The organism is Salinicola lusitanus, assembly GCF_003206045.1.
GTDB classification, from domain to species: domain Bacteria; phylum Pseudomonadota; class Gammaproteobacteria; order Pseudomonadales; family Halomonadaceae; genus Salinicola; species Salinicola lusitanus.
Genome location: NZ_PZJM01000004.1, coordinates 1 through 57,671 on the forward strand (window position 1 = coordinate 1; position 57,671 = coordinate 57,671).

The 57,671-nt window shown below is 63.7% G+C and carries 45 protein-coding genes (1 of these 45 running past the window's edge); 13 read left to right on the forward strand and 32 right to left on the reverse strand.

Annotated elements, in window-relative coordinates; translation table 11 throughout:
* Positions 1–5 precede the first annotated feature (5 nt).
* Together rlmM and tusA are read left to right on the forward strand one after the other, a co-directional pair.
* Positions 6–1,097 carry a 23S rRNA (cytidine(2498)-2'-O)-methyltransferase RlmM gene (gene rlmM / locus DOM45_RS07270; protein WP_425353331.1) on the forward strand — a complete coding sequence of 364 codons (1,092 nt, stop codon included), beginning with the start codon at positions 6–8 and terminating at the stop codon, positions 1,095–1,097.
* A gap of 26 nt (positions 1,098–1,123) precedes the next feature.
* The gene (gene tusA / locus DOM45_RS07275; RefSeq protein ID WP_110600366.1) at positions 1,124–1,366 is read left to right on the forward strand and encodes a sulfurtransferase TusA; all 243 of its coding nucleotides are present in this window, start codon (positions 1,124–1,126) and stop codon (positions 1,364–1,366) included.
* Between the two features lie 44 nt (positions 1,367–1,410).
* Here the strand turns inward: tusA and DOM45_RS07280 are convergent, their stop codons facing one another.
* On the reverse strand, positions 1,411–2,106 hold the full coding sequence (locus DOM45_RS07280) for a hypothetical protein (RefSeq protein WP_110599046.1): 696 nt from the start codon (positions 2,104–2,106) through the stop codon (positions 1,411–1,413).
* Between the two features lie 105 nt (positions 2,107–2,211).
* Entirely contained in the window at positions 2,212–3,636 is a 1,425-nt protein-coding gene (locus DOM45_RS07285) for an MATE family efflux transporter (protein ID WP_240612320.1), read from the reverse strand.
* Between the two features lie 112 nt (positions 3,637–3,748).
* Here DOM45_RS07285 and DOM45_RS07290 point away from each other — a divergent pair, with 112 nt between their 5' ends.
* On the forward strand, positions 3,749–4,342 hold the full coding sequence (locus DOM45_RS07290) for an elongation factor P hydroxylase (protein WP_110599048.1): 594 nt from the start codon (positions 3,749–3,751) through the stop codon (positions 4,340–4,342).
* On the opposite strand, the gene DOM45_RS07295 is transcribed toward DOM45_RS07290, so the two are convergent.
* Positions 4,299–4,781 carry a hypothetical protein gene (locus DOM45_RS07295; RefSeq protein WP_110599050.1) on the reverse strand — a complete coding sequence of 161 codons (483 nt, stop codon included), beginning with the start codon at positions 4,779–4,781 and terminating at the stop codon, positions 4,299–4,301. The genes DOM45_RS07290 and DOM45_RS07295 overlap by 44 nt on opposite strands.
* Positions 4,778–5,653, reverse strand: a complete 876-nt coding sequence (locus tag DOM45_RS07300; protein WP_110599052.1) for a TatD family hydrolase — start codon at positions 5,651–5,653, stop codon at positions 4,778–4,780. Before DOM45_RS07300 ends, DOM45_RS07295 begins: the two co-directional genes overlap by 4 nt.
* Positions 5,654–5,852: 199 nt before the next feature.
* On the opposite strand from DOM45_RS07300, the gene DOM45_RS07305 reads away from it, so the two are divergent.
* Positions 5,853–7,781, forward strand: coding sequence for an ATP-binding cassette domain-containing protein (locus tag DOM45_RS07305; protein ID WP_110599054.1), 1,929 nt, complete (start codon positions 5,853–5,855; stop codon positions 7,779–7,781).
* A 63-nt stretch (positions 7,782–7,844) separates the two neighbouring features.
* On the opposite strand, the gene DOM45_RS07310 is transcribed toward DOM45_RS07305, so the two are convergent.
* Positions 7,845–8,300, reverse strand: a complete 456-nt coding sequence (locus tag DOM45_RS07310) for a universal stress protein (RefSeq protein WP_110599056.1) — start codon at positions 8,298–8,300, stop codon at positions 7,845–7,847.
* Positions 8,301–8,525: 225 nt separating this feature from the next.
* Here DOM45_RS07310 and DOM45_RS07315 point away from each other — a divergent pair, with 225 nt between their 5' ends.
* Positions 8,526–9,047 carry a preprotein translocase subunit YajC gene (locus DOM45_RS07315; RefSeq protein WP_110599058.1) on the forward strand — a complete coding sequence of 174 codons (522 nt, stop codon included), beginning with the start codon at positions 8,526–8,528 and terminating at the stop codon, positions 9,045–9,047.
* A gap of 74 nt (positions 9,048–9,121) precedes the next feature.
* On the opposite strand, the gene slyA is transcribed toward DOM45_RS07315, so the two are convergent.
* Entirely contained in the window at positions 9,122–9,574 is a 453-nt protein-coding gene (slyA, locus tag DOM45_RS07320) for a transcriptional regulator SlyA (protein WP_110599060.1), read from the reverse strand.
* Positions 9,575–9,651: 77 nt separating this feature from the next.
* Positions 9,652–10,788, reverse strand: a complete 1,137-nt coding sequence (locus tag DOM45_RS07325) for a DUF5924 family protein (protein WP_342588715.1) — start codon at positions 10,786–10,788, stop codon at positions 9,652–9,654.
* A 310-nt stretch (positions 10,789–11,098) separates the two neighbouring features.
* Between DOM45_RS07325 and fadB the strand changes: the two genes are divergently transcribed.
* Together fadB and fadA are read left to right on the forward strand one after the other, a co-directional pair.
* Positions 11,099–13,264 (forward strand): fatty acid oxidation complex subunit alpha FadB, encoded by a 2,166-nt coding sequence (fadB, locus tag DOM45_RS07330; RefSeq protein WP_110599062.1) that lies wholly within the window; start codon positions 11,099–11,101, stop codon positions 13,262–13,264.
* A gap of 26 nt (positions 13,265–13,290) precedes the next feature.
* A complete protein-coding gene (gene fadA / locus DOM45_RS07335) occupies positions 13,291–14,466 on the forward strand; it encodes an acetyl-CoA C-acyltransferase FadA (protein ID WP_110599064.1) in 1,176 nt (391 codons plus the stop codon).
* 83 nt (positions 14,467–14,549) lie between these two features.
* On the opposite strand, the gene DOM45_RS07340 is transcribed toward fadA, so the two are convergent.
* Positions 14,550–15,434, reverse strand: coding sequence for a S66 peptidase family protein (locus DOM45_RS07340; RefSeq protein ID WP_110599066.1), 885 nt, complete (start codon positions 15,432–15,434; stop codon positions 14,550–14,552).
* A gap of 47 nt (positions 15,435–15,481) precedes the next feature.
* Positions 15,482–16,375, reverse strand: a complete 894-nt coding sequence (locus DOM45_RS07345; RefSeq protein ID WP_110599068.1) for a LysR family transcriptional regulator — start codon at positions 16,373–16,375, stop codon at positions 15,482–15,484.
* A 104-nt stretch (positions 16,376–16,479) separates the two neighbouring features.
* On the opposite strand from DOM45_RS07345, the gene DOM45_RS07350 reads away from it, so the two are divergent.
* Complete coding sequence (locus DOM45_RS07350) at positions 16,480–17,364, forward strand: HalD/BesD family halogenase (RefSeq protein ID WP_110599070.1); 885 nt, start codon at positions 16,480–16,482, stop codon at positions 17,362–17,364.
* A gap of 80 nt (positions 17,365–17,444) precedes the next feature.
* Positions 17,445–18,722 (forward strand): M24 family metallopeptidase, encoded by a 1,278-nt coding sequence (locus DOM45_RS07355; RefSeq protein ID WP_110599072.1) that lies wholly within the window; start codon positions 17,445–17,447, stop codon positions 18,720–18,722.
* A 40-nt stretch (positions 18,723–18,762) separates the two neighbouring features.
* On the opposite strand, the gene DOM45_RS07360 is transcribed toward DOM45_RS07355, so the two are convergent.
* The 8 genes from DOM45_RS07360 to DOM45_RS07395 all read right to left on the reverse strand — a co-directional run bounded on the left by DOM45_RS07360 (position 18,763) and on the right by DOM45_RS07395 (position 27,311).
* On the reverse strand, positions 18,763–20,799 hold the full coding sequence (locus DOM45_RS07360; RefSeq protein ID WP_162302606.1) for a putative bifunctional diguanylate cyclase/phosphodiesterase: 2,037 nt from the start codon (positions 20,797–20,799) through the stop codon (positions 18,763–18,765).
* A 252-nt stretch (positions 20,800–21,051) separates the two neighbouring features.
* On the reverse strand, positions 21,052–21,468 hold the full coding sequence (locus DOM45_RS07365) for an MAPEG family protein (RefSeq protein ID WP_110599076.1): 417 nt from the start codon (positions 21,466–21,468) through the stop codon (positions 21,052–21,054).
* Between the two features lie 6 nt (positions 21,469–21,474).
* Positions 21,475–22,782 carry an MmgE/PrpD family protein gene (locus DOM45_RS07370; protein WP_110599078.1) on the reverse strand — a complete coding sequence of 436 codons (1,308 nt, stop codon included), beginning with the start codon at positions 22,780–22,782 and terminating at the stop codon, positions 21,475–21,477.
* A 20-nt stretch (positions 22,783–22,802) separates the two neighbouring features.
* Positions 22,803–23,645 (reverse strand): nitrilase-related carbon-nitrogen hydrolase, encoded by an 843-nt coding sequence (locus DOM45_RS07375; RefSeq protein WP_110599080.1) that lies wholly within the window; start codon positions 23,643–23,645, stop codon positions 22,803–22,805.
* Positions 23,646–23,713: 68 nt separating this feature from the next.
* The gene (locus tag DOM45_RS07380) at positions 23,714–24,589 is read right to left on the reverse strand and encodes a glycine betaine ABC transporter substrate-binding protein (protein ID WP_110599082.1); all 876 of its coding nucleotides are present in this window, start codon (positions 24,587–24,589) and stop codon (positions 23,714–23,716) included.
* Positions 24,590–24,661: 72 nt separating this feature from the next.
* A complete protein-coding gene (locus tag DOM45_RS07385) occupies positions 24,662–25,396 on the reverse strand; it encodes an ABC transporter permease (protein WP_110599084.1) in 735 nt (244 codons plus the stop codon).
* Between the two features lie 3 nt (positions 25,397–25,399).
* Complete coding sequence (locus DOM45_RS07390) at positions 25,400–26,566, reverse strand: ABC transporter ATP-binding protein (RefSeq protein WP_110599086.1); 1,167 nt, start codon at positions 26,564–26,566, stop codon at positions 25,400–25,402.
* A 79-nt stretch (positions 26,567–26,645) separates the two neighbouring features.
* The gene (locus DOM45_RS07395) at positions 26,646–27,311 is read right to left on the reverse strand and encodes an ABC transporter permease (protein ID WP_110599088.1); all 666 of its coding nucleotides are present in this window, start codon (positions 27,309–27,311) and stop codon (positions 26,646–26,648) included.
* A gap of 248 nt (positions 27,312–27,559) precedes the next feature.
* Between DOM45_RS07395 and DOM45_RS07400 the strand changes: the two genes are divergently transcribed.
* The gene (locus DOM45_RS07400; protein ID WP_110599090.1) at positions 27,560–28,414 is read left to right on the forward strand and encodes a nitrilase-related carbon-nitrogen hydrolase; all 855 of its coding nucleotides are present in this window, start codon (positions 27,560–27,562) and stop codon (positions 28,412–28,414) included.
* Between the two features lie 39 nt (positions 28,415–28,453).
* Here DOM45_RS07400 and DOM45_RS07405 read toward each other — a convergent pair whose 3' ends face one another.
* The 6 genes from DOM45_RS07405 to DOM45_RS19985 form a co-directional block, all read right to left on the reverse strand.
* Positions 28,454–30,502: a CocE/NonD family hydrolase gene (locus tag DOM45_RS07405; RefSeq protein ID WP_157958367.1), complete on the reverse strand. Its 2,049-nt coding sequence runs from the start codon at positions 30,500–30,502 to the stop codon at positions 28,454–28,456.
* A gap of 82 nt (positions 30,503–30,584) precedes the next feature.
* Positions 30,585–31,493, reverse strand: a complete 909-nt coding sequence (locus DOM45_RS07410) for a glycine betaine ABC transporter substrate-binding protein (protein WP_205909418.1) — start codon at positions 31,491–31,493, stop codon at positions 30,585–30,587.
* Positions 31,494–31,617: 124 nt separating this feature from the next.
* The gene (locus DOM45_RS07415; protein WP_110599094.1) at positions 31,618–33,066 is read right to left on the reverse strand and encodes a TolC family protein; all 1,449 of its coding nucleotides are present in this window, start codon (positions 33,064–33,066) and stop codon (positions 31,618–31,620) included.
* Complete coding sequence (locus tag DOM45_RS07420) at positions 33,066–34,403, reverse strand: HlyD family type I secretion periplasmic adaptor subunit (protein ID WP_110599096.1); 1,338 nt, start codon at positions 34,401–34,403, stop codon at positions 33,066–33,068. Before DOM45_RS07420 ends, DOM45_RS07415 begins: the two co-directional genes overlap by 1 nt.
* On the reverse strand, positions 34,400–36,184 hold the full coding sequence (locus DOM45_RS07425) for a type I secretion system permease/ATPase (protein WP_110599098.1): 1,785 nt from the start codon (positions 36,182–36,184) through the stop codon (positions 34,400–34,402). The genes DOM45_RS07420 and DOM45_RS07425 overlap by 4 nt, the downstream gene beginning before the upstream one ends.
* Before the next feature lie 161 nt (positions 36,185–36,345).
* Positions 36,346–36,597, reverse strand: a complete 252-nt coding sequence (locus DOM45_RS19985; RefSeq protein ID WP_157958368.1) for a hypothetical protein — start codon at positions 36,595–36,597, stop codon at positions 36,346–36,348.
* Between the two features lie 243 nt (positions 36,598–36,840).
* Between DOM45_RS19985 and DOM45_RS07430 the strand changes: the two genes are divergently transcribed.
* Positions 36,841–44,310 carry a carbohydrate-binding protein gene (locus DOM45_RS07430; protein WP_110599100.1) on the forward strand — a complete coding sequence of 2,490 codons (7,470 nt, stop codon included), beginning with the start codon at positions 36,841–36,843 and terminating at the stop codon, positions 44,308–44,310.
* 50 nt (positions 44,311–44,360) lie between these two features.
* Here the strand turns inward: DOM45_RS07430 and holA are convergent, their stop codons facing one another.
* The 3 genes from holA to leuS form a co-directional block, all read right to left on the reverse strand.
* Positions 44,361–45,419, reverse strand: a complete 1,059-nt coding sequence (gene holA / locus DOM45_RS07435; RefSeq protein ID WP_110599102.1) for a DNA polymerase III subunit delta — start codon at positions 45,417–45,419, stop codon at positions 44,361–44,363.
* The gene (locus tag DOM45_RS07440) at positions 45,416–45,904 is read right to left on the reverse strand and encodes an LPS-assembly lipoprotein LptE (RefSeq protein WP_110599104.1); all 489 of its coding nucleotides are present in this window, start codon (positions 45,902–45,904) and stop codon (positions 45,416–45,418) included. Before DOM45_RS07440 ends, holA begins: the two co-directional genes overlap by 4 nt.
* Positions 45,905–46,009: 105 nt before the next feature.
* Positions 46,010–48,580, reverse strand: a complete 2,571-nt coding sequence (leuS, locus tag DOM45_RS07445) for a leucine--tRNA ligase (RefSeq protein ID WP_110599106.1) — start codon at positions 48,578–48,580, stop codon at positions 46,010–46,012.
* A gap of 238 nt (positions 48,581–48,818) precedes the next feature.
* On the opposite strand from leuS, the gene DOM45_RS07450 reads away from it, so the two are divergent.
* A complete protein-coding gene (locus DOM45_RS07450) occupies positions 48,819–49,370 on the forward strand; it encodes a zinc ribbon-containing protein (protein WP_110599108.1) in 552 nt (183 codons plus the stop codon).
* 111 nt (positions 49,371–49,481) lie between these two features.
* Entirely contained in the window at positions 49,482–50,846 is a 1,365-nt protein-coding gene (locus DOM45_RS07455; protein WP_110599110.1) for an alpha/beta hydrolase family protein, read from the forward strand.
* Between the two features lie 24 nt (positions 50,847–50,870).
* On the opposite strand, the gene DOM45_RS07460 is transcribed toward DOM45_RS07455, so the two are convergent.
* From DOM45_RS07460 to DOM45_RS07485, 6 genes are all read right to left on the reverse strand, one after another.
* Complete coding sequence (locus DOM45_RS07460; RefSeq protein WP_110599113.1) at positions 50,871–52,241, reverse strand: MFS transporter; 1,371 nt, start codon at positions 52,239–52,241, stop codon at positions 50,871–50,873.
* A 115-nt stretch (positions 52,242–52,356) separates the two neighbouring features.
* Positions 52,357–53,733 carry a 2-oxoadipate dioxygenase/decarboxylase HglS gene (hglS, locus tag DOM45_RS07465; RefSeq protein WP_110599115.1) on the reverse strand — a complete coding sequence of 459 codons (1,377 nt, stop codon included), beginning with the start codon at positions 53,731–53,733 and terminating at the stop codon, positions 52,357–52,359.
* 275 nt (positions 53,734–54,008) lie between these two features.
* Positions 54,009–55,496, reverse strand: a complete 1,488-nt coding sequence (lnt, locus tag DOM45_RS07470) for an apolipoprotein N-acyltransferase (RefSeq protein ID WP_110599117.1) — start codon at positions 55,494–55,496, stop codon at positions 54,009–54,011.
* Between the two features lie 90 nt (positions 55,497–55,586).
* On the reverse strand, positions 55,587–56,480 hold the full coding sequence (locus DOM45_RS07475) for a CorC family transporter (protein WP_110599119.1): 894 nt from the start codon (positions 56,478–56,480) through the stop codon (positions 55,587–55,589).
* 291 nt (positions 56,481–56,771) lie between these two features.
* The gene (gene ybeY, locus DOM45_RS07480; protein WP_110599121.1) at positions 56,772–57,257 is read right to left on the reverse strand and encodes an rRNA maturation RNase YbeY; all 486 of its coding nucleotides are present in this window, start codon (positions 57,255–57,257) and stop codon (positions 56,772–56,774) included.
* Positions 57,254–57,671, reverse strand: the 3' end of a protein-coding gene (locus DOM45_RS07485; RefSeq protein WP_110600374.1) for a PhoH family protein. 587 nt of this gene lie beyond the right edge of the window; only the last 418 of its 1,005 coding nucleotides appear in the window; its start codon lies beyond the right edge, outside the window — the gene reads right to left on this strand; its stop codon occupies positions 57,254–57,256. Before DOM45_RS07485 ends, ybeY begins: the two co-directional genes overlap by 4 nt.

Sequence of the window (57,671 nt, forward strand, 5' to 3'; positions counted from 1 at the left end):
CAAGTATCAGGAGCGAGGTGGTTGTGAATCGAGTGCCCAATGAGTGGCTGCTGTATTGCCGAGCCGGTTTCGAGCCGGATCTCGCGGCCGAGGTCACGCAGCGCGCTTCCGAAATCGGCGAGTTCGGGCAGGTGGTCATGGCAGAGACCAATAGCGGTTTCATCCGCTGGCAAAGCCATGACTTTCAGCCCGCGAATAATATCCATCGCGAGCTGCCGCTGAGGTCACTGGTGTTCGCGCGACAGTCACTCGTCGCGTTCGAGCCGCTCGCCCTCTCTCGTGAGGACCGAATCTCCCCCATTGCGAATCTGGTCAAGGAGAGCGGCTGGAATTTCGAGTCGATCTGGCACGAGACCCCGGATACCAACGACGGCAAGGCGCTCGGGCGCTTGGCGAAGTCACTCAGTCGGCCGCTGGAGAGTGCGCTGAAGCGAGGTGGCGGCCTGCGCCGCAAGGCCGGCGGACGAAGGCTGCATCTGTTCTGGCTGGCCGGCGATTCGATCCAGGTGGGGATCAGCTTTCCGGGCAATCGGAGTGATCATCCGGGCGGGATCCTGCGTCTCCGCCATCCGGCCGATGCGCCGAGCCGCTCGACGCTCAAGCTCGAGGAAGCCTGGCATACCTTCGTGCCGAGAGAGGCCTGGGAAGCGCGTCTGCACGACGGCATGCAGGCCGTGGACCTGGGCGCAGCGCCGGGTGGCTGGACCTACCAACTGGTGCGGCGCGGAATGTTCGTCTATGCCATCGACAACGGTCCCATGTCGCCAGGATTGATGGCGACGGGGCAGGTCGAGCATCTGCGCGAAGACGGCTTTGTCTGGGAGCCGCCGTACCGGCTCGACTGGCTGGTATGCGATATCGTCGACAAGCCGATGCGAGTGATCGACATGGTCGAACGCTGGCTGATCAAGCGCTGGTGTCGCGAGGCGATCTTCAACCTCAAGCTGCCGATGAAGAAAAGGTGGGACGAGGTTCGGCGCTGTCTGATACGACTCGAGAATGCGTTGAAGGCGGCGGGCGTGAGCGCTAGCATCGCCTGTCGCCACCTGTATCATGACCGTGAAGAGGTCACCGTCCATGTGAGACTGGATGGATGAACGACGATAGCTTGCGCGAGGCAATCATGAACGACGCTAGGCTCCAGCAAGGGGAAATACTGGATACACGGGGGCTCTACTGTCCGGAGCCGATCATGCTGATGCACAACAAGGTGCGTGACATGGCTACCGGTGACATTCTGGAAGTACTTGCCACCGATCCCGCGACGACCCGCGACATCCCCAAGTTCTGCAGCTTTTTGGGGCATCGACTCGTCGACCAGAGTCAGGATGGCGACGAATACCGCTATCGCATCCAACTGGGATGAGATAGCGGTAGGGCAGGCCGGTCAGCCGCTTTCCCCTGATCGAGTCAGTTCCCCGGCATCACCATCAGTGCCAGCGCCTCCAGTGTATCCGGGTCTTCGTTTCGGATACGGTTGGCGATATTGCGCTGGAAGAAGTAGAGCGTGCGGTGGCGGCTTCGACCGGGATAGAGGCAGTCGTCCCCCAGCAGAACGGGAAGTGACGTGGCCCGTGTGTCGTCGGCCAGCATCGCATCGACTGCCCCATTGCTGTAGAGATGCCACCCGAAGATCTGCTTGAGCTGCCAGGGCTTGCCATCCTCGTCCATGCACAGTGCGTGGGTGCCCTGGGTTTCCGGCAGTTGCTGAGTCAGCGAGACGTCCTGGGTTTCCTCATAATCGAAATAGGCCGCCGCATGCTCCAGCTCGGCAACCTTGTGCTCGGGCGCATCGTGAAATATCTCGTGGGTCTCGGGGTCGCGATAGCCGACGAAATGACCATATTCGGGATCGTCCAGCTCGTGGCAAGGCGCCAGCGATTCCATCCAGGGCACCAGGCCGACGACTTCGTCGTCTTCACGCAGGCCCCACGCCAGCAGCGGCAGGCCGTATAGCGTATCCGGGTCGGAGGCGAGGAAGTAGAGCATCTCCAGACCGTCGAGTTCGGGCGATAGCCGGACCAACCGCTTCCTGGCTCTCAGCCGATGCCTCATGGTTTCCAGATCGATGATCTGCGCGGATCGAGGGGAAAGTGGGACACCCATGGCTACCCTCCTGGTCGGCAATGTCTCGGCTTGAGGCATGACGCCAGTATTAGCATAGCCATGAAGGACATGTTAAGCCCCGCGATAGACTCAATGACGATAATTTCAGCTTTTCGCCAATCGGCGGCTGCCGACACGCCGTAGCCGCCAGGCAAGGAGTCCCGCTGCTGTCGTCAAGCCCGCGTTGAGTCCGATCCAGTAGCCATAGATTCCCAGTGCGTCGAACACACCCTCCATGCCGCGCCCCAGCAGATGGCCGCACCCCAGGCCGACGAGCCAGTAGGAGAACAGCGTGATGCCCATCACCACTCGGGTGTCCTTGTAGCCACGCAGGGCGCCAGCCAGGTTGACCTGGAGCGAATCCGAGATCTGAAACAGCATGGCCAGCAGAATCAGTGACATGGCCAGGGTGCGCACGTCGGCGTTGCTGGTGTAGAGCGACACCGCCGGCGCCGCCAGTAGCCAGATCAGCGCACTGTTGAGCAGCGCCAGCGCCAGGCCGACGCCGACACCGTTCCAGGCCACGAAGCGTGCCTCGGCCGCATCGCCAGCCCCGAGCCGGTTGCTGACCCTGACGGTCAGGGCCATGCTCAACGACAGCGGCAGCATGAACAGTATCGAAGTGACGTTGAGGGCGATCTGGTGCGCCGCCACGGTGATCTCGCCGAGGTAAGCGACCAGCAGCGTGATCACGGTAAATAGTGTGACCTCGAAGAAGATGGCCAGGCCGATCGGAAGGCCGATATACAAAAGCTCCGCGATATCCTGTCGACGCGGCGGGGTCGGGGAGGCCCATAGAACCACCGGGGCATAGGCACGGCTGCGAGTGGTGTACCAGATCATTCCCAGGCACATGGCCCACATCGATATGGCGGTCGCGATACCACAGCCGAATGCGCCCAATGCGGGTAGCCGCTGCAGGAAAAGAGGGATCTCGTTGCCGAATAGCCCGACCAGCCCCGGGCCGCCATAGATCAACAGAAAATTGCCGGGGATATTGACCGCCAGACCGACGAGGCTGATCCACAGCGCCGGCCGGGTGTGATGCATGCCGTCGGAGAAGGCACGCAGCGCCTGGTATATCGCGATGGCAGGGATGCCAAAGGCTGCGGCATTCAGGTAGGCGGTAGCCAGACTGGCGACATCGGCGGGAATCTGCATCAGGCGAAAAATGACGCTGGCGCCCAGTGTCATGGCCAGAGCGCTGAGAACTCCCAGGACCAGCGCTACCCAGAGCGCCTGGTGGACCTTGCCACGGACCTGATCGTGGCTTCCGGCACCCATTCGATGAGCCACGATGGGGGTGAGCCCCATCAAGGTTCCGGTCATCAGCAGCATCAGCGGCACCCACAAGCTGGCGCCGACGGAGACCGCCGCCAGGTCGATGGCGCTGGCTCGGCCCGACATGATGACATCCGACGCGCTCATGCCTGCCTGAGCCAATTGCGCGCCGCAGATCGGCAGGCTCAGACGCACGAGGCTTCCGGTTTCTCGGCGGCAGCGATGAAAACGGCTGACGGTCGACGACACGGGGTGCTCCTTGACCGAACGGACAGGGCGGCGATTCTAGCAGGAGTCGCGGGGGAGCGCTCGGCGGCAGGTGTGAACTTACGTATACTCCGGCGCAGTTCCGGAGGCCCTGATGACACATGACATCGAAGACCTGATCGCGCTGTTCGACGGCATCTTTGCCGATAGCCACCATACTCGACTGGTGCGTGGCGAAGACGAACCCATCTATCTGCCGGCCGATGCCTGTCACGAATATCATCGGATCGTCTTCGCCCACGGCTTTTTCGCCAGCGCACTGCATGAAATCAGCCACTGGTGCATCGCCGGTGAGGCACGACGACAGCTCGAGGATTACGGCTACTGGTACGAGCCCGACGGACGGGATGCCGAGCGACAGGCCGACTTCGAGCGTGTCGAGACCGCGCCCCAGGCGCTCGAGTCACTACTCAGCGCCGCGTGTGGCAAGCCGTTCGAGGTCAGCGTCGACAATCTCGATGGGGTCGAAGTGGACCGGGAGGCGTTCAGTGCGAAGGTGGCGGCGAGGGTGGCACGATACCGAAGCGAGGGGATCCCCCGGCGAGCGCAGGCACTCATCGATGCGCTCGCCATCTTCTACCGCGAGGAGGGCGGACTTCAGGCAGCCATCGCCGCAGGACGGCGACGGCTGGAGGCTGGAGGCGCTATGCGTCGCGTTGGACCAGACGCTGATGAAGATAGAGCATGACCTGGACTTCGTGCTCCGGGCGCAGGGGCTCCAGTCCCATCTCCCCGAACAGTTCGCTGCGAGCCCGTGACCAGTCACCCGCATCGAGCTCCGGGTAAAGATTCGCCGCCGGGGCAAGCTCGACGAAGGGATCGACACCGAAATCGTCGAACATCAGCGACAGCGCGGCTTCATCGTCCTGAACGCCCGCCGTGTAGAGCGTCTCGCTGAAATGGTCGTTCTCCAGCTCCCTGAGCACGTCCAGCGGGCTGATGCCGAGATGTCGAAGTTCGTCCAGATCGTAGCCACCGAGGGACAACAGTTCGTCGTTCAGCCATTCATCGTCCGGCTGAATCAGGGTGTGCTTGATCTGACCGTTGGGTAGCGCCCAGGCGATGGCCAATGGCAGCGAATTGTCGTCGCCGGTCTCGACGGCGATGAATCCTGGGTAGTCGGTCATTTGCCAGCGTCCTCGTTCAGCCGAAAGAAGCGCTTGGCCGTCAGCGTGGTTCGGTGTGCCAAATCGGCTTCACTCTCGCCGCGCCAGTGAGCCAGTTCTCTGACTATCCAAGGTAGCAGAGCCGGCTCGTGGCGGCGCCCCTTTATCTTTGCCGGCAGATTGCGCGGCAGCAGATAGGGGCAGTCGGTCTCCACCATCAGCCGCTCGGCGGGGATGTCGGCAACGAACTCACGGAGATGATGACCACGGCGTTCGTCGCTGAGCCAGCCGGTCTGGCCGATGTGCAGGTCCAGGTCGAGATAGCCGTGGAGCGTCTCTCTATCTCCAGTGAAACAGTGGACCACGGCATCGCTGAGGCGGTCTCGCCAGTCACTCAGGATCTCCAGCATGCGCCGGCCGGCGTCGCGCTCGTGAAGAAAGACCGGCAGGCCCGACTCCGCCGCCAGTGCGAGTTGCGCTTCCAGGGCGCGCTCCTGGTCCGCCGGCGAGGAAAAGTTGCGGTGGAAATCGAGACCGCACTCTCCCACGGCGACGACCGATTCGTGGCGATGGAGATGGCGCATGGCTTGCTCCAGCTCGGGACACCAATCGGAGGCATGATGAGGGTGCAGGCCGGCCGTCGAATGAAGGCCGGGGAACCGGGTCGCCAGCCGAGACGCCCTGGTGGCGCCGTCGAGGTCCGCACCGGTGATCACCAGGGTCGTGACATTGGCGTGGGCCGCCCGCGCCAGCGTCGCCTCGAGGTCCTGTTCGAAGCTCTCGTGGGTCAGGTTGGCACCGATATCGACCAGTGGTGACGGCGAGGTGATGCGTAGCGCTTCCGGCAGAGGGGATTCGACGCCGGCGGCTTGCTGCTGTGGCGTGTCGCTCACGCGGCACTCCTTTCAGTCGAGGGGAAGATTATCGGCACACATTGTAAAGCGCCCGAGGCCAAGGGCGAAGCGTGCGCCAATCCATTTCGGCGAGCGCGGGCTGGCAAGGTACAATACGGGCCGACGACAGGTTCAGCCAGAATAGCCACCGGGCTACCCACTTCCGTCATTTCGAAGACTCACGATCGCGAGGTTCCACGTGGCTCTGCTACGCCTTGAACAACTGCAACTGGCCTACGGCCACCATACGCTTCTCGATGGCGCGGACCTGGAGATCGAGAAAGGAGAGCGCCTGGCACTGGTGGGTCGAAACGGTACCGGCAAGTCCACCCTCCTGAAACTGATCTCGGGCGACAATCAGGCCGATGATGGCCATATCTGGCGTGCCCCGGGGCTCAAGATCGGGGTGCTCGAGCAGACCCTGCCGGATGCCGACGAGGCGACGATCTTCGAAGTCGTCGCCCAGGGGCTGCCCGAAACCGGGGAACTGCTGGCCGAGTATCATCGGCTGGTAGCGATGGCCGAACCGGACATGCGACGCCTGGAGACGTTGCAGACACGGCTGGAAGCGCAGGATGGCTGGTCCTTTCACCAGCGCATCGATACCGTCCTGACGCGTCTTGGCCTGCCTGCCGACGCCATGATGAGCGGTCTCTCGGGTGGCTGGCGCCGCCGCGTGGCGCTGGCACGAGCGATGGTCTCGGGGCCCGACCTGCTGTTGCTCGACGAGCCGACCAACCATCTCGACATCGATACCATCACCTGGCTCGAGGAGCAGCTGCTGGCATTCGATGGGGCGGTGCTGTTCATTACCCACGACCGCGCCTTCCTGTCGAAGCTGGCGACCACCATTCTGGAGCTCGATCGCGGCCGGCTGGGGCGTTATCCCGGTGACTATGCCACCTATCAGGCCCAGAAGGCGCACGAGCTGGAGGTCGAGGCGCGCGAGCGGGCGGAGTTCGATAAGAAGCTGGCCCAGGAAGAGACCTGGATTCGCCAAGGGATCAAGGCGCGCCGCACCCGTAACGAGGGGCGTGTGCGAGCGCTCGAGAAGATGCGCAACGAGCGTTCCCAGCGTCGTGAACGCCAAGGCAAGGCATCGTTTCAGGTGGACAGCGGCGAGCGTAGCGGCAAGCGTGTCGTCGAGCTGCAGCATGTGACGCAGTATTACGGCGATGCCTGCATTATTCGCGATCTCTCGCTGGAAATTCAGCGCGGCGACCGTATCGGGCTGATCGGTCGCAATGGCGCCGGCAAGACGACGCTGCTCAAGATCCTGCTGGGCGAGCTCGAACCGAGCGAGGGCAGCGTGAGAATGGGCACCAACCTTGCGGTTGCCTATTTCGATCAGTTGCGGGCCGGGCTCGAGCCGAACAAGAGTGTCTATGACAACGTCGCCCAGGGCAGCGACAAGGTGACGGTCGCGGGCAAGGACAAGCACGTCATTAGCTACCTGCAGGATTTCCTGTTCACGCCCGAGCGCGCAAGGCAGCCGGTCAAGGCGTTGTCCGGCGGAGAGTCCAATCGTCTACTGCTGGCCAAGCTCTTCACCCAACCGGCCAACGTGCTGGTCCTCGACGAACCGACCAACGACCTCGATGTGGAGACGCTCGAGCTGCTGGAGGAGTTGCTGCTCGATTTCGAGGGAACGCTACTGCTCGTCTCCCACGACCGCGCCTTCATGGACAATGTCGTCACTGACGTACTGGCTTTCGAGGGCGACGGCGTCGTGCGCAGCTACGTGGGCGGTTATAGCGATTGGGTGCGCCAGGGTGGCCGGCTTCCGCCGGCGCCCTGGGAGCTGGCCGAGGCCCGCAAGGCCCAGCAGAAACTGGCCGAGCGCCAGGCTACCCCGAACCAGTCGGCGGAGAAGGCCGACGGCGACAAGCGTCGCCAGAAGCTCTCCTACAAGCTGCAGCGCGAGCTGGATACGCTGCCCGCCACGATCGAGACGCTGGAGGCAAGGATTGCCGACTTCGAGTCCAGGATGGGAGCGCCGGATTTCTATCAGCAGGATAGTGAGACAGTGAGTCAGGCCATCGAAGCGCTGTCGGAGACCCAGGCGGAGCTGGATCGGGCCATGGAGCGGTGGATGGAGCTGGAAGCGATGGCGGAAGGCAGCGACTGACGGTTTGGCAGAGCGTCGGCTCACCGCCCGCCGTGGGCGGGCGGTGAGCGGGAGGCATCGGCCTTACTCTTCGGTTTCACCATCCTTGCCGACGCGGACCGCCAGCACGTCGCACTCGGCGCCGTGCAGCACGCCGGTGGACGTCGATCCCAGCAGCAGGGCGAAGCCGTGGCGGCCGTGGGAACCCACGACGATCAGGTCCACGTCGTGGTCCTTGGCGAAGCGCTGGATCTCGGTGTCCGGCATCCCGACCACGATATGCTGATCCTCCCGTGGGATGTCGTAAGGGTCCGAGATATCGGCCAGACGCTGTGTCGCATGTTCGTCGAGCTGGTCCTGAATGCTCGTCAGGTCCATGGGGATGTCGCCACCATAGGCGAACCCCAGAGGCTCCAGCGTATGGATGATCGAGAGCTTGGCCTGGTTGCGGCGTGCGATGGGAATCGCTCGCTCCAGGACCTTGTGCGAATCCTTGGTCAGATCCACGGCAACCAGCACGTGATGGTATTCGTTGCTCATCGGGTAATCCCCCGTCCGGCGAATGAACATGGATAACTGTAAGCGTGCCTCATGAACGGCACAACGCTATTTTCGGCAACGCCTTGCGGTCAGGCGCCGCAGCCGATCATCAGACATGCGTTGGCGTGGTGCAACACGATGTCACCGTGAGGGTACGATGTATCGTTTGATGTTCGGGTTTATAGCGATCTCCAAGAAGCCGAGCGCGAAAGAATAGGAGAATTTATGGCGGTACTGGGGTTTCTGTTGGTCGCGATCCTGCTGATGCTTTCGCCAATGGTGTGGTTGCGGCCAAGCCGCGGCGAGACACTGCGGGGGCAGCTGCGCCGATACGTCAAGGCCAATGGTGGGGAGTTGAACTTCACCAAGGCACCGCTGGCACTGCCAAACGTCGCTCTGACGGGCTATCGACTGCGTTACCCGGGCACGGCGTCGGGTAGTGACTTCACGCTGATACGCAATGACGTTGCCAGTGACGCGCTGGAGGCGGCAACCGCCCAGTGGCGGTGGCGTCAGGCACCGTTGCCGCCACTGGACGCCGAACGGTTGCGGTCGCTCGAGCAGTGGCTGGATGCCTTGCCGAAGGATGCGCTGATCGTCGAATCCGGTCAGTACACGATGTGCGTCTGGTGGCAGGAGGGGATGAGTCTGGAGAGTTTTCAGCAGGATTGGGCAAACTGGTTGGCCATGCGCGACAGGTTGGCCGGGAGCGGGAAGAGGGCCGAAGTGCCCACCAGGCCTCTATGACGGATAGCGCCACCCTCACGGGTGGCATCGCGATACAGCGGCGCGCGAGCCATCTCGGCGCCGTTATCGAGTCATCAACTGGCCTTGGCCTGCTCGGACTGGCGTTGCAGCTCCAGACCATTCTTCTCGATGCGGTCCAGCATGCCTTCGAAGAGGTCGATCTCGTCCGGCGTGAAGCCACCCAGCATCTCGTCGCGCACTTCGTTGACGATCTTCTCGATCTCTTCCAGCAGCGGTGTCGCCTCGTGGGTCAGATGCAGTCGTTTGGTGCGGCGGTCCTCGGCGCATGGACGACGCTCGATCAGGTTCTGCTCCGCGAGTTGGTCCAGCGTCCGCACCAGTGAGGGGGCTTCCACGCCGATGGCACGCGCCAGATCGCACTGGGCCTGGCCTCCACCCATGTTGCGCAGATTCCAGAGTGTCACCCAGCGTGTCTGAGTCAAGCCCAGTGGTGCCAGGCGTTCATCGATGACGGCGCGCCAGAGTCGCGGCAAACGTGCCAATTTAAAGCCGATATGCTGTGCCATAGCGGATTACCTGAATCGTGAACGTCCTAACATTCTCCAAAGCACCGCAGGATAATGCAAGCCACAATGATTGGCGATTAGTCGTCCTGTTTACCGTCATTTCCTAATACATGGCGAATATTCCACCCGGGGATACCCGGTGGACGCTGAATCCTGCCATCCGCGATCGTCGCGCCGTCGTTCGCCGCCACCGTGAATCGCACGCTGCCGATACGCTGTCCGGTCTGCGTGATGACGTCCACCTGCCAGCGTCCTTCCGGTTCGCCGGAGAAATTCTGCTTGTGGGTCCAGGCCCGGTAGCCCTGATCACGCCCGCCATGGATGACCAGCGCGATGCGCTCGACGACCTGACCGTCATGACGCCAGACGTGATAGATCTTCTCGCGCAGCCCGCGCGGGGCCCGGATCGCCGTGTAGACGTAAAGTCCCCGCGAGCGAAGCGCCTGGGGGGTCAGCGTCATGCTGCCGGTGGGCGTCCGGGCCGCCGTATCGAAGCCGGGGGAGAGCGCGCTGCCGGATAGCCACAGCGTCGCCGGCGGTATCCAGGTGCGCCCGGTCCAGGCGATGCCGCCCAGAATGATCAGCAAGCCCGCCATGGCGAGCCAGCGAGTGATGCCGCCGGGTCTGATGAGCCCGAGGACACTGGGCAGACTAAAGAACATCATCGCCAGGATCGCCAGTATCAGGCTCTCGCCGGTGGTCAGGCTCAGCATGATCGGCAGCGTCACCAGCATCACCACGAATACGCACAATGAGTGGAGCAGGAAGTAAAGCCATCGATGTCGATTGGAGAGTCCGAAGTACAGCGGATCGAGAATGGCGAGGATCGAACAGACGATCAGCAGCCCGGTGAACACCGCCTGACCGCTGGTCCAGATGGTGGTGGCGAGGAAGAACGGCAGGCAGAAGAACAGGGTTTCCTGATGCACCATCTGGGCGATGAAAGTCGCCGCCGCGCGAGGCAGGGCCGCGTTTCGCCCCCGCCGCGATAGCCATTTGCTGGCAATGCTCTCGATGATCAACAGGGCCCAGGTCAGCACCAGTCCCAGTGCCAGCAGCCCTCCCAGCCACTGTTGTCGATTGACCAGGAAGAAGCCGAGCAGCCCCAGCACGAACGCGATGGGCGGCCAGGCCCAGTGATAACGGCGTAAACGAGTGACAAGCGGTTCCAGCCGGGCCAGTATCGAGGGCGTCACGGTCTCTTTCACGGCCACGGTCCAGGCTCCTTCGAATCGATTCACGGGGGCCGTCGGGTGTGAGGATCCGGAGAAGAAGTCCCTGGACCGCCGACGGGCGACACATTCTAGCGGTTGGGGATCGATTTTGCGCGACGGCGCCCAACACGGACTTCTCGACCCGGCATTGGCGGCGCCAATCTGGGGCTGAAGAGGGTGGAGCGAGACTTTGGTTGAGCTTGACGAGCCCCGACGCGCACCTCAAGCTCTCGATATTCAAACAGTCGTATGATTTGTCCTGTCGTCGATGGCGAGGGACATTTTCGCAGTCATGGCACGGAGGTTTCCCATGCTCTATCAAGGCGATGCCATCCGGGTCGAGGTCCAGGACGGCGGTACAGCGCTTCTGACGCTCGACCTCAAGGATGAAGCGATCAACAAGCTGTCGTCTTCGGTCATTGGCGAGCTGTCGCTGGCCATCGATGCCCTGGAAGCCGAATCTGGCTTGAAGGGGTTGATCGTCGCCAGCGCCAAGGACGTGTTCATCGTCGGTGCCGATATCACCGAATTTCATGCCATGTTCGCCAAGGACGAGGCGTTCCTGGTCGACATGAACACCCGAATCCACGCACTGTTCAACCGCATCGAAGACCTGCCTTTTCCCACCGTCACCGCACTCAACGGGCTGGCGTTGGGTGGCGGGTGCGAACTTAGCCTGACGACCGATTTCCGTGTCATGGCGGAAACCGCGCAGATCGGGCTGCCCGAGACCAAGCTGGGCATCGTGCCAGGTTGGGGAGGCTGCGTTCGCCTGCCGCGTCTGATCGGTGCCGACAATGCGATCGAGTGGATCGCGGGTGGCTCGCAGAACGATGCCGAAACGGCCTTCAAGGTGGGCGCCGTCGACGATGTCGTGCCCCAGGAAAAACTGATGGCTGCGGCCCGGGACATTCTCGACAAGGCCAATGCCGGTGATTTCGACTACCGCGCTCGTCGTACCGAGAAGGGGTCGCCACTCAAGCTCAACGCGGTCGAGCAGATGATGGCGTTCGAGACCGCCAAGGGCTACGTCGCGGGCAAGGCGGGGCCGCACTATCCGGCACCGATCGAGGCGATCCGGGTCATCCAGAAAGGGGCGGGCGAGGGCCGCGAACGAGCCCAGGCGATCGAAGCCCAGGCGTTTGCAAAGCTTGCCAAGACCGATGTCTGCTACAACCTCGTCGGCCTGTTCATGAACGATCAGGCGGTCAAGAAGAAGGCCAAGCAGTACGAGAAGAGTGCCGGAACGGTGGCCCAGGCCGCCGTGCTCGGCGCCGGCATCATGGGGGGCGGGATCGCCTACCAGAGCGCCTACAAGGGCACGCCCATCCTGATGAAGGACATCAAGCCGGAGGCGATCGAGCTGGGTCTGAAGGAGGCTCGCAAGCTGCTGACCAAACAGCTCGAGCGCGGCAAGCTCAGCCAGACCAAGCTGGCGGAGGTGCTAAGCAACATCCGCCCGACGCTCTCCTACGGCGATTTCGATCACGTCGACCTGGTGGTCGAGGCGGTGGTCGAGAACCCCAAGATCAAGTCCGCGGTACTGGCCGAGGTCGAAGCCAACGTCTCGGAAGAGACCATCCTGGCGTCGAACACCTCGACGATCTCCATCGATCGACTGGCAGCCGATCTCAAGCGGCCGGAAAATTTCTGCGGCATGCACTTCTTCAATCCGGTGCACCGGATGCCGCTGGTCGAGGTCATCCGCGGTGCCAAAACCTCCGACACCGCGGTTGCCGCGACGGTCGCCTACGCTCGCCAGATGGGCAAGACGCCGATCGTGGTCAACGACTGCCCGGGCTTTCTGGTCAACCGTGTGCTGTTTCCCTACTTCGGTGGTTTCAGCGGCCTGGTCGAGCACGGCGTCGACTTCGAACGCGCCGACAAGATCATGGAGCGCTTCGGCTGGCCGATGGGCCCCGCCTACCTGCTCGATGTCGTCGGCATCGATACGGCCGTTCACGCCAGCGAAGTGATGGCCGAGGGCTTCCCGGATCGCATGGCCCACGAGGGCAAGTCGGCGATCCAGGTCATGCTCGACAATCAGCGCCTCGGCCAGAAGAACGGCAAGGGCTTCTACGCCTACGAGGAAGACAAGAAGGGCAAGCCGAAGAAAGTTCACGATGACGAGGCGCACCGGCTGGTGGCCGAGGTCGTTCGGGAGACGCGTGAGCTCTCCGACGACGAGGTCATCGCACGAATGATGGTGCCGCTCTGCATGGAGACGGTGCGCTGTCTCGAGGATGGTATCGTCGGCTCGCCGGCCGAGGCGGACATGGCATTGATCTACGGCATCGGCTTCCCGCCGTTCCGCGGCGGCGCGCTGCGCTACATCGACGCGATGGGCGTGGCAGAGTTCGTGGCGGTGGCCGAACGGCTCGCCGACGAGCTGGGTGCGCTGTATGCGCCGACGGCCCGGCTCAGGGAGATGGCCGCCAGCGGCGAACGTTTCTACCCCGACGCCAGCGATCGCTGAATCCACCACCAATCGGAGTCACAGTCATGAGTTTGAACGCTAGAGATGCCGTGGTGGTCGATGCCGTGCGCTCGCCCATGGCCAAAGCCAGGAACGGCGCCTTCCGTCACGTGCGGGCCGAGAATCTCTCCGCTGCGGTGATGCAGGCGCTGTTCACTCGCAACGACAAGCTCGACCCCGCGGGCGTCGACGACATTCTCTGGGGGTGTGTCAACCAGACCCTCGAGCAGTCGATGAACATTGCACGCAATGCCGCCATCCTGACCGGCATTCCCCGCTCGGTGCCGGCGCAGACCATCAACCGTCTATGCGGCTCGTCGATGAGCGCGCTGCATATCGCGGTAGCCAATATCCGTGCCGACATGGGCGATTGCTATCTGATCGGTGGCGTCGAGCACATGGAACACGTGCCGATGACCCACGGCGTCGACGTCAATCCGGCGGCCAGCAAGACGACCGCCAAGGCGGCGATGATGATGGGGTTGACCGCCGAACTGCTGGGCAAGATGCACGGCGTCACCCGCGAGCAGCAGGATCAGTTCGGGTTGCGCTCCCATCAGCGCGCCAGCGAGGCCAATCGCCTGGGCTATTTCGACAACGAGATCGTGCCGATCGAAGGCCACGATGCGCAGGGTTTCCGCAGCTTGATCAAGCACGACGAAGTGGTGCGAGAAGACGCCACGCTGGAGCAGATGGCTTCGCTCAAGCCGGCTTTCGATCCCAGGAACGGCACCGTCACCGCGGGCACGTCGTCCGCACTCTCGGTCGGCGCTTCGGCGCTGATGGTGATGAGCTACGAGCGGGCCAAGTCGCTGGGGCTGAAGCCTCTTGCCAAGGTGGTATCGACCGGCGTCGCCGGATGCGATGCCTCGATCATGGGTTACGGCCCGGTGCCGGCGTCGCAGAAGGCGCTGAAGGCCGCCGGGCTCCAGATCGGCGATATTCAGACGGTCGAGCTCAACGAGGCCTTCGCCGCCCAGTCGATCCCGGTGCTCAAGGATCTCGAACTGCTCGACCGGCTCGACGACGCCGTCAACCTGCACGGTGGCGCCATCGCCCTGGGCCATCCGCTGGGCTGTTCCGGGGCGCGGATCTGCACCACCTTGCTCAACGTGATGCGCCAGCAGGACACTACGCTGGGGCTGGCCACCATGTGCATCGGCATGGGACAGGGGGTCGCCACGGTCTTCGAGCGCGTATAGGGTCGAATTCGGGTAGGGTCTCCATCGACCACGGCCGCCTCGCCTATGCGAGGCGGCTTTTTTCGTTGGCCGCTACCCGCCGTTCAGGCGCGAAACTGCAGTTGACCATCGGCGATTCGGGCCGTGGCCCCATAGCGCCAGGGCAGGTTGTCACGGCCGTGGCCGATGGGCAGGCCGGCGTAGAGCGGCAGGCCACGGGGAGTCAGCCAGGTGTCGAACAGCGTCTCTATTCTCAGGTCCCCATAAGGGACGCACTCTTCGAAGGTGCCGATACAGACGGCAGCCGCCTCATCCAGCGCGCCGGCGTAAACCAGTTGCCAAAGGTCACGCTCGAGCCGGTAGAAGGGCTCGCCGACGTCTTCCAGCACCACGATGGCGCCAGGCGGTGCCTGGAACGCCAAGGGGGTGCCGGCAACGCTGGCCAGCGTCGAGAGATTGCCACCCACCAGCGGCCCCTCGATGATGGCGGAAGCGGTGGCCGTGATGGGCGTCAACGCCACGCCGTCGGCAGGTCGGCCCTCGAGCAGCGCGAGCAGCGCGCTGAAATCGCGCTGGCTCGCGGCACGCAGGGCGGGGTCATCGGATGTGAGCTTCACGCCCTCCTTCATGACCGGGCCGTGGATCGCCGGCAATCCATGGCGGTGGCACTGATCCAGCAGCACACTGAGGTCGGAGTAACCGATCAACGGCTTGGGCGCCAGCCGGCGCCAGTCGATCTCGGTGGCCAGATGCGCGCAGCCGTAGCCGCCGCGAACGGCCCATATGGCGTCGGTGTCGGGATCGGCGTAGGCCGCGTAGAGCGTCTCGAGGCGGTGGTCGACGTCCCCGGCCAGGTAGCGGTGTCGCTTCTGCAATTGGGCGGGAAAACGCACCTCGATACCGAACTGCCGCAAGGCTTCCTCGGCCTGGTCTAGTATCTCGGGACGGGTGAACGATGCCGGGGCTATCAGGCTGAACGTCATTGACATGGGGAGCGTCGTCGCAGGTTCGTCGAAGGCAAATGGAGCCCGATACGTTACGTCACTGCTGCTCGTGAGGCTACCGGCTCGACCTCCTGAACCGAGTCCGCCTGGGTCACGATGCCGATCAGGGCGAGGCAGAACGCCTCGAACTCCTCGCTGAGCTCGCCTGGCGACCGGTGAAGTTCGATCTCCACGTAACCCAGTTCGGGCAACCCGGATTCCGCCGGTACTTCGCGGCAACCCGGCGGTATGCTGCGAGGCGTCTTCACCGTCAATGCCAGGCCGGCTTGAACCGCGACATTGAGGCCGGTAGGCGATGGACTGGTATAACGCACGTCCCACTGGAGATCGTTCCTGCCCAGGGCGGCGAAAGCGTGAGCACGGAAAATGCAACCTTCGGGATTGAGCGCGAGCGGCAATACCTCCCAGTCATGCAGATTGCGCTGCTCCGCAATCGCCCACACCATTCGCTCGCGGCCCAACAGTTGCCCGGTCTGCGTAGGGCCGTGGCGGACGGCGAGCACGACATCGAGCAGACCTTCCTGAAAGCGCTGAACAAGATTGCCACTGATGTCGCAGACGACTTCGATCCGAACATGGGGAAAGGTCTCGGCGAATCGTGGCAACAGATGGGGGAGATAAGCGGTGGCCTGCTCGTCGGATACGCCAAGCCGGATCAGACGACCCTCGCGCTGGCTCAGCATCACGCGTCTGGCTTCATCCTGCAGTTTGAGAATCTGTCGCGCATAGGGTAGCAGGCGGCCCCCGGCCGAGGTCAGAACGACACTTCGACTGGTGCGTTCGAACAGCGGCTCGCGAACGCGATCCTCCAGACGCTTGATCTGGAGGCTGACGGCGGACTGAGTGCGGTTGAGGATGCGGCCGGCAGCACTGAAGCCTTCGCATTCGGCGACGGCAACGAAGGCGCGTAGCAGATCCGGGTCCATTATTCATGACTCCTGAAAATATATTTGATGCCAACTATTCATTTTTATTGTTGAACGGGGACCCCTAGCCTGTCCAGACGCCACTATTGATCGCAGGAGTTTCCATGTCTGGTCCCGTCATCGATGCCTCGGCCAACACGTTGGAAGGGCTGGTCGATCTCGATCGGTTTCCAATTCACGATCTCGCCAGTTCACAAGGCCGGCAGTTGGTCGAGGCGTGTCGCGCGCAGCTGGCCGACGACGGCTGTGTAGTGCTCGAGCGCTTCGTCCCCGAAGCGGTCCTGGCTCGTCTGGAACAGGAGACCGAGCGGCTCTCCCCCCAAGCGCACTACAACCAGAACGAGACCAACCCCTACAACTCCGACGGCGATACCTCGCTTCCCGCGTCGCATCCCAAGAACCGTTTCGACGACAGAACCAATGGCTTCGTCGCCGGTGATCGAATCGATGATCGGACCATCATCCGCCAGCTCTACCGGCACCCCCAGTTTCAGCGTTTCATTGCCAGTGTGGTTGGCATGGAAACGATCCACGAGTACGCCGATCCGCTGGCGGACCTGGTCGTCAACGTGCTTCGCGAGGGGTGCCAGCATCCTTGGCACTACGATACCAACGAGTTCATCGTCACGCTGATGACGCGAAAGGCGGAGGCAGGGGGGCGGTTCGAGTACGTGCCAGGCATCCGTAGTCCCGAAGGGGAGAATTTCCAGGCGGTGGAAGCGGTATTGGATGGCGATACCCGAGAGCTGAAATCGCGGGATCTCCAATTGGGAGACCTGCAGGTCTTCTTCGGCCGCTATTCACTCCATCGTGTCACGCCGGTGGTCGGTGAGCGGGAGCGTCACACCGTCATCTTCGCTTACGCCAAGGAGCCGGGGTTCGTCGGCCGCCCCGAGCGGGCGCGCCGTATCTTCGGGCGCATGGCACCGATTCACGAGCGGATGTTGCGCGAGGGCGAAGCACGCCGGAGCGACACGCTCGCCGACTGATCGATGATCCCGAGTCTTCCCGACCGTCGCGATGAAGCCAGAGTGCTTTCGTTGCCCCTGATAACTGCTGGAGCCTTTCCATGAGCACCGTGGAGTTCGAACCGCTTTCTGATCACGAACCCGATGAGATTCCCGTCGTCGCCTCCGCGCCGATGGACAATGGCGACAGCGTCCCCACCGCGTTCGATCCCAGACGGCTTCGTGCCGGGCGCCTGACGCGCCTGCGCGAGATGATGCGTGAGCAAGAGTACGCGGCGCTGGTGCTGTTCGACCCCAACAACCAGCGTTACGCGACCGGTTCGCGCAACATGTTCGGCTATTTCTTGCGTAACTCGACACGCTATATCTACGTACCGCTGGAGGGGCCGATCATCCTGTTCGAGTATCCGGGCAGCGCCCATGTCTCAACCTGGTTGGAGACGATCGATGAGTCACGCACGTCGAAGGTGGTGTGGTCGGCAGTCAACCAGCGCGACAATCTGTCGAGCGACCCGTTCGGAATCGAGATCGCCGAGCTGGTCGCCCAGCACGGCGATGGCAATCGCAAGGTCGGGCTCGATCGTTGCGCGCTGAATCTGGCGCGTTCGCTGGAGGCGCAGGGATTGGATGTCTTCGATTGCATGCAGGATACGCTGCACTGCCGCCGGATAAAGACGCCCGAGGAGATTGCCTGCCTGGCGCAGTCGATGGCGGGGAGCGAGGCCGCCGTGGCGCGCGTCGAGGAGGCCATCCGACCGGGTATCACCGAGAATGAATTGTTCGCGATCATGTACGGCAATGTGATCGAGCAGGGCGGCGAGTTCATCGAAACTCGTCTGCTATCTTCCGGCCCACGTACCAATCCCTGGTTCAACGAGGCCAGCGACCGAGTGATTCGCCCAGGGGAACTGGTGGCGCTGGACACCGATACCATCGGCTGTCACGGCTATTACTCGGACTTCTCGCGCACCTTCCACGTCGGCCCCGGGAAACCTTCGGCCTATCAGCGCAGCCTCTATCGCATGGCTTACGATCAGGTCCATCACAACATGGACATTCTCGAGCCGGGAATGAGTTATCGCGAGATCGCCGAACGGGCGTGGAAAATTCCGGAACGGTTTCTGGATCGCCGCTATCCGTCGATCATTCATGGCGTGGGCATGCACGGCGAGACCCCGCTGGTCGCCCACCACATGGACTTTGACCGATTCTCGAAGGATGGCATCCTCGAGCCAGGCATGGTGGTATCGGTGGAGAGCTATATCGGGGAAGTGGGAGCAGCTGACGGAGTCAAGCTCGAGGAAGAGGTGCTGATCACCGATACCGGTATCGCGAAATTGTCGCGCTATCCCTTCAGCGACACGCTGTTGGCCGGGTGACAACCTGGGCCGGATCGGAACGGTGCGGCGGTGTCTCGTGTCACGGCCGCTCCGCCAGACGCGCGATCAGTTGATCCATCTCCATCGGGCGACCCAGGAAGTAGCCCTGGTACTGCTTGACCCCCAGCGTCTGCAGCAGTTGCCACTGCTGCTCGGTCTCCACACCCTCGGCGACGGTTTCCATTCCGAGCAGGTTGCACAGGCCGACGATGCCCGCCAATAGATGGCGTGAACGCTGGTCCGTCTCCAGGTCATGCATGAAACTGCGGTCGATCTTGATGGTGTCGAAGGGAAGTCGCCTGAGATAGCCCAGCGAAGAGTAGCCGGCCCCGAAGTCATCCATCGCCACTCGAAAACCCTGCCGCCTGAGGTGCTCGATCCTGGCTTCCGGTGCCCGCGTGTTCTCCAGGAAGACGGACTCCGTCACCTCCAACTCGATCTGATCGGTGGTGATCCGGTGGCGCTGGCAGGCACGCCGCAGGGTGGCCGCCAAATCGTCATCCATGACATGCAGCGCAGAAATGTTGACCGCGACTGGCAAGGGCCTGCCGGTGGCGGCGAGAAGCGCAGCGTATTGGGCGGCTCTCTCGATCGCCAGATTCCCCAGCGATGATGCCATGCCGTTGTGTTCCGCCAATGGCACGAACACGCTGGGTGGCACCTGGCCATACTCATCGGTGGTCCAGCGTGCCAGCAGCTCCGCGCCGATCACACAATTGCCACTGTCGAACTTGGGCTGGACGACGAAGTCGAGCGCTTCCTTGGCGATCGCCTCGCGCAGCCGCGAGAGCATCGATATCTGCTCCAGATTGTGATGTTTCAGCTCGTGATGGTAGGCGACGATGGCGTTCTTGCCCCTGTCCTTGGCAGCGTACATGGCGACGTCCGCATGCTTGAGAAGAGTCTCGCCGTCGCGACCGTTATCGGGGGCATGGACGATGCCGATGCTGGCGGTGACGCTGATCTGATGGCCGCTGATGACCATGGGATGAGCCAGCGCCTCGAGCAGTCGCCTGGCGATCTTGTCGGCCAGTTGCCCATCGCTGCCCACATCGATCACCACCACGAATTCATCGCCGCCCCAGCGTGCGACCAGATCCTTGCTCCGTAGCGTGGCACGCAGGCGCTTGACCATGATCTTCAGCAGGGTGTCACCCGACTGGTGGCCCAGCGAATCATTGATGTGCTTGAAACCGTCGAGATCGACGAAGAGCAAGGCCAGGCTATGCCCCGGGGCGAGCTGGAGCAGGCGCCGATTCAGGGTCTGCTGAAGCGTCGCCCGATTGGGCAGCTGGGTCAGCGTGTCGATTCTGGCGAGATGCTCCAGCTCTCGCTCGGATCGCTTGCGGGCCGAAATATCGCGCAGGGCGGCGATGTAGTGGGTCTGCCCGGTATCATCCAGCGTGAAATGGCTGAGTGTCAGCTCGACGGGGACAGGGGGCTCTCCATCGACATGGAAGAGCCCTTCGTGATGCTGGGCCCGGTCGCTTCCAGCGATTGCCGCCGGATCGGCTCGCAGGACCTCGGCCTCGATGTAGCGCTGCAGCGCCTGGCCTTGTATCTCGCCTGTCGGTCGACCGCCTAGCTCGATGAAGGCGTCGTTGGTTTCCAGGATGCGCCAGCGCTCGTCCACCACCAGCATCGGATCGCGTGACGCTGCGAAGGCGTGAGCTCTCACACTGCTTCGTGCCCGGTGGTCGTGAGTGTCGTCGATGATTTCCCAGGTGCCGGTGGCAATGAGTGGCGCGGCCTCTTCGTCTCTGGCGACCACCGCGCCGCGGACATGCCACCAGGTCCTGGGCTGGCGGGTGTCGGGGCGTATCAGCAGGTCGATCTCATCCTGCTCTCCGCCGTTGATGCGCCGCCAGAGCATGACCACACGGCGACGTTCGGTCGATGGCATTGTCTTCAACAGCGACCACCAGTCGATCCTCATCTGCTCGTGCGCTTCGACGGTATCGCCCACGGCCGTGCCACACAGGAAGCCACGATCGGGAGAGGACCAGCGCCAGTAGGAGGTCCGAGCGGCTGTCATCGCCTCCAGCAGCCAGCGACGATGAGTCTCGTTCCCGGTCATCGCGCGTTCCGTCGTTACCGAGGTCTTCGGTGTCTCTCCGATCGTTTTTCCGGCATCGGGGAGTTGGTCACTCTGTGGATCGTCATCGATGGGCATGAATTGAGATCTCGATCGCGCTGAATGGCGAAATGCAATCCCGCGGCGTAATGGAGACCGTATCGGCGCATTCGGCGAGAACTTGAAGCCTGGGTGTAGCTCATGCGCTTTTGCCTCCACTCATGATCGCGAGTGCTCCCTTGTCAGGGGCGGACCCTAGAACAGTGCAATGGCGAACAGACCCAGAACCGCGAGAAAACCCACTATGAAGATTGCCGAACGTAGGGTGGAAAGATCCAGTGCGTAGCACAGGCCGTGGCCGATCCGGGCCAATACGAAAACGATGCAGGCGACGTCCACCAACCAGCCGCCACCCCCCACCGTCGTGGCGGCCACGATGGCGGCGGTGAACAGGGCCAGGGCTTCCCAGGCATTCTGCTGTGCGGCCCACAGACGGGCGCCTTTGCCTTCGATCCGCGCGTACTGCTGGCGCGGGTGGTGGTTGTCAATCTGCCCAAATTCACGCCGTCTGACAGCGCTGCCCCAGAAGGCCAGCCAGAACGGCAACAGGGCGGTTATCAGCAGGCACCATAGCGGCAGATTCATCACCATCCTCTCGATCGGATCCGACATGCGACGCTACTCCGTCGCTCCTAACCAAGGTAGCAGATCGCTTGCCGGCCGTTGCTCCAGTGTCATCACGATCTCGAGGAGGGGATCCGCCCGCTTGCCGAGCACCGGCTCCGTCAACTGGCGATACTTGGTCTCGATTTCGGTGTCGCTGAGGGGATTGGTGGGATTGCCACGAGCCTCGCAGGGCTCGCTGGACAGCACCCGGCCATCGTCGAGCGTGACAGTGGTATGCGCCCAGCGCTCTGCCGGGAATTTCGCATCGTAGTCGTCATGACGATGGACGTGAACGCGGCGAGCCAGGGCCTTCAGGTCGGGGTCTGCCAGCCGTCGGGTGACGCTGGCGGCATCGACACGGCCCGAGGCCGCAGCACAGGCAACTGGCCACGGCAGGCTGTATTGGGCTGCTTCGGTCGTGGCGGGGTTGGTCGTCGCCAGACAGGCGCCTTCATGGAAGGTGTGAACGTCGATCCGTGCGATGCGGCCCGAATGATCGATCGCGTTGCGCAAGGAAAGAATCGATTCTACCGCCGGCTGGGCCCAGCGGCAGACCGGATAGGCCTTGAAATACTGTTCGTGTAGATACCAGCGTCGGCCAAGGTCATTCCAGATGTCGGCGACGGTCTCATCGAGAACGGTGACGGCGGGCGCGCCGGTGAAGCCGTCTCGTGCCAGCAGACTGGCTGCCACGCCTCCCATCGCGCCCCAGCCGGAGCCGTCCTTGACCATGGTCGGATGGTCGATACAGCGCATCATCTGGCTGCGTGGCCCATAGAACTCCGCAATGCCCATCGCTTCATGCAGGCGACGACGACCGAGGTCCAGCAGTTTTGAGCCGAGCGCGGCGACCGCAATGGCGTTCCACGCCCCTGAGGTGTGATAGTCGCAGGCGGTGGCGTGCAAGGCGATCCCGGCGCGCGTGGCTACTTCATAGCCGAGTGTCAGCAGGCCGAGAAACTCATGTCCGGACAATCTCTCGGTCTCGGCATGGGCAAGCAGTCCCGGCAACACGGCAACGCCAGCATGTCCTTTGGTCAACACCTGGCCGTCGTGGGCATCGAAAGCATCGATCAACCAGGCGCCGTGCAGTGCTGCGCCGGTTTCCGAGGCGCTGCCGGGGGTGAATAGTAGCGGCCGGCCGCCGCCGTGCTGCGTTCGAACGTAGCGTGCGGCGATGCCGGCCAATTCGGTCTGGGTCGCGGCGGCGGCAACGCCGATGAGATCCAGCAGACAGCGTTTGGCCTGGTGCAAATGGTGCACCTCCAGCTCGCCGGGCTCGAAGCGATGAATCCAGTCGATGGGGTCCAGGTGGGGCATGGTGGATGGTCCTGATCGCGTTAGGGCGTCCGCTTCAACAGCTCCAGAATCAGCGGCGTATTGGCATCGCGAAGTGTCGGCAGCTCGAAACGTGCCCGGGCGATGGCCTCTAGGGAGAGCTCGGCATCGATCAGTGACTCCCCCGGGGAGGCCTCGGCGAGGGTCTCCCCCCGAGCCCCCAGTATGCGGCTGCCACCCCAGAAGTGATGCTCGCCCTCGGGGCCGTAGCGGTTGGCCATGATCACGGGCGTGCCGTAGGTCATCGCGTGGAAGCGAAGGGGCAGCGGCCAGTTGTCCTCATTGGAGAAGCCGGGACCGACGATCTGCGACGCAGAATTGATCGGTGCGCAGAGAATCTCCGGGCGCCGCAGCATGACGGCATGGACGAGAGCCGGATTCCACAGGTCGGCGCAGATCAGCGGCGCGGCCCGCCACCGCTCGTTGATCTCGGTCAGAGTCAGCCGCTCGCCGGAGTGAAACCACTTGCCTTCCTCGAGGCCGCCATAGGTCGGTAGGTTCAGCTTGCGGTGCACGGCTACCACGCGGCCACGCTGCAGTACGGCAACCGCGTTGTAGATTTCGCCGGGGCTGGCGGATTCGACGAAGCCGACCATGACCTGCATGTCGCCGCAGGCCGCGGCCAGCGACATCAGCAGGGCGCTGTCCGGTGAGCTTGCCACATCGGCGGCAAGCGGGCCCAGGGCGTATCCGGTCAGTGACAGTTCCGGGAACAGCAGCAGGTCGAGGTGGCGTCGGCGCGCTTCGTCGATCCAATGGCGATGGTGGTCGGCGTTGTTCTCGAGATCACCCAGCGCCGCATTCATCTGGACGGCGCCCACGCGAAGATCGGGGGCAGTATTCATCTCGCGTCCTCTCGTCGAGAAGCCGCCCGACGGGGCGGCTTCAATGTCGAATGGTCAGGCATCAAGCGTTACAGCAGGTCGTGCTGGGCGAGGAAATCATGTGCCACGTCCTCGACGTTCTGGCGGTCCACGTCGACGCTGGCATTGAGACTTGCCATGGTGTCATCGTTGAGCAGTGCCGATAGCTTGTTCATTTGCGCCGCCAGTTCGGGGTTGGCTTCCAGCGTCTCCTGGCGCACCACTGGGGTCAGTGCATAGGCAGGGAAGAAATTCTTGTCATCGTCAAGCGTCACCAGGTCGTAGGCGGGAATGCGCCCATCCGTGGAGTAGGCGATCGATACGTCGACCTGCTCGTCGCGCAGTGCCGGCAAGGTCAGGCCGAAGTCCATTCGCTTGATATTGGGGCGACCGAATTCGAATCCGTAGGCTTGCTGGAGTGGACGCAGGCCATCCTCGCGAGCGTAGAACTCGGCGTTGGAGGCGAAGGTGAGCGTTGTGCCGTCATTGATCGCTCTGGCCAGGTCCGAAATGGACTCGATGCCGCGCGCGCTGGCGTCATTGGCGCGCATGGTCAGGGCATAGGTGTTGTTGGCGTCGGAGGGATCGAGCCATACCAGTCCCTTCTCGGCATCCAGGGATTTGACCTTCTGATAGGTTTCCTCGGGGGATAGCTTCTCGGTGATGCCGTTGTAGGTAATCAGCGAGGTACCGGTGTACTCCCAGTAGAGGTCGATCTGACCGTTCTCCTGAGCGCGCCGAAGCACGGCCGATCCCATGCCGGCACGTTTGTCGACGTCGTAGCTATGCGCCTGGAGGTACTGGTCTGTCATGCTGGCCAGGATCTGCTGTTCCGTGAAGTTCTTGCCTCCCACGGTGATGTCGGCCTGGGCGGCGCCGGATGCCAGAACGGTCGCTGCCAGAAGTCCAGTGATCAGGTGTTTCATCGGTTCTCTCCTCGTGGTGAAATTCTGGGGGTCGTCATGATCGAGTCTCTAGCGCTGCCCGAGCCGGTAACGTCAGCGCTGACGGCCGGGATTGACGCCTCGGGGCACGATCAAAAAAGTGATCAGTGCGACGACAATGTCGACGCCCACGGCCAGCAGCGCGGTCGGAATCGCACCCGACAGCATCATTACCGTGTCGTAGAGGTCGATGCCGGTGAAGATCAACTCTCCCAATCCCCCGGCACCGATCAGAAAGGCCAGCGGGACCGTCCCGATGTTGATTGCCAGAGCAGTACGGATGCCGGCGAAGATGACGTAGAGCGCATTGGGCAGCTCGACTCGAAGTAGACGCTGCATGGGCGACATGCCTAGCCCGGCGGCGGCCTCCATCAACGCGGGAGATACGCTGCGCAGGCCGACATAGGTATTGCGGGCGATGGGCAGCAGCGTTGCCACGAACAGGCCGAACACCGCCGGCAGGGTACCGATACCCAGGAAGCTCATCGACAGCGCCAGCACGGCTAGCGTTGGTATGGTGGTGCCGATGTTGAGCAGCTGCATCAACGACTCCGCCCATTTCGAGATGCTGGGGCGCGACAGCAAAATACCCAGCGGCACGGCGACGATTATCGCCAGACTGCCAGAGATCAGGGTCAGCCACAGGTGCTGGACCGACAGATATTTGACGTCGGGCCAGTAGAACAGGAAGTCGTCGACCAGGCCGCTGGCCTGGGCCCAGACACCGGCGAGAAAGATCAGTATCACCGCGCCGAGTTTCAGCGCGCTGGAGAGCGACCGTATCGGCATGTTTCAGCTCCCCGCCGGCCGATCGCCGTCGACAACCGGTCGGGCCGGACGGCGCGAACGATAGCGCGAGCCCAGATGATGGGTCATGTCCCGCTGGGTGATCTGTCCGCAGAGACGCCCGTGATCGTCGACGCAGGGCAGCCAGGTCGTGTCATGGGCGAACATCAATGACGCCACCTTGCGGAGGTCGTCGTCGAGATGCACGACGGCGGGCAAACCGCGGGTATGGTCGCGGCAGTAGCCCTGCTGGCTGGCGGTGGTATCGCGAGAGATGACACCGATCGGGCGACGACGGTCGTCGACCATGAGAATCGCGTCGCGGTAGCCGTGAGAGTCGATCCGCTCCCGGGCCGTCGCCAGGGTGTCGGTGACGTCGACGGTACCGATATCGTCACTGACGACATCACGAACCCGGACCAGGTTCAGGCGCTTGAGAGCCCTGTCCTCGCCGAGGAACGACTCGACGAAGGCGTTCTTGGGGGCAGACAACAACTCATCCGGCTCGGAGTACTGAACCAGCTTGCCTTCGCGAAAAATGGCGATGCGATCGCCCATCTTTATCGCTTCGTCGATATCGTGGCTGACGAACATGATCGTCTTCTTCAGCGCCGCCTGCATCTTGAGGAACTCGTCCTGGATCACGGCGCGGTTGATCGGGTCGATGGCGCCGAAGGGCTCGTCCATCAGCATGACCGGGGGATCGGCAGCCAGGGCACGAGCAACGCCGATGCGCTGCTGCTGGCCGCCGGAAAGCTCGCTGGGATAGCGCTTGAGGAACGCTTCGGCGTCCATCGCGATCATGTCCATCAGTTCGCGGGCACGCACTTTATAGCGGTTCTTGTCCCAACCCAGCAGCTTGGGCACGACAGTGATGTTCTCCTCGATGGTCATGTTCGGGAACAGGCCGATCTGCTGAATCACATAGCCGATGTTGCGGCGCAGGTCCTCGGTGTTCAGGCCGCTGGTGTCCTCGCCATCGAGGAATACCTTTCCCGAGGTGGCGCGAACGATCCGATTGATCATCTTGAGCGTCGTGGTCTTGCCGCACCCGGAAGGACCCAGCAATACGCAGATCTCCCCCTGGGGCACTTCCATGCTGATGTGATCGGCGGCGATTACCGCGCCGTCCGGCGTGTCGAAAACCTTGGTCAGATTGTCCAATCGAATCATGGCTCGTCCTTAGGTGGCCTGGCGAACTGCCGAGACCATGAAGTCCAGATAACAGCGTCCAGAACGGAGGTGCTGCCGGCTAGGCCGCCGCGGTGGAAACGGACATTCCTTTGGGCGTCAGGTGCTTCTGCAGTGCCAGCAGGGCATAGTCGGCGATTATCGCCAGCAGGCTGACCGCCACCGCGCCGACGATCAGCTGACGGGGGTCGGACTGCGAGATTCCGCGACTGATGAAGGTTCCTAGCCCGCCGGCGCCGATGTAGGCCGCGATGGCCATGACCCCGATATTGAGAACGACCGCTGTACGCACGCCTGCCATGATGACCGGGACCGCGAGCGGGATCTCCACCATTCGCAGGCGCTGCCGGTGGCTCATGCCGACGCCGCGGGCTGCCTCTCTGAGTGCCGGATCCACATTGTGGATGGCGGTATAGGTGTTGCGGATGATGGGTAGCTGGGAGTAGAGCAGTACGGCGATGACTGCGGGTAGATAACCGATGCCCTGACCGATGAGGGACAGGATGGGAATCATCACGCCGAACAGGGCCACCGACGGGATGGTGACGATGATCGAGGCGATGTAGAGCACGGCCTTGGCGACTCGCTCGTTCTGCGTAATCGCGATGCCGATGGGAACACCGGTCAACGTCGCGATCCCGACGGCAACGCCGACCAGCGAGATGTGTTCGAGCGTGCGAGTGCCCAGTAGCCCCAGGTTATCAAGGGTGTATTGAAGGAGTTCCACAGGCAATTCCTCTAGTTATTGCCAAACAGTCGGCAAATTGTGTCGTGAGAAGTTGTCTGGAATGACGGTTATTTTTATAAATTCATATTATGCCGAAGATAATAACATGCTCGGGACGGCCATCGTCCGGGGAGCGGCATTGTAATGTTCAATGCGATCGATGCTCGATGCTCATAGACCTATTTTGCAATGCAATGGAAGCTTCACGTATGTTGGCCTGGCTCTCCGTTGACGTCCGAGGACCACCCATGGCCATATCTTCCCGCTATCACGTCGGTGCTGCGCAGATGAACTGTCATCTTGGCGATGTCGAGGCCAACGTTGAGCTGCACCGCGAGATGATCCGCGAGGGTCGCCGACGCCGACTCGATCTACTGGCCTTTCCCGAACTCTCTCTCACCGGCTACAACCTCGGGTCCGCGGTTGCCGATGTCGCCATGGCTGCCGATGATCCAAGGCTCGTCGATCTGGCCCGCGAGAGTGGTGACATGCTGACCATCGTGGGGCTGGTCGAAGCCCTTTCACCAGGTGAATACGCCAACGCGGCGGCTTGCTTGAGACAGGGGCGGGTCGTCGCCGTCCATCGCAAGATCAACTTGTGTACCTACGGCGGGCACGAGGAAGGAAAGCTGTTCAGCCACGGCGGTCGACTGACCCAGGTCGAGGCCGGCGGGCTGACGTCCAGCGTGATGATCTGTGCGGATCTGTGGAACCCCGGCCTGGCCCATGCCGCGATGCTCAAGCGACCCGACCTGATCGTCACCCCGATCAACTCGGCGCTGGGCATGGTGGAGGGAGAGTTCGACGATGCCGCCAACTGGCTTGCCTGCCTTCGCTTCTATGCCATGGTCTACGCTACCCCTGTCGTGATGGCACATCGTGATGGCGACGAGAAGGGCGGGCGCTTCTGGGGCGGTAGCTGTATCGTCGGTGTCGACGGTCACCCCCTGGCGACTGCCGACCCGGGGCCGGGCATCGTCAGCGCGGTCATCGACCGCCGGGACATTGCCCGGGCCCGCTTTGCCATGCCGACGCACCGGGATGCCAATACTCGCCTGGTGGCGTCACTGCTCCAGGCGCAGCTCCGAGACGAGTCGGCCTGACATGCGGCGCAAATGCCCCCGCCGAAAGCGTTCCAGGCCTCAGACGCAGTGCCGAGGGATGCGCTTTCTCCAGTGCCTCGCCACCACGCAGTCGTCGCCCGCGAAGGCCTTCAGCGTCGCTTCGAGGTAGAACCCTTCGGTATCGCACTGGAGCTCTGCCCGGGTCTCGGTGCGGGCTTCCCATTCGCCACGCTGGAAGTGCTGAACCCAGTTCTTGCTCATGCGAGCCGTTGCCGGGTCGGATGGATCGATACCGTAGCGCTCGTCGGCGCGGGCACGATTGACCAACCCGTGGTCATAGGTGATCTCGCCGAAGTCATCGACGATCTCGTGCTGGGTCCAGTCGTCCTCTAGCGATTTTCTGATAGCGCGCTGATTGTCGCCGGCGCGGCTGATCCGATGCTGTACCGGTCCTGCGTAGACCGCCGGTTCGAAGGTCGGCGTCGGTAGCCCGTTATCGCGCCGGATGGGGAGCTCCAGCCGGCTGGAGCTCTCATCCAGCGTCAATGTCACGGCATCTGGGCTTGGCCAGATCAGCGGCCAGTAGGCGGTGGTGACCGAGATTCGCAGCCGCTGGCCGGGCAGAAACCGGTGACAGAGTTGATTGAGCGTGACGGTCACGTCCTGGGGAGTGTCGACGGGCACGGCGCTGGGTGCGGTGTGGCTGTCGCGGTGACACAGGTTCAGGACCCCGTAGGAGACGCGCTGGGAGGTGCCATCCGGGGCGACGTCGCAGAGACGCACGATCAGGTTCGCCTGGGGGCGGTCGATGCTGACCCGCAGCGTCAACGCCGGACGGCCCAGGACGACCAGTCCGTCATCGCCGATCGTTCTGTCGAAACACAGTGAGCGGGCGTCATCGAGGCGCTGATCTCCGGCAATCTCCGCGCCGCTGCAGTGCGGGATGTACTCGCCGCACTGCCATCCCGTGTCCTGGGGCGCGTCGAGTCTCGTGCGGGACCGCGAAGACGGGGCAGACGCCAGCTCTGCGGCGAGTGCCAGACGGCCACTGCCCAGATGCCAAGTCTGCGGTTCGACGGTCGGGCTTGGCCACATCGGCTCTGCCAACCATTCGCCCGGCATGTTGCGCGCGCGGTTGTCGGCGTTGGCGAATTGCTGACAGTAGATGCGATAGCTGGGCTCGTCCATGATCCCGCGATCGACCCCCTTGAGCCAGTGATCCCACCAGCGCAGCGCCTCCTGGAGGAAGCCGATCGTCGGCCCCGGTATGGCGAGATGCGGATAGGCGTGGGGCCAGGGCCCCACGATCCCCAGGCGCGGGCCATCGGCGTGCTCGAGCAGTTCGGCGACGAAGTTGACATAGGCGTCCGCCCAGCCGGCGACGGCGAGGATCGGCGTCTTCAAGCGCGAATAATCCTCGCAGACCGAGCCGTGTCGCCAGTAGTCGTCCCGAGCCTGGTGGGCGAACCAGTTCTCGGCGACGAAGGGTTGACGCTCCAGCCGGTGACGCCATAGTTCTTGCCAGTCCGGACGAAGCGCGGGGTCGGGTGGCCGGGACATGAACGAGAGCGAGGAGGCTGCCCAGCCAAAGTGCTCGTTGAGAATCGCACCGCCCTTGTAGTGCACGTCGTCATGATAGCGATCGACGGTGGCACCGACGGCGATGATCGCTTTCAACGCCGGAGGCTGACGCGAGGCGACCTGCAGCGAATTGAATCCGCCCCAGGAGATCCCCATCATGCCGACTTTGCCGTCGCACCATGGCTGGCTCGCGATCCAGTCGATCGCGGCGACGATGTCATCCTGCTCGCCGGCAAGGTACTCGTCCTCGAGCACGCCGTCGGAATCACCGCTGCCGCGCAGGTCGATACGCAGCGCGGCATAGCCGTGCCCGGCAAAATAGGGATGGGTGCGTTCGTCTTCGCCGCTCGTGGCATCCCGCTTGCGATAGGGGATGCATTCGATGATGGCAGGCACGGGGTGACGCTCTGCCCCTTCGGGATGCCACAGGCGGGCGGCCAGTCGCGTGCCGTCCGGCAGCGGGATCCATCGATTGGCATGCTCGACGACCTGGTGCGGGAAGTCGCAGACCTCCAGTGCCTCGGGGCGTGCGCCGCAGGGGAACATGTCGGCTCCTTGTCTATGACCACGCCATGCCCGAGGTTCGGCACCTGGCATGGCGGGAGTAGGGGAGTGCCGCAGGGTGCGGCTAGAGCAGGCCTTGTTCGGCCAGGAAGTCGTGGGCAACCTTGTCGATCGACTGCTTGTCGACGTCGACGCGGCTATTGAGATCGACAAGCACGTCGTCATCGAGCGCGGCTGCCATCCGGTTCAGCAAGGGGGCCAGATCCGGGTGGGAGTCGAGCACCTCCTGACGCACGACCGGCGCCAGTTGATAGACCGGGAAGAAGTGCTTGTCGTCATCGAGGACTTCAAAGTCGAAGGCGCCGTTGCGACCATCGGTGGCGAAGACGAGGGCGACGTCGACGTCGCCGCTTCTCAATGCGTTGTAGGTCAGTCCGGTGTCCATGCGCTTGACCTTGTCCCGCGGGAAGCGGAATCCATACGCTTGCTGGAGAGGGCGCAAACCGTCGTCGCGGGCATAGAACTCGGCGTTGGAAGCCAGCGTCAGATCGGCACCTTCCTGCAACGCCGAGGCGAGGTCGGAGAGACTGTGGATGTTGCGCTCCTCGGCATCGTCGCCGCGCATCGCCAGCGCATAGGTATTGTTGGTATCGGAGGGCTCGAGCCAGACCAGCCCCTGCTCGGCGTCGAGCCGTTTGGCTGCGGCATAGGTGGCGACGGCATCCGCGGGCTGCTCTTGCTTGTGGAACAGAATCACGGCGTTGCCCGTGTACTCCCAGTAGAGGTCGACCTGCCCATTCTCCTGGGCCTGGCGTAAAACGCTGGTACCCATGCCGTCCCGCTGCTCGACCTCGTAGCCGGTGGCCTCGAGCAGGTCGGTGGTCGCAGTGGTCAGAATCAAGTGCTCAGTGTAATTGAGTCCCCCCACGACGATCGGATCATCGGCCTGGGCCATGGGTACGAAGGCGGCCGAGGCAGCGGTGGCACCGAACAGTGCCAGTCCGGCCAGGCCTCTTCTCAGTGGATGGGTCATGGTCGTTCTCGCCTTGTCGTTGTCGTTGGTTGTCGTGAGTCACCATGATGTTAACGCAGGCTCCTCTCTCGTTTGATGAGGATGGCTCATGGCAGGCATTGCCAAATGACGTCGATGGCGCACATCAGCCACTGGCCGGCGCTGTGGTGGCGGGAGGGTTGCCCTCCTCGACGCGGCCGAGGATGCCGGCGACATCCGCCAAGGTCGATGTATCGAGTCGGCCGACGGCTGCGTCGAGATAGGTACGATCCTTGAGATAGAGACATAGCGTCTCGACCAGGCGGATGCGCAGATCGTAGAGCGAGGAGCGCGCATCGAGCACGTCGACCAGGTCCCTCAGGCCCAGCGACTCGCCTCGGATCGCCGCCTGCAGGAACAGGCTGCCCGATTCCACCGAGCGCTGCAGGGCCTCGATCTGGCGCAGGTCGCCTTGCATGCTTCTCAGGCGTTTGCGGACTTCCTGCTTGGCCAGGCGGCTCTCGTTCTCCATCGATGCCGTGCCGGCAAGCGCCGTCAGTTCCCCCTGGCGAATGCTGGCGGTCGTATATCCGCCCTGGTAGAGCGCCAGGTTCATCTCCACGCTGGCGGTCAAGTCGCTGCTGGTCCGCAGCGCATCGTTACTGTCGACATCGCTGTAGCCGACCACCAGGTTGAGCTCGGGATAGCGAGAGGCGCGACGCACGTCGGTGTCGATTCTGGCGACGCGCTGACGCTCGGCGGCCAGCTGGACCTGGGGGTTGTCGCCGGTCAGCGCCAGCCAGCCCTCCAGGGGCATCGACTCCGGAGCGATGGAGAGGTTCTCCGGCGTCTCGATCAGCACCGGATCGAATACCAGTGGCGTGCCAGTCAGGCGTTCGAGATCGCTCGACGCATTGGCCAGGTCGTTCTCCGCGGAGGTCTGGTCGGCAACGGCCTGATCCAGGCGCGACTGGGACTCCAGCAGGTTGATACGGTCGCCGATACCCAGGTCGTAGGCACGCTGCGCCTGACGCTGCTGAAGCACCAGCGATTCCCGCTGCGCGATCAGCAGCCCCAGCTTGCGCGATGCCTGATAGGCCTCGAGATAGGTCTCGATGACCTTGACCGCCAGGTCCCTCTCGGCGACGGCTACCTGCAGCGTCGCGGCGTCCATCTGCGCGCGGGCCTTGCCGACCCGGCGCCAGCGCTCGAGACTGAACAGCGGCTGTGTCATGCGCAGTTCCCAACTGGTATCCCGGGTCTTGCCGGCCACGCGGTCGTCGTAGACTTCGTCCGGATAGTCGTCAGGGTTTTCGGTATAGATGTTGTCGGCATCCGTGTAGCGATAGGCGGCCGTGGCGTCGAGTCGCGGGCGCAGGCCGGCCTCCGCCATCGGCACCTCCTGCGCCACCGACTGGCTGTCCAGACGCTGGCTCTGCAGGCCGCTGTCGTAGCTCAGCGCCAGGGCGACGAGTCGCGGCAGCGACGGTAGCGGCGCCGGGACGGTGGTGGCCGAAGCGCCGGTCGACGGCGTGAGCTCCAGTGGCTGGGCATGTGTCGGCGTGGCCAGAGCGACGAGGCATCCGGCCAGGATCCAGGGTCGTATGGATGACATCACTCTTCTCGCATCGCTCTTGCCAGCATGTCGCTGAACGGTTTGAACATGTAGCTGGCAAAGGTGCGATCCCCTGTCTTCAGCATCACTTCCGCCGGCATACCGGCCAGCAACTGCATCGAAGAGGTCATCTTGGCATGCCCCACGTCGGTCACTCTGATGCGTGCCTTGTAGTAGTGCGTCCGCGTTGCCTCGTCTTCGAAGCTATCCGCCGAGACATGGCTCACTTCGCCCTCGATGACGTTCGAGAGACGCTGGTTGAAGGCGCTGAATCGAATCTCGGCGGGCTGGCCGGCGTGGACATTGTCGATGTCGCGATCGGGAATTCTCGCTTCGACGACGAACGCTTCGTTGGCCGGGACCACCTCCAGGATCGTATCGCCGGAGCGAATGACCGCGCCCTGGGTGTGAACCTGCAGGCCGACGACGGTGCCCGAGACAGGGGCCACGATGGCGGTCCGCTGCACCTGGTCGCGCAGGGCGGTTACCCGCTCCTCGGCATCCGTGACCTGGGACTGTACGTCCTTGAGATCCTCGCCCACGCTCTGGTGGTAGTCCTGCAGGCGAATCTCCTTCTGGAAGCCGTTCTCGCTGATCTGCGAGCGCAGCTGCGCCACCTCGGCACTGTGCTGCGCGTTTTCCCCCTGGTACTGGAGCACCTGGCGCTCGAGTTCGCGCAGGCGCTGATTGTCCCCCAGCCCCTCCTTGAACAGTGTGCGGTAGTCGGCGGCTTCCCCGGACAGCGAGTTGATCTTGGATTGGTTTACCTGCCGCAGCCGCTCGAGCCCGGCAATCTGCTCCTGCATCTGATGGGCCTTTTCGTCGAGCGCGGAGAGCGCATCCTTCAGCGACTGGCGACGAACCTGGAACAGTCTTTTCTGGACATCGACCACCGCCTGGACGCGAGGAGAGACGTCGCCCAGCAGGGCGTCGGGGAACGTCATGGTGTCGCGATCGCTCTGCTCGGCCAGCAGTCGGACCTCGCTGGCCAGGGCAATGCGGTACTCCGATTCGGCGATGGAGAGTTTGGCCAGCGGCTGGGTATCGTCGAGCACGATCAAGGGATCGCCGGCGCTGACGTGATCGCCATCCGCGACCAGGATGCGCTTGACGATGCCGCCCTCGAAGTGCTGCACCTTCTTGGTCGAGGTCTCGACGGCAACCGACCCTGGTGCGACAACGGCAACCGCGAGGTCGGCGGTCAGCGACCAGAGCACAAAGCCGCCAAGCGCGAACACCAGGATTCCCAGACCCCATCGGCGGCTGGCATCGTCACGGGTCGGCAACTGGGCCTTGGGGGCGCCGAGCGAGATCGGTGTGGAAGAGGCTGGCGTCATGGCGTCGGCGGCTCCGGTGACAGGGGCGGGAGAGAAGGAGCGTCGCCGGCGTTGCCGCGGGCGCGCATCCGGATCGAGTGGACGGCGGCGCTGCCCGCCTGCTGGGCGTCCGGGGCTTTCGCCACCGGTTTTCGCGATGGGGCGCAGGAGACCATGCGGCCCTCCTGGAGGACGAGCACACGATCGACATGATCGAGAATGGCCGGCGCGTGGCTGATGATGAATAGCGTGGTGCCCTGGGACTTCAGCTGCCGCAGGCAGTGCAGCAGCGCACGTTCGCCACTGGCGTCGAGATTGGCATCGGGCTCGTCGAGCACGACCATAACCGGGTTGCCGTACAGGGCGCGGGCCAGGCCAAGGCGTTGGCGCTGCCCGCCGGAGAGCACACCGCCGCTGCCGCTGATCTGGGTGTCGTATCCCGCCGACTGGCGAAGGATCATGTCATGCACGCCGGCCTTCTGCGCTGCCTCGATGACGCGTGTCGGGTCGATGTCACCGAAGCGCGCGATATTCTCGCTGATGCTGCCGTCGAACAGCTCCACGTCCTGCGGCAGATAACCGACGAATGGCCCCAGCCGTTCTCGCGGCCACTGACCGATGTCGGTCCCCCCGATCCTGACGCAGCCGCTCTGAACCGGCCAGACGCCCAGCATGACGCGGGCCAGCGTCGATTTCCCGGCGGCGCTGGGCCCGACGATGGCGATGTGCTCGCCAGGGTTGACCGTCAGGCTGAGCTCCCACAGCGTCGGTAGCGTGTCGCCGGGCGGGGCGGCTGTCACCGCTTCGAGCGCGAGCCGCCCGACAGGCGGCGGCAGAGGCATGCGCTGGGGGTCGCCTGGCACCGCGACGAGTAGCGCCTGGAGTCTGGCGTGTGCCGTGCGTGCCGCGACGAAGCCTTTCCAGCCGCCGATCATCTGGTCGATGGGCGCCAGGGCCCGGCCCATCAGGATGGAGCCAGCGATCATCATGCCGCCGGTCAGGCTGCCCTCGATCACCAGCAAGGCGCCCAGCCCCAGAATCAGCGATTGGAACAGGACCCGCAGCGTCTTCGACACGTTGCTGAGGAGACCGGCCCGATCACTGGCGCGTGATTGGTTGACGAGATAGTCGTGGTGCTTCTCCCGCCAGCGGGCGAGGAGGTGGGGGAGCATTCCCATGGCTTGGAGCACCTCGGCGTTGCGCAGGTTGCTTTGGGCCAGATCCTGGGACTGCACGTGTTCGCGATTGGCTTCGTTCAACAGTGACTGGGTGCTCTTCTCGTTGATCCAGGCCAGGGCCAGCAAGATGCCGGCGGCGACGGCGGCAAAGATGCCGAACCACGGATGGAAGAGTGTCAGAATGGCGATATAGACCGGTATCCAGGGCGCGTCGAAGAACGCGAACAATCCGTTCCCGCTCAGGAACTGGCGTAGCGTCGTCAGGTCGTTGAACGGCTGGGCCGAGGGCTTGCCCGGCACCAGCAGGGCTCTCTTGAACGTAGCCTGATAAAGACGTTCATTGATCTGCATGTCGAGCCGGTTGCCAACGCGTACCAGGATGCGCGAGCGCACCAGGTCCAGCGAGCCCATCACGACGAACAGAAACACCACGACCAGCGTCAACATCAGCAGGGTTTCGGGACTACGCGTCGTGATGACTCGATCATAGACCTGCAGCATATAAATCGACGGGGCGAGCATCAGCAAGTTGATGAACATGCTGAACAATAAGATGTAAAGAAAGGCACGGCGACTATTGGAGAGTGCCTTTTGAAGATCGGTCTTGTCGTCGGGTTGGGCCACGGTGTTGTCTCTTGTAACGTCAATTTGGAAAGTGGCATCGAAAGGTCCTGTCACGTTTAGCATGCGGAAATTGTGAACAAGTTTACAAGCGCGGTCTCGGCCGGCGTCTCCCGGTTAAATTTGGTTTCTGGTCCGTTTGTGTCTAGTTTTATGTATTTGTTTCAGTTAGTTATTGGTTTCCTGTCTGGCTTTTTCACGTATTCTTTAAAATATGGATCAATAAAAATGGAAATGTTAACCGGCGGGGGCTGCGCATTTTTCATGACAGGCTGGCGTCTGGATTTAATACTTTTTTCTGATATTTCTGGTTGTTGAAAATTTTTGTAATTTCCATTGTTATAGGGCGGCAGGCGAGAAATTGGCAAGTCGATGAAAGTGCGCTGGAAATAGACCGTCGCCAGTGAAAATGCCACGTCTTTCTCGTCAAACTCGTTTCCGGAGTTTGAGAAGTTTCAACTTTGCGCGGACAGCGAGAAACGATAGCTTGCGACCGATAAGACTTTGGTCCTGAGTCTCGTTATTCATATCAACCACGACAGGAACTTCCCGTCAGTCAATTGACGGGACGCCGGCATCGTGTCTGCACGCGCCTGGCGAGCTCCGGTCATCCGAGGCTCGTCACATAACCACCATCACAACGCGTAGGGGCTCTATACATGTTCACGTTATCCATCATCGATGCCCAGACCGGAGCTATCGTCGAGTCGTTGGGGCAGGGTGCGGCCGTGACTCGCGCTCTCCTTGGCGAGGACCACTGGCTCGAGGCGACGCCCATCGGCAGCAGCAGCTTCGATGCCAGCGACGTCGCGGCCGTCTCGCTGACGATAACCGACTCCACGGGCACTCCACTGGAATTGATGGCCACCGAGAGCCCCTACCGGTTCCTCCTGCCCTCGGACCTGGAGCGGGGGCTGACCAATCTGATGCTGGATGCCCAGGACATCGACGGTCAGTTGCTGGCCGGTAGCGAGCAGTCGACGGATATCGAGATCGTCAACGAGCAGGGGTGGTCGGGCAACGTCTTTACCTTGCAGGGTGAGTCGCTGATACCCGACGATGGCACTTCGGTCGCCGATACCGTGATTCGTGACCCAGCCAACCCCGAAACCACGGCCGCCGCCGGGTCCGATGGATTATGGAACGGGTCGAGCGGCCCGGGCTATCTCGACATGGGGGGACAGATAGGGGATGCCGCCCAGTTCGAGGTGCAGGTCGAGACGGCCGGCACCTACGAGCTGGATGTCCGGTATGCCGGCAGCAGTGCCAGCGGCGCCTCGCGTCCGATGTCGGTGCTCGTCGATGGCGTCGCGCAGGGGAACTTGACGTTTCCCTCCACCGGCTCGGGCGTCGCGGGGTGGGAAAACTGGCAGCACGCCACGCTGACCCTGAGTCTGGAGAGCGGGGCCAATGTCATCCGCCTGCAGAACCTGGTGGGGGGTGGGCCCAATATCGATAGCCTGACGCTCACGGCGATAGCCGGGGACGATGCACCGGCGTCACTGATCATCCAGGCTGAAGATACGGAACGGGTTTCCATCGTCGACAGTGGCTCCACCAGCAGCAGCTCCCTGACACGAGTGGTGGATAGCGAGCACCCCGATGCGCTCGGCAATGTGGGAGCGGGGGCCTTGGGTGGGGGCTATGTCGATTTCGGCACCGACGCCGGGGACGCGGTCACCTTTCATGTCGAGCCGGATGAGGTCGGCGTCTATAACGCCACCATTCGTTACGTCAACGGCGGCACGGGGGATCGGCCGCTGCTGGTATCGATCAATGGTGCGGAGCCGACCCTGGTGTCGTTTCCGCCGACCGGTTCCTGGTCCAACTGGAGCGAGGTCAGCGTATCGGTACCTCTCTCGCAGTCAGAGAACACGCTGACCTTGACGCTGCCGTCGGTGGCGCAGGGTGGCGTGGCCAATGGCCCCAATATCGATCAGGTCAGCTTCGACTATGTCGAAGCGCTCCCGGCGGATCCCACACTGGTGTTCTCGATCGAAGGTGAGGCATTGACGATCGACGACGGTTCATCGGCCGCCGATACCGTGGTACGCGATGCCGGCAACCCCGAGCCGACTGGTGGCGGAGCCGACCGGCTCTGGGGGGATTTTACCGGAACCGGTTATCTGGACATGGGCGGCCAGGCCGGCGATGCAGGATCTTTCACAGTCAATGTCGCCAGCGCGGGGTCCTACCTGCTGACGATTCGCTACGCGGCAAGCGGTGCGAACGACAGGCCGATGGCGCTATCGGTCGATGGCGATTTGCAGGGCACCATTGCTTTTCCGTCAACGGGACTCAGTAGCGCGGGCTGGGAGAACTGGACGGAGACCACGGTCCAGATCGAGCTCGGTGCGGGCGACAATCTGGTTCGACTCGCCAACATCGGCAATCTTGGGCCCAACATCGACAACCTGTCGATTCATACGCTGCCCGACAGCGGGGGCGATCCGGGTCCGGAGCCGGGAGACCGGTTCGAGGTCAAGATCAACTTCCAGCCCATCGGGGCGGCAACACCGGATGGCTACATCGCCGATACCGGGCAGGCCTTCGGGCAGCAGGCCTTGCAGGTCAACGGACAGACGTTTCAGTACGGTTGGGTAACCGCGGCATCGATCGCCGACGGGACCGCCAACGGCACGACGCCGATGGCGATCGCCGGGCAGGATGCCGATGCCCTCGGCAATCGCGCCGGCACGCTGCCCGGGGTCGACCCGCTGCAGGCGACCTATGCCGGCTTCGACAAACCCGGATACAGCCAGGCCGCCGGCTGGGAGATCGAACTGGAAGACGGTTACTACGAGGTCACGATCTCCATCGGCGACAGTGGTGGCGCCTACGACAGCGTCAACCTCATCAACGCCGAGGGCGAAGCGTTCAACACGCCCTTCGCCTCGATGCGACCGGACGGTTTCCCGGCGGACGGAGATCCGACCAACGACAGCGACGGTTATCGCTCCAGCCTGGTCACGCGGATCGTTCAGGTGACCGATGGCCGTCTGACCCTGGATTCGATCGGCGTCGGCAGCGACAACACCGAGATCCAGTACATCGAGATTCAGTCCCTGCCGGATCTGACGCCCGGCGACGATCGTGAAGCCCCGGCGGACTATGCCTTCTTCACCGATCCCAGAGCGGTGGCTGGAGTCGGGCAGCAGCAGGTGGAGGTTCATCTCCAGGCCGACGACGGCACCCTGCCGGTCGGTATCGACCCCACCTCCGACTTCTTCATCGGTATCTCGGTCGTGGAAGGGCGCGGCGGTGCACTGCTGGAGAGTCTCAATGACGGTTCGGTGAAGCTCTTCAACACCGTGACCGGTGAGGCGGTGGCCTTCAACATCAACACGACTGGCGGCTTCGACTCGCTGACCATCTCGCCGGTGGAGGCGCTGGACGAGTACACCAGCTACACGCTGGTGATCGACGGCTTCCAGGATCGCGGCGACAACGAGGATCCCAGCGCCCCGACAAGGGAGTTCCAGAAGTTCACCACGACCTTCGTCACCGGCGCCGAACCTGTCGTCCAGGACAGCGAAGTGGGCTTCGATACGAACGTCGAACTGAACGGTGCCGAAGACGGCGCCTATCTGTTCAGCTCCATTACCATGTCTCCCGACTACACCAAGATCTACGTCTCGACGCTGGGCGGCGAGGTCAAGCGATTCGACGTCGACCCCATCACCGGCGGGCTCTCCAACGAACAGACCCTGGCGCTGGACTATTTCCAGACCGACGCCGGCGCCCGCGGCATCGTCGGCCTGAGCTTCGATCCCACCGATCCCAACGTGCTGTGGGTGACCGACAACTATCCCATCCCGCTGACCGGGCGCGACAACGGCGTGCCGGACTTCAGCGGGCGAGTCAGCAAGATCACCATCGACGACACCGACGCGACGTTCTCCGGTTCGGCGGAAACCTATATCACCGGACTGCCGCGCTCCAACGGGGATCATGTCACCAACAGCTTGGTGTTCCACGCCAATCCGGCGTTCGATGCCGTGACCAACCCCGACGTGCCGCCTTATCTGATGTATGTCTCGCAAGGGGCCAATACCGCCATGGGAGGCGATGACAGCGCTTGGGGAAATCGTCCGGAGCGGCTGCTGAACGCGGGCATACTCGAGATCGATCCCTATCGTGATGCACCGGCGGGGGGCTTCGACGTGTCGACCGAGCCGCTGCCGACGGACGGCTCCAACACCCGCTACGAGGACGACGACGGCGACCTCAAGAACGGCCCCATCGATATGGGGGGCGGCCAGTTCCTGGTCTTTGCCGAGAACGGTACCGCGACGATGCAGGACGCCAACGGCAACGTACTGATCGACTATTACGATCCGTTCGCCTCGGACGCCGTGCTCAAGATCTATGCGACCGGCATCCGCAATGCCTACGATCTGGTCTGGCACTCGAACGGCAACCTGTATGCGCCGACCAACGGCTCCGCCGCCGGTGGCACCACGCCGGACGATCCCTCGACCGCCTACAACGAGGGGCTGATCAACGTCGGTATCGAGGATGACTGGCTGTTCCGCGTGGAGCAGGGCGGATACTACGGGCACCCCAACCCGCTGCACGATGAGTACATCCTCAACGGCGGTAACCCGACCACTGGCACCGATCCCAACGAGACGGACGAGTACGTCGTCGGCACCAACCCCGACAGCAACTACCGACTCGACGACGCCTACTCCTTGGGTACCAATCGCTCGCCCAACGGGGCGATCGAGTACACCAGCAACGTGTTCGGCGCAACGCTCGATGGCAGTCTGCTCTTCGTCGAGTACTCCGGGGGCGACGACATTCGATGGATCTCGCTGGACGAGAACGGCAACGTGTCGAGCGACAACGTGCTACGGGACGTGAACGGCAATGTCATCAAGTATGTCGATCCGCTGGATATCATCGAGAACCCGCTGACCGGCCAGCTCTACCTCATGACCCTCAATCGCAGCACGGGTGAGAGCCAGGTCGTACGCCTGGATCCAGTGCCTGGCGATATCATTGATCCCGGTGAAGGAGATGTCGAATTGACTACTATTGCCACCATCCAGGCCGAGGACGACTCCCTGGCCGTCATCGCCTCCGGCGCCGGTGCCCAGATCGTGATTCGTGATGGAGACACGCCGGAACCCACTCCCACCAACCCACCCTACGGCATCCGACCGGGCGCCTTCGGGATGGACGGCAACACCGACTATAGCGACGGCACCGTGGGCGGCTACGCCGATTTCGGTTCGACCACGGCCGATTTCATCACCTTCAACGTCGATGTGAGCGCCGCCGACGCTGGCGATGCGGTGCTCAGGGTGCGCTACGCCAACGGCGGAACGGGAAACCGGCCACTGGAAGTCTTCGTCAATGACGAGAGCGTGGGGATCTTCGCCTTCGCACCGCCGGTCGGCGTCAGCGGCAACGCGGCCTGGAATACCTGGCAGACGCTGGACATTCCGGCCGAACTGCTGGCTGGCGCCAACTCGGTCCGCTTGCAGGCGATCACCAACACCGGCCCCAACATCGATCAGCTGGAAGTCCTGATCGAGGACACGACCCCCGGGTATGCGGTCTACGAGGCCGAGACGGCAGTGCTGCAGGGCGGCGCCATCGTCGTGCCCGAGACCCAGACGGACCGCGATGCATCCGGCTCCGGTTTCGTGGACTTCGTCGGCAGCGGTAACCAGAGCATCACCTGGAACGTGGATGTCGACCAGAGCGGTATCTACGAGGTGGCTTTCCGATACTCGCTGACCACGGGTAAAGCCGACCGTCCCTTGGGATTGACGGTCAATGGCGTCAACTATCCGACCGTCAACTTCCCCGCGGAGAGCCAGACGGTGAGCGACTGGGTCTATCAGACCGTCGAGATGAGCCTGACGAAAGGCAGCAACGCGATCACGGTGATCGCCCCCAACGGCGTCGGGCCCGACATCGATTCTCTGGAGGTGCCCGACGCGCCGCTGGCCAATGCCGGCGCTGGCGAGATCAGTGTGGTCAGCACCGACCCCGCCTTCTTCAGCGACCGCATCGCCTTCAACTATCTCGAGGATAACGATGCCACCAGTTCTTCCCCGGTACCCCGCGAGTACAAGGACAGTGGCTCGGTCATCATCACCAATAACGGTACCGGCGAGCTGTCGATCGGCAGCGTGACGCTGAGTGGTCCCTTCATGCTGGCGGACGCGGATGCGCTGGACGATCTCCGACTGGCACCGGGACAATCCGTCGAAGTGGGCGTGCTCTTCAATCGCGCCGCCTACACGCCACCGGCCAGCAATGCTGCCGATGGCGTGTTCGAAGGCGTGATGACCATTGCCTCGGACGACGTCGACCAGCCGGTGACCGAGATACAGCTGGCCGGTTTCTGGGCCGCACGGGACGAAGGTGGCTGGGAGCCCAACCTCAACGAGATCTGGAGAGTGTTCGGTTTCGGCAATCACATCGATGGACTCTCGACGCTGGATGGCGGCGGTCAATCGGTATTGCAGAACTTCGATCTCTACCAGGCCGTCAACGACCAGGAAGTGCTCTCTCGCTACTGGCAGATCGCCGACGGTGTCGAGTCGGCAACCGTCACCCAACTGGCGGCATTGCACGGGTACAGCGGGGCGCTGCTGGCGCTGCACGCGCCTGGCGACAAGTCGGCCCGGACCGCGCTGAGCAATCACGACAGCCTCTACAGCCAGTCGTTCCTGCCGCAAGTTGCCAATGGCGACTACGCGACGGCGACTTTCAATCGGGGCCGGATCCCCGATGGCTGGGCCGGCGACGATATCTTCGGTATCTCGGTCGCCAACCTCTCGACCGATCCGTCGCTCAATCCATCCGGTGGCGGCACGCCGCCGGCGGAGGATGCCGGCATCGAGCGTGGCTACACCGTACGCGTGTTCCAGGCCTACGACACCGCCGGTAACGCCATCGCCAACACCTATTTCGTGGCCATGGATTACACCGGGATCAACTATGACTATAACGACAACGTCTTCCTGATCGAGGGCATTCAGCCGGCAACCCGAACCCCCTTCAACGAGACCGGTACCCCATGGGCCGTCGATCAGGACGGGCTCACGCTGGATGCGGCGCTGTTCGACGAGGGTGCGCCTCATCTGACCTACGAAGATTCCAGCGAGGTCCAGATGGGGACCAATTTCCGCGAAGGCGGGGTGGACATTCGCGGCAATGGCGATGCCATCGGCTGGATCGAGAATGGGGAGTGGGTCGAATACACGCTGGAAGTGGACCAGGCCGGCGTCTACGACCTCTCTTTCCTCTCGGCACTGGGGGCCCAGACCGGCGCGGCGCGATCGATCACGGCCACCTTCGACAACGGCGCCGGCGTCTACGAGGTCGCTACCATCGGTGTCGACTTCACGGGGGGCTGGAACACCTTCGTCCCGACCGACAGCCAGCAGGTGGCGCTGGAAGCCGGTACCCAGACGCTGCGACTGACGTTCAACGGTGGCTCACAGAACCTGGAGTCGTTCAGCCTCGCGCCCGCCGCCCAGTCTGCCTTCAACGCGTCGGGAACGCCGTGGGCCGTCGAGGATGGGCTGACCTTGAACGCCGGGCTCTACGATGATGGCGGCGCCGAGGTTGCCTACCACGACAGCAGCGAGGAGCAGTTGGGTGTCAACGCCAGGAACGAGGGCGTCGACCTGCGCGACAACGGCAATTCGATCGGCTGGATCGCCGACGGCGAGTGGGTGGAGTACACCATCGACGTCGCCGCTGCGGGGACTTATCAGCTCTCGTTCGCGGCTGCCACGATGTCCAACGGCCGCACCGTCACGGCCAGCGTCGAGCAGGACGGCGCCACCTATACCAGTGCCGCCCCCCATGCCGTGACCAATACCGGAGGATGGAGCAACTATCAGGCCAACAACGGCATCGAACTGGATCTGGCGGCCGGCGAGCAGACGCTCCGGCTGACGTTCAACGGAGGCGCGATGAACCTGCAGTCATTCACGCTGACCCCGGAGAACACCTTGGCGACCGCTTCTCCCATGGCAACGAGGATGGCTAGCGGGGACGATTCTAGCCTGATGCAGACCATGGAGCTCGAAGGGCCTGCCTTCAGCGACGACGTCGCCGTGGCCGGTGTCGACCACCCGGATACGGTGGGTGTTGCCTGACGCGCTCCCCAGGGCACCGACAGGCCGGGCACTCGCCCGGCCTTCAGTGGCTAGCCGGACCGATAGGCGTGGGGCATCTCGGCCAGAATGCCGCGACCGCCGGACAGGGTGAGGGCTAGATCCTGGAGACAGTCCCAGATGGGGAGCGCAATGGCACCCTTGATGGCCAGGTCGATACGCTGTGAGAACAGCAGCAGTTTGTGCAGGCGTCGTTGCGGCAGCCGTTTGAGTGCCTGCTGATAGCCGGGACGGCGCTTCTCGGGAATCATCGGTCGTTGAGCCTTGCAGGCGTGCTCCAGGCTCTGGCCCTGATCCAGGTGCTGGAAGATCGACAGCAGAATTCTCAGCTCTCGTGTCAACGCCCATAGTATGACGGGCGCCTCGACCCCTTCCTGACGCAGGCCGCGGACGATCCGCACGACTCGGTCGCGATCACCCTTCAGGCAGGCGTCGGAAAGCGTGAAGACGTCGTAACGCGCGCTACTCTCCACCCCGTTGGCGATGGCGGCGGCATCGAGACGGGCATTGGGAGGCAGCAGCAGTGCCAGTTTCTGCAGCTCCTGGTCGGCGGCGAGCAGGTTGCCTTCGGTGCGCTCGCCGAGCAGGCGGGCCGCCTCCATGTCCATGCTGAAACCGTAGCGGTTGGCCCGGTCGCGCATCCAGAACCCCAGGCGCTGATGATCCACCGGCCACACCGGAACGAAAAGCCCCAGCTTGTCGAGCGTCTTGAACCACTTGCTCGACTGCGCCTTGCGATCGAGTCGCTGACTGGAGAGCAGCAGCACGTTGTCGCTGTCGCCAGCCTGCTCGGCGTAGGCCTCGAGCGCCTTGCCGCCCTCCTGACCGGGGGACTGTCCTCCAAGTCGAAGTTCGATCAGCTTGCTCGAGGCGAACAGCGAGAGACTGGATGCGGACTCCAGCAACTGCGTCCACTGAAAGCCGGACTCTACGTGCATGACTTCCCGCTCCTCGACGCCTCGCTCGCGGGCGACCCGGCGGACGGCATCGCACGCCTCGAGGTGTATCAGCGGTTCGTCTCCGGCGATCACCACCACCGGCGGCAGGCGCTTGTTGAGCGACTCCTCCAGCTTGTCGGGAAAGACCTTCATGGTGTCTCGAGTGCGTCCAGCCGATCGATCAACTGAGTGGCCGCATCGCGTCGCAACCGTTCGATGGCGTCGGTGCGCGCCTCCTCCCCGGAATAGATATCATCGGTGGAGAGCAGTACCGTCGTCGACACTTCGAGCTGCTGCTGATTGAGCAGATAGGCGCTGTCCGAGACGCGCTGTACCGAGAACGGGGCGGTCAGGGTGATCGAGGTCTCCCGGCTGCCGGAATCGGATCGCGTCAGTCGATTCTCGCCGATCCGCTCGTCGCCGAGGTTGAGGCGCAGGTCGGCATTCTCGACAACCCGCGTGCCAGCGCTCTCGAGCGAGCGGCGAACTTCCTCGCTGAACGGGGAGACGTTAGCGCTGAGGCTCAGCTCCGGGATGTCCAGGGCCGGCTGATGCAGTCCTCGGAGCTGGAAGCCGCAGCCGGCCAGTACGGTCAGCGATACGGCCATCAGGCCGGCCAGAGCGGTGCGACGCATCATGAAAAGCTCCTGTTTACATGGCGGCACTGCCTTCGCAGTGCCGGGTAGGGTCCAGTGCCGCCCCGAGGGGCAGCCGACGCTATCGGGATAGCGGCCGGCGACACTTCAGTTGGCAACGATATTGACCAGTTTACCGGGGACGACGATCACCTTACGTACGGTCTTGCCTTCGATATGACGCTGGACGTTCTCCTCGGCCAGGGCCATGGACTCCACGCTATCCTTGTCGGCGTCGGCAGGCACCTCGAGACGCGCCCGGAGCTTGCCGTTGACCTGCACCACCAGCTCCACGCTGGCCTTGACCAGGGCGTCCGCGTCCACCGCCGGCCAGGCCGCGTCGATGACCGGCTCCTGGTGCCCCAGTGACAGCCACAAGGCATGACAGGCATGCGGTGCGATCGGCGCCAGCAGCAATACGCAGGCTTCGACGGCTTCGCGGGTGACGGCGAGACCCTGCGGCGAGGTGTCGTCGAAACGCCCCAGCGCGTTGGTCAGCTCCATCACCGCGGCGATGGCGGTATTGAAGGTGGTCCGGCGGCCGATGTCATCCCCGGCCTTGGCGATGGTCTCGTGGGTCTTGCGACGCAGGTCCTTCTGGGTGTCGTTCAGCTTGGCGGTTTCCAGCGGCTCCGGCGTGCCGGTCGCGACGTGATCGGCGACCAGTTTCCACAGCCGTTTGAGGAAACGGTGCGCCCCCTCGACGCCGGAATCCGACCACTCCAGGGATTGCTCCGGCGGGGCGGCGAACATCATGAACAGGCGCACGGTATCGGCGCCGAAACGGTCGATCATCGCCTGCGGATCGACCCCGTTGTTCTTCGACTTGGACATCTTCTCGATGCCGCCCATCTCCACCGGCTCGCCGTCACTGCCGAGGCGAGCGCGCAGCGGCCGGCCCTTGTCGTCACGCTCGACCTCGACGTCGGCCGGGTTGAACCACTCCTTGCCGCCATTCGCCGTGTCGCGATAGAAGGTCTCGGCGATCACCATCCCCTGGGTCAGCAGACGCTGGAACGGCTCGTCGCTGTGGACCAGCCCCTCGTCGCGCATCAGCTTGTGGAAGAAGCGGGCGTAGAGCAGGTGCAGGATCGCGTGTTCGATACCGCCGATGTAGAGATCCACCGGCAGCCAGTAGTCGGCACGTTCGTCGAGCATCGCTTCCGGGTTGTCGGCGCAGCAGAAGCGGGCGTAGTACCAGGACGACTCCATGAAGGTGTCGAAGGTATCGGTTTCCCGCGTCCAGCCGTCCCCGAGGTCGTAGAATGCCGGCATCTTCTTGAGCGGCGAGCCGGAGGCGTCGACTTCGACTTCCAGCGGCAGTGCCACCGGCAATTCGTCGTCGGTCAGCGGCACGGTCTGCCCCTCGGGGCCATACTTGACCGGAATCGGCGCGCCCCAGTAGCGCTGACGGGCGACGCCCCAGTCGCGCAGGCGGTAGTTGATCTTGGTCTTGCCACGGCCCAGCGATTCCAGCCTGGCCGCGATGGCATCGAACGCGGCTTCGAAGTCGAGCCCATCGAACTCGCCGGAGTTGATCAGGTTGCCGTGCTCGACGAAGGCGGCGGCGGAAAGATCCGGTGCCTGTCCTTCGGCGTCGGCGATGACGGGCTCGATCGGCAGCGCGTACTTGGTCGCGAACTCCCAGTCGCGCTGGTCGTGGGCGGGCACGGCCATGACGGCGCCGGTGCCGTACTCCATCAGCACGAAGTTGGCGACGAAGATCGGCACTCGGCGCCCGGTCAGCGGATGGATGGCCTGAAAACCGGTGTCGCGACCACGTTTCTCCATGGTCGCCAGCTCGGCTTCGGAGTTGCCGCCCTGCTGGCACTCGAGCAGGAACTCGGCCATGGCCGGATCGCCCTCGGCGGCCAGCTTGGCCAGCGGGTGGCCGGCGGCGACGGCGACGTAGGTCACCCCAAACAGGGTGTCGGGGCGCGTGGTGTAGACATCGAGGTGCTGATCGAGGCCGGCGACGTCGAAGGAGAGCTCGACGCCGCGGGATCTGCCGATCCAGTTGCGCTGCATGGTCTTGACCTGCTCGGGCCACTCGACCTCGTCGAGATCGGCCAGCAGTTCATCGGCGTAGTCGGTGATCTTCAAGAACCACAGCGGGATCTCCTTGCGCTCGACCCGAGCGCCGGAGCGCCAGCCGCGGCCGTCGATCACCTGCTCGTTGGCGAGCACGGTCTGGTCGACCGGATCCCAGTTGACCGTGGACATCTTCTTGTAGACGACGCCTTTCTCCACCAGCTTGGCGAAGAACCACTGCTCCCAGCGGTAGTAGTCGACGTCGCAGGTGGCGAACTCGCGGTTCCAGTCGTAGGCGAAGCCGAGCGCCTTGAGCTGGCCGCGCATGTAGTCGATGTTCTCGTAGGTCCACTTGCCCGGCGCGACGCGGTTCTTGATCGCCGCATTCTCGGCGGGCATGCCGAAAGCGTCCCAGCCCATCGGCTGCAGCACGTTCTTGCCCTGCATGCGCTGGAAGCGGGTCACCACGTCGCCGATGGTGTAGTTGCGCACATGGCCCATGTGTAGCTTGCCGCTGGGATAAGGGAACATCGACAGGCAGTAGAACTTCTCACGCGCCGAATCCTCGACGGCCTTGAAGCTCTGATGCTGGTTCCAGTATTGCTGGGCGGCGTTTTCGATCGCTTGCGGGTTGTACTGTGCGTCCATCGGTTCGGTCAGGCACCTTGCGTTCGGCGTGTGGGAGCGCCAGAGTCCCCGCGAAAAGCTATACTCATCGCAGACGAAAAGCGCGGGGCCGGCTTGATTTTTCAGGCCCACAAGCATACCCCAGACCCGCTGTTGCAGGTAGGGTCTGGGGGCGAGGCGCTTGCAACGAGGTTCTACAGTACGCAGCACGGCATTCGACCGACATCGAATTCCGCCAACGCCAGAGAAGGGGATAGCCATGGATGAGCAACAGCCACGACCCGAGTCGCGTTCGCGTCTCAGTGAGGCCTACGAACGTATTCTGACTCGCCTCAAGGATGGTGGAGGGGAGCTCTCCTGGGAGAGCTTCCAGCACGAGCTCGACGAGGCGGTGGCGTTCGAGTCCGAATTCGAGGAGTTCACCAAGGACGAGATGGCGCTGCTTCGGGCCTGGGTCGAGCGCGACATGCGCGACTTCCGCCAGTTCCTCGCCAAGGGCGGCGAAGGTGTCGCCACCTGGCTGGGCATCGATCTCGACGTGTTGTCGCGCCGGGTCAGCGAGGCGCTGTTCTCGATCGCCGATCGCACCACCATCGACCGGGAGCGCTTCGACGACGACCTCGAGGCGGCCCGGGCCGACTACACGGCCGGCGAGGTGGCGCTGCCGGGGCGCATGAGCTGCGTCCACTGTGGCGCGGTGGTCCTGCTCGACCAGGTGTCACGGCTGGATGCCTGTCACGCCTGTGGCCACCGCTACTTCCAGCGTGATTCGGTGGCCGTCCAGCCCGGTCCCGATCAGGGGCAGCCGTAAGGGAAGGGGCATCGCCGCACGGCTGGCGCGAAACCGGAGGAGCCGGGGAACATTCGGCATCGGCATGAGTCGTAACGGCATTCCACGCTGAAATCGACGAGAGGCCGGATCGTGCCGAAGTCACTACTCAAGTGGCAGCGGGGCTTGCTGACTGCAGGCCTGCTGGCCGGGTCTTGCGGCCCCTTGCAGGCCGATGTGCTGGCCCGGGACGCCGAGTCCATGGCGAGCGCCGGCTGTCCTGGCTGGCTGCCCGAGGCGACGCGCTGCTTTACCGGCCAGGATACCCATGGCGCCTATTACTGGATCGCGATCCCCGACCGCTGGAACCACAAGCTGGTGCTCCACAGCCACGGCGGTCCGCGACCCAACGCGCCTCGACCCGACGATCCGCTCGATATCGATCTACGCCAGTACGACGTGATGGTCAGGGAGGGTTACGCCTGGGCCGGCTCCAGCTACCGGCGGGGTGGCTACGGCGTGCGAATGGCGGCCGAGGATACCGATTACCTGCGCCAGCTTTTCGTCGAGCGCTTCGGTCAGCCCGATCGCATCTACCTCCATGGGCAGTCCTGGGGAGGCAACGTCGCCGCCAAGGCGATGGAGCTCTACGGTACGGATGAGACGGGCCGACACCGTTACGACGGGGCGTTGCTGACCAGCGGCGTGCTGGGCGGCGGCACCCAGGCCTACCAGTTCCGCGCCGACCTGCGGGCGGTCTACCAGTACTACTGCGCCAATCATCCCTATCCCGGAGAACGCCAATATCCCCTGTGGGAGGGGTTGCCGGAAGGCAGCGACATGACCCCGGAGGCGCTCAATGCCCGAGTCGACGCATGCACCGGCGCCGGGTTGCCGGCCGAGCAGCGTACCCTCGTCCAGCAGCAGACGCTGAACAATATCGTCGATGTCGTGCGGATCCCGCCGAGCACGCTGAAGGCGCACATGCGCTGGTCGACGTTCCTGTTCCAGGACATGGTCGAGCAGCGGCTCGACGGGGCAAGCCCGTTTTCGAACCGCGGCGTGCGCTACCGCGGCTCCAGCAACGACGATGCGCTCAACGCGGGAATCTCACGGTTCGACGAGGATGCCCGGGCGGTCGAGAAGCTGGGCGAGGATGCCGGGCTCACCGGGATGACCAATATTCCCACGGTGACCATGCACGCGATCGACGATCCGATCATCTTCGTGGAGAACGAGTGGCTCTATCGGCGGGCACGCGAGGCTAGCGGGACCGCCGACAGCCTGGTCCAGATCTACACCGACGAAGCGGTGCACAGCAAGCTCTCGACGCCGCAGTACGCCGCCGCACTGGAGGCGCTGGACCGCTGGGTGGAGCGCGACCGCAAGCCCACCCCGGAGGCGATCGCCCGCTATTGCGAGACGCGGGAAGCCAGTGTCTACGATGGAGGCTGCCACTTCGACACGGATTACGAAGTGGCCGACTGGCGGGCAAGAGTCTATGCCCGCCAGCCGTGAGCGCGCGCTTTGCGAGCGAGAGGTCTAGAGGGCGGGTTGCGCGTCCGGCTTGGAGGTTCGCTGCCACTCGGCCTCGTCGGCGTCCAGCGCCCGGTGCGAGGATTCCGGCAGGCGCAGCCCGCCCCACATCGCCAGTAGCGTAATCGCGATGAGATAGAACGCGGGCGACAGGTTGTTGCCGGTGCGCTCGATCAACCAGGTTGCCACCAGCGGCGCGGTACCTCCGAAGATCGTGTAGGAGACGTTGTAGCAGAGCGCCGAGGCGGTATATCGAACGCGCGTCGGGAACTGCTCCGACAGCAGCACCGCCGTGACCACGCCGCAGATCACCGCGCCCACCGCCATCAGCATCGCCCCGATCAGCGACGCCCACCATTCGCCACTGCCGGCCAGGGTGTAGGCGGGGAAGACCGCGCCAATAAGGCACGCCCCGGCGGTCAGGATCGTCCTGCGGCGTCCGACCCGATCGGCGTAGCGCCCGACGAACGGACACAGCGCCGCGGCAAACAGCAGCGCGACGAGGCTGGCCAGCAGTGCGACGGTGCGGGAGGCGTCACCGACCACCTGCATGTAGGTCGTGAAGTAGGTCGTGAACATGTAGAACGACAGCGCCGTCACCGAGATGAAGGCGCTGAGGCTGACGATGGTGGCGCCGTGGGTGCGGACGGTCTCCTTCAGCGGTGCCTGCGGCACGGCATGATGGGCTTTCAGGGCCTGGAAGGCGGGGGATTCATCCAGGCGCAGGCGCATGTAGAGTCCCACCAGCCCCAGCGGCGCCGCGATCAGAAAGGGCACACGCCAGCCCCAGGCGTTGAGGGCCTGCTCGGACAGCAGGGCACTGATGGCGTAGGTGAGCGCCGCCGCGGTAGCGAAAGCGAGAAAGGTCGAGACCGGCACGAAGCTGCCGTAGCGGGCCTTGCGGGTGCGCGGTGCGTGCTCCATCACGAAGGCGCAGGCGCCGGCATATTCGCCGCCGGCGGAGAAGCCCTGAACGCAGCGGGCCAGCGCCAGCGCCAGCGGAGCGAACAGCCCGACACTGGCGTAGGTCGGCAACACCCCGATCAGGGTGGTGGCGCCGGCCATCAGCAGCACGGTGACGGAGAGGATACGCTTGCGTCCGATCCTGTCGCCGAGCATGCCGAAGAAGATGCCGCCCAGCGGACGGAGCGCAAAGGATACCGCGAATACCGCGAATGTCTGCAGCAGTGCCAGTGAGTCGTCGCCGGGGGGAAAGAAATGCTGCGCGATGACTACGGCCAGAAAGCCGTAGACGGCGAAGTCGAACCACTCGACGAAATTGCCGATCGCCGACGCCGCGATCACCTTGCGTAGGGTGGCCAGATCGACGTCGGTCGAGGCCGAAGCGGTCGCATTGTTGTTGTTGACCGTTGCCATTGCCAGTCTCCATGGATTTCGAGCGAAGCTCCCAGCCTATGGCGACCGGTGAATGGCTATCGCCATTCAGGCGACGAGAACTGTTCTGGCCACGACGCCTCCTGTGCGGTGGCCCTCACGCCTCCAGCCCCAGCTGTTGCCGGACCCGCTCCAGCGAGTCCGCCTGCAGCCGGCTATAGAGCTCGAACTGGTCGTGGACCGGCCTGCCCAGCGCCAGTTCGAAGGCGCTCTGGTTGGATTCGCTGGCATAGGCCTGATGCGGTGCATCGCCCAGGTTCGACTGAAAGATGCCGGCAGCGCTCACCGGCAGGAAATCCTCGTAGGTGATCGGCGTGGCGTCGATCCAGTCGGCCGCCATGGCGGCGTCGAGCGAGGCGGGCACCGGTTCACCCTCGGCCAGTCGCTGGCGGCCGCTATCGCTGACGCGATAGCGAAAGTAGGCGAGGTCGTCGCGTCGCAGCGTCTGCAGGTCGTCGGGAAACGCCGAGAAGCACTCGCTCAATTGACGCTGATGGGCCGTATTGTCGGCCGCGGTCGGTGCCTGCCGCGAACGGGTCAGCAGCTCGTCGTAGAGCGTCCGGCCCTTGGGCGTCAGCGCCGCACCGCGCTGCTCGATCTCGCCGAAGCGGGCGGTATGGGTGCCATTCTCTTCGCTGGCGGCGAAACGCACCGGCTCTTCCAGCGCCTTGAAGCTGGTCTGGCGCAGCAGGATGGGGCACTCGCGCCGTGGCGGGCCCTCGATGACCGCCTTGGGCGTGATCCCGTAGCTCGGCATCGCGGCCTGGGCGGCGTCGATATCCAGCGTGCGCGGGGTGAGGTGATTGATGTGCGGGCCGCGAAAGCAGACCACGTCGGCCACCAGCCGGTGCGCGTCGTGCAGCGCCCGGTAGGTGTCGTGATCCACGGTCGCGTCGCGATGCCAGCGGAACGTCTCGAGGATTTCGCCGACGAAGCGTTCGGCCTGGTCACGGTCGAAACCGCCCTGGCGTTCGCCGATGGCGACCAGCTCCCTGGCACCGGGCGTGAAGATGTCGCGCTCGGCCAGAATCGCGGCGGCCCGACGGCGCAGCCCGTCCTCTTCGATCAGTTCCAGGCGCAGCAGCGAGGTGAATACCCGGAACGGGTTGCGCTTGAGCGACGCCTCGTCGATGGGCCGGAATGCCGTGGAGTGCACCGGTACGCCGGCCGCCGACAGATCGTAGTAGCTCACCGGGAACATGCCCATCAGTGCGAAGACGCGCCTGAGCATCGACAGCTCGTCAGCAGTGCCCACCCGAATCGCGCCGTGGCGCTCGACGTCCAGGCGAGAGGTCTCGTCGTGGGCACCCAACTGGGCGGCCAGCGCCGGGTCCGCCTCGAGGGCCTTGCGGTTGATGTCGGCGACCAGTTCCAGCAAATCGCCATACTGCGGCACCTCCTGGCGATACATGTCGGACATGGCTTGCGAGAAGGCGCTGCGGATATCGTCGGGGGAGACCAGTGGCAGTGTCATGACGGACTCGATGACCGGAAGTGAAGACCTCCATCCAACGCTATCGGTCTGCCGGAGGCAAGTGGCAGGCGTCGGCTCGGAACCAATCGATAAACGTGCGTCGCATATTGGAAAAGCGGAAGCGAATGTAGGGGGGAAGAGAAAAGAGGGATGAGAGAGGGGGGAAGAGGGAAGCGCGGAGTGGCTGGTGCGGGGGATCGTGTCGAAAAGACGACGCCGCCACCCGCCGGATTCGAGGGAAATCCCGTGGGTGGCGGCCTCGCCGACGGATCGCCTCAAGATGGCTGGCGGGTCCTCCAGACCAGCGCCGGTGCCAGCAGCAGCAGCGAGAGTAGCCAGGTCGGCCAGCTACCGGTGCGCGTGAACGGCGTCAGTCCGGTCATCGGGACGATCTCGCCGACGACGCTGGCAGCCTCGAACTGCGGCGCGCGTTCCCGCAGATGGCCCTGATCGTCGATGATCGCGGTGACGCCGTTGCTGGTGGCACGGACGACGTAGCGACCATTCTCGAGTGCTCGCAGGCGTGCCATCTGCAGGTGCTGCAACGGACCGATCGAGCGGCCGAACCAGGTATCGTTGGAGACCGTCAGCAGGACGTTGGCATCTCGCGCTCGCTCGGCGACCAGGTCCGGGTAGACGATTTCGTAGCAGATGGCGCTGCCGATGGCGACGCCATGGGTCAGGATCGGCGGCTGGGAGTCGGCACCCGCCGCGAAGTCCGACATCGGCAGGTCGAAGAAGTCGATGATCCCGCGCAGCAGGAAATCCAGCGGCAGGAATTCGCCGAACGGCACCAGATGGCTCTTGCGGTACTCGCCGCGGACATCGCCGACGCCGGTGATCGCATTGTAGTAGCGCCCTGCCTCGTCACGCTGAACGATGCCCGTGAGCAGCGAGGTCTGCGGTGGCAGCGTCGACTGCAGGCGGGCCATGAACGGGCGGGCCTGGCGCTCGAACATCGGCAGCGCGGTCTCCGGCCAGACGATGATGTCGACATCGTCGGGTTGCTGGCGGGTCATGCGGGTATAGGTGTTGACGGCGTTGCGCTGTCCTTCGGCGCTCCATTTGGAAAGCTGGGGTAGATTGCCCTGCAGCAGCGCCACCCGCAGCGGATCCGCCGCCGGCGTGGTCCACTGGCCGGGCAGCGCCAGCGGGGCCAGCCAGAGCAGGGCGATGGGGGCGATCGCCCACCAGCGCCGACGGCAGAACTCGACCAGCAGCGTTCCCGTCAGGGCGACGATCAACGACAGCAGGTAGACGCCGCCGACAGGCGCCCACGGTGCCAGGGGGGAGTCGACCTGGGCACTGCCCAGCAGCAGCCAGGGAAAGCCGGTGAAGGCCCAACTGCGAAAGGCTTCCCCCAGCACCCAGACGCCGGCGAAGCTGAGAAAGGCGAGTCGAGGCGCGGTGAAGCGGCGGTAGAGGCCGAAGACGAAGGCGTGGAACAGCGCCAGCGTGGCGACGAACAGCGCCGTCAAAAACAGCGCCAGGGGCACGCCGGTGTAGCCGTAGTCATGGATCGAGACATAGACCCAGGAAGTGCCGGTGCCAAATAGCCCGACGCCGAACAGCCAGCCGCGAAGTGCCGCCTGGCCGACGCTCAGGCGATGCTGGCCGAGGTACATCAGGGCCACCGCGATCGGCCCCAGCCACCACAGATGGAAGGGCGCGAAGGAGAGCGTCGAGAACCCGCCGGCGACCAGTGCAGCGAGATAGCCAGGCCACGGCCGGCGGGCGGAAATCAACGGCTTGGCTTGCGGCATGTCAGGGGCACTCCTTGTGAAAAGTGCCCCTTATATCAAAGTTGCCGCTCAAATGCGCCAGCTGGTTGCCACCCGCGAAAGCGGGATCGATCAGCTCTCGATCTGGCGCGAGGGCTCACTCTCGACCTCGGCCGGCACCGGCTTGGCTTGCAGCAGCCGGATGCGACGGTTGTCGGCATTGAGAACGGTAAACCGCCACGCGCCGAGGTCGGTGTGTTCGTTGCGGCCGGGGAGGTGGCCGAAACGCTGCATGATCAGCCCGCCGACGGTATCGAACTCATCATCGGAGAACTCGGTATCGAAGTGGTCGTTGAAGTCCTCGATCGGCGTCAACGCGCGCACGGCGAAGGTACCGTCGCCCATGTCGCGGATGTCTTCCTCTTCATCGGTATCGTGCTCGTCCTCGATATCGCCGACGATCTGCTCGAGGATGTCCTCGATGGTGACGATGCCGGCGGTCCCGCCGTACTCGTCGACCACGATCGCCATGTGGTTGTGGGTATCGCGGAACTCCTTGAGCAGGCTGTTGAGCCGCTTGGACTCGGGTACGAACATCGCCGGGCGCAGCACGTCACGCAGCTCGAAGGCTTCGCGTTCCTGGTTGTTGCCCTTGAGCAACGGCAGCAGGTCCTTGACCAGCAGGATCCCGAGCACGTCGTCGAGATTGTCGTCGGTCACCGGATAGCGAGAGTGTGCGGTTTCCAGGATGACCGGCAGGCAGTCTTCCGGTCGCTGCGCCACGCTGATGGCGGTCACCTGGGAGCGAGGAATCATCACCTCCCGCACCTGCTGGTCGCTGATCTGGAAGGCGCCCTCGATGATGGTCAGTGCATCCTGATCCAGGTTGAGCCGGGGGCCGGCCTCGCGCAGGAAGGTGAGTAGCTCCTCGCGGGAGCTGGGTTCATCGAAATCGCTGGAGAAGGTACTGATGAGTTTTTCAAGCCAGGATCGACTGCCCTGGCTACTCGATCGGTCTTCGCTCATGACTGTGGTCTCTTGTCCTCGGATGACGCACGGAAGGGGGAAGTGATATCGCTACGGGGTGTCGGGCTGGGTGATGAAGACGCCACGGCACGCGCGCACCCGATGACGGGAGGCGTCGAATCGATGATCGATATCCAGAGGGGGCCGTCCGCAATCCGGAGGCGGCCAGGCGGAGGCTCGTCAGGCTGTTCGGCCGTCGGGGCCGGGGTCTCGCTTGATCGTTCCCAGTGAGGGCAGGAAGATCTCGTCGGTGTCGGCATGGCACTGAGTGTCGGAGTTGGGTGTCGAAATCTAGGCATCGGGTATCGGATCGGTGTCGCGATAGGGGTCCGCAATGCCGAACCGGGCGAGTAGCGCACGCTCCAGCGCCTCCATTCGCTCGGCTTCCTCGTCATCTATATGGTCATAGCCGAGCAAATGCAAGCCGCCATGTATTACCAGATGGGCGTAGTGGTCATGGGTTGACTTGCCCTGTTCCCGCGCTTCACGCACCACGATCTCGTGGCAGATGACCAGATCGCCGAGCAGCGGCAGCTCGATCCCGGGAGGGGCTTCGAACGGGAAGGAGAGCACGTTGGTCGGGCTATCCTTCCCTCGGTAGGCGTGGTTGAGCTGCCGGCTCTCGTCGCATTCGACGAAGCGGACGGTCAATTCGCTGCGCGAATCCGCCTCGTGCTCGAGCACTGCCGTCATCCAGCGCTCGAGGTCGGTCGCCTCGGGCAATTCGGTTTCGGCCTCGTCGCCGACGGCGACCTGGCGGTCGATCTCGAGGGTCATGAGTCGTCGTGATCCCGCTGGGTCTCGGAATCGAGACGCGCCTGGCGGCGATCCTCGCGACGCTGTCGCTGGGCCGCTTCCTCCGTCGCCTCGTGGATGTCGTAGGCCTCGATGATCCGCTGCACCAGCGGATGGCGGACGACGTCCTTGGGCGCGAACTGGGTGATGCCGATACCGGCGGTATCGCGCAGCACCTCGAGGACGTGGATCAGCCCCGAGCTCGAGCCGCGCGGCAGATCGACCTGCGTCGCGTCGCCGGTGATGACGGCGGTCGAGCCGAAGCCGATGCGCGTCAGGAACATCTTCATCTGCTCGCGCGTGGTGTTCTGGCTCTCGTCGAGGATGATGAAGGCGTTGTTGAGCGTGCGTCCGCGCATGTAGGCCAGCGGCGCGATTTCGATGATCTGGCGCTCG

What these genes read in the sequence shown, in the direction of transcription:
- DOM45_RS07450 (WP_110599108.1), top strand. Translation starts at nt 48,819, where the DNA reads ATGGATGAGCAACAGCCACGACCCGAGTCGCGTTCGCGTCTCAGTGAG.
- DOM45_RS07315 (WP_110599058.1), top strand. Translation starts at nt 8,526, where the DNA reads ATGGCGGTACTGGGGTTTCTGTTGGTCGCGATCCTGCTGATGCTTTCG.
- fadA (WP_110599064.1), top strand. Translation starts at nt 13,291, where the DNA reads ATGAGTTTGAACGCTAGAGATGCCGTGGTGGTCGATGCCGTGCGCTCG.
- leuS (WP_110599106.1), bottom strand. Translation starts at nt 48,580, where the DNA reads ATGGACGCACAGTACAACCCGCAAGCGATCGAAAACGCCGCCCAGCAA.
- DOM45_RS07460 (WP_110599113.1), bottom strand. Translation starts at nt 52,241, where the DNA reads ATGGCAACGGTCAACAACAACAATGCGACCGCTTCGGCCTCGACCGAC.
- DOM45_RS07340 (WP_110599066.1), bottom strand. Translation starts at nt 15,434, where the DNA reads ATGTCAATGACGTTCAGCCTGATAGCCCCGGCATCGTTCACCCGTCCC.
- DOM45_RS07475 (WP_110599119.1), bottom strand. Translation starts at nt 56,480, where the DNA reads ATGAGCGAAGACCGATCGAGTAGCCAGGGCAGTCGATCCTGGCTTGAA.
- DOM45_RS07345 (WP_110599068.1), bottom strand. Translation starts at nt 16,375, where the DNA reads ATGGACCCGGATCTGCTACGCGCCTTCGTTGCCGTCGCCGAATGCGAA.
- slyA (WP_110599060.1), bottom strand. Translation starts at nt 9,574, where the DNA reads ATGGCACAGCATATCGGCTTTAAATTGGCACGTTTGCCGCGACTCTGG.
- DOM45_RS07410 (WP_205909418.1), bottom strand. Translation starts at nt 31,493, where the DNA reads ATGACCCATCCACTGAGAAGAGGCCTGGCCGGACTGGCACTGTTCGGT.
- DOM45_RS07390 (WP_110599086.1), bottom strand. Translation starts at nt 26,566, where the DNA reads ATGATTCGATTGGACAATCTGACCAAGGTTTTCGACACGCCGGACGGC.
- DOM45_RS07415 (WP_110599094.1), bottom strand. Translation starts at nt 33,066, where the DNA reads ATGTCATCCATACGACCCTGGATCCTGGCCGGATGCCTCGTCGCTCTG.
- DOM45_RS07400 (WP_110599090.1), top strand. Translation starts at nt 27,560, where the DNA reads ATGGCCATATCTTCCCGCTATCACGTCGGTGCTGCGCAGATGAACTGT.
- lnt (WP_110599117.1), bottom strand. Translation starts at nt 55,496, where the DNA reads ATGCCGCAAGCCAAGCCGTTGATTTCCGCCCGCCGGCCGTGGCCTGGC.
- ybeY (WP_110599121.1), bottom strand. Translation starts at nt 57,257, where the DNA reads ATGACCCTCGAGATCGACCGCCAGGTCGCCGTCGGCGACGAGGCCGAA.
- DOM45_RS07295 (WP_110599050.1), bottom strand. Translation starts at nt 4,781, where the DNA reads ATGACCGACTACCCAGGATTCATCGCCGTCGAGACCGGCGACGACAAT.
- DOM45_RS07405 (WP_157958367.1), bottom strand. Translation starts at nt 30,502, where the DNA reads ATGTTCCCCTGCGGCGCACGCCCCGAGGCACTGGAGGTCTGCGACTTC.
- DOM45_RS07280 (WP_110599046.1), bottom strand. Translation starts at nt 2,106, where the DNA reads ATGGGTGTCCCACTTTCCCCTCGATCCGCGCAGATCATCGATCTGGAA.
- DOM45_RS07385 (WP_110599084.1), bottom strand. Translation starts at nt 25,396, where the DNA reads ATGCCGATACGGTCGCTCTCCAGCGCGCTGAAACTCGGCGCGGTGATA.
- DOM45_RS07380 (WP_110599082.1), bottom strand. Translation starts at nt 24,589, where the DNA reads ATGAAACACCTGATCACTGGACTTCTGGCAGCGACCGTTCTGGCATCC.
- DOM45_RS07370 (WP_110599078.1), bottom strand. Translation starts at nt 22,782, where the DNA reads ATGCCCCACCTGGACCCCATCGACTGGATTCATCGCTTCGAGCCCGGC.
- fadB (WP_110599062.1), top strand. Translation starts at nt 11,099, where the DNA reads ATGCTCTATCAAGGCGATGCCATCCGGGTCGAGGTCCAGGACGGCGGT.
- DOM45_RS07360 (WP_162302606.1), bottom strand. Translation starts at nt 20,799, where the DNA reads ATGACCGGGAACGAGACTCATCGTCGCTGGCTGCTGGAGGCGATGACA.
- DOM45_RS07375 (WP_110599080.1), bottom strand. Translation starts at nt 23,645, where the DNA reads ATGAATACTGCCCCCGATCTTCGCGTGGGCGCCGTCCAGATGAATGCG.
- DOM45_RS07365 (WP_110599076.1), bottom strand. Translation starts at nt 21,468, where the DNA reads ATGTCGGATCCGATCGAGAGGATGGTGATGAATCTGCCGCTATGGTGC.
- hglS (WP_110599115.1), bottom strand. Translation starts at nt 53,733, where the DNA reads ATGACACTGCCACTGGTCTCCCCCGACGATATCCGCAGCGCCTTCTCG.
- DOM45_RS07290 (WP_110599048.1), top strand. Translation starts at nt 3,749, where the DNA reads ATGACACATGACATCGAAGACCTGATCGCGCTGTTCGACGGCATCTTT.
- DOM45_RS07420 (WP_110599096.1), bottom strand. Translation starts at nt 34,403, where the DNA reads ATGACGCCAGCCTCTTCCACACCGATCTCGCTCGGCGCCCCCAAGGCC.
- holA (WP_110599102.1), bottom strand. Translation starts at nt 45,419, where the DNA reads ATGAAGGTCTTTCCCGACAAGCTGGAGGAGTCGCTCAACAAGCGCCTG.
- DOM45_RS07440 (WP_110599104.1), bottom strand. Translation starts at nt 45,904, where the DNA reads ATGATGCGTCGCACCGCTCTGGCCGGCCTGATGGCCGTATCGCTGACC.
- DOM45_RS07430 (WP_110599100.1), top strand. Translation starts at nt 36,841, where the DNA reads ATGTTCACGTTATCCATCATCGATGCCCAGACCGGAGCTATCGTCGAG.
- DOM45_RS07350 (WP_110599070.1), top strand. Translation starts at nt 16,480, where the DNA reads ATGTCTGGTCCCGTCATCGATGCCTCGGCCAACACGTTGGAAGGGCTG.
- DOM45_RS07355 (WP_110599072.1), top strand. Translation starts at nt 17,445, where the DNA reads ATGAGCACCGTGGAGTTCGAACCGCTTTCTGATCACGAACCCGATGAG.
- tusA (WP_110600366.1), top strand. Translation starts at nt 1,124, where the DNA reads ATGAACGACGCTAGGCTCCAGCAAGGGGAAATACTGGATACACGGGGG.
- DOM45_RS07310 (WP_110599056.1), bottom strand. Translation starts at nt 8,300, where the DNA reads ATGAGCAACGAATACCATCACGTGCTGGTTGCCGTGGATCTGACCAAG.